Source organism: Nostoc sp. DedQUE05 (assembly GCF_034530955.1).
Classification (GTDB): domain Bacteria; phylum Cyanobacteriota; class Cyanobacteriia; order Cyanobacteriales; family Nostocaceae; genus Nostoc.
In genome coordinates, this window is record NZ_JAVRCB010000028.1 from 1 (window position 1) to 57,671 (window position 57,671).

The following is a 57,671-nucleotide window of genomic DNA, read 5'->3' on the forward strand; positions in this document are numbered from 1 at the left end:
CTACGGTTGTGGGATACAAACGGCAAGTTGCTCCACACCCTCAACGGTCATACAGGTTCTGTCATGGCGCTGGCGTTCAGTCCCGATGGCAAGTATATTGTCAGTGGCAGTGATGACAACACGCTACGGTTGTGGCTTGGTACTCATTGGCAAGATTTGCTGAAAGTGGGGTGCGATAGGTTATACGAGCATCCCATCCTTGTGCAAGCCAAAACTGAGGAAGCGAAAACCGCAGCACAAACCTGTCTAGACTATGCTAACTGGAGCAATACCGAAAAAGCTCAATTTCTGGTTAAGCAAGGTCAAGCCATAGCACAATTGGATGGAGATATCAAGAGTGCTAATGCTAAATTTAATCAAGCCCGAAAGCTAGATCCAAGTGTAGCTATGCCCACTGAAGCAGAATTAAAACAATTAACTGTTCCCAGTGTTACTAAGGGAGAAAAGCTGGAATAGGCAATGGAGTCTCGCAACTAGTGCATTTTGTTAATGATCGCCTTCAGTAGCGATCGCACTTCAGTTTATCTTCAACTCGCTGTCATTACATTGAGAATTACAGAGGAATGCCCATAGAAGATTAGGCACAATAAGCTCTTGATTTGAGTGCGATCGCAATCCTTAGTAAGCTTTCTGCCGTTTTTTCATACTTCTAAAAGGCGTATGACATTTGTTACATTTTCCCTGTTCCCACAACGCCGGGATAGCAAAACGTTCTTTGCAAAAGGGACATTCTGAAAGCAAACGCAACTTGTGGCGATCGCACCCCACCATTGATTGAAACTGCCACTCTAGGCGGTGATATGATTTCTCAGCATAACAAGCCGCACATAAACGAATTGGCTCAAGCTTCATCTTTTCGCCTTTTGGCGGCAGCATTTGAACTATTTTGTCTGCGTCCAAACCTATTAGTTTTGCGATCGCCTCTAATTCCTTTTGACTGGGAAGCGGATTCAATCGAAATTTCTCCCACCTTGCTAATACTGGGCCAATTCCTGCGGCTTTACTTAAACTCCCAGGAGACGAGACGCAAACTGCTTCGTGTCGCCTAAATCGTCCAAAATAGTGACTAATACTCTCCCCTTCGTTGGGTTCTACATACCAAGGCGGACGTTGAACCGCTTCTGGCTCCATAACTTACATCTCAATGCTTAAACGGCTTGAACTCAAAGTAAATATGCCATTTTAGCCTTTCCTCTTAAATTTAACTTTTGGTTCCTTGCGTCTACCAAATTTTCTAGTCAGATTAGCTTGACTCAATTCAAAGGATGGCTCATCTAGTTTCAGGATTGCAATTTTACGAAGTAAATCATACAAAGGCTCAATCAGCCCTCCAGATTTTAGTTTCAAATAAGAAATCACACTATCCATTTGTGCAAGATTTAATCGACCATCTTCAGGAATGAATTTTTGCTCCCAATCATCCACAACTTCAATAATATCTTCTTCAGTTAAATTGGGAAACTCGTATGGCTCTAAAAATGAGTCATGAACGCGCACGTATGGAAGACTTTTTCGTTCGAGAATATTATCGCTTAAATAGTAAGTCCCAACCAAGATAATAGCTATTCGCCATTTCGTAAAAATATCAATTAGTTCGTTAAATCCTTCCAAAGTTAGGTAGTCGGCATTACCAATTATGAGTATTTTGACACCATAGCTTTTAAGAGTTCCCCATGCCCGCGATCGTAAATCTCGCAGCGCTCCAACATTAGTAAGCGGATGACCGACTTCTTCTAGAATAGAGTAATACAAATCTGTTGGGCCACCATGCTGATCAATTTCGGCATAAATAACAGTCGCCGGAATTTCTAACAATGTCCCTCGCCTTTTTACATATTGCATCCTATAGAGTTGGCAAGCTTTTAGCAAACCAGAACCTGTAGCAGATGTAACGTAACCACAGAGTTTTGCATCACGCTGGTCATCAAGCCAGTCAAATAATTCTGTATCGCGGTCTAATGGTAAGTAAGTGTCAGCTTTACCAATTCGCTCAACCTCAGCCTGTATTTCTGGTGAGCGACGCAGTTCATCAGCAGACTGTAAACTAGCATCAAACTGCTTCTGAAGTTTTGGTTCTACATGGGCTAAGTTAGTCTCTGACATTTTACTTACCAGTTATCTTTCACAAATTGGTTTCAATTTTGTACCCCTACTCTCGGTCGTCTAGCCTTAGCGGTGCGATTGGTTTCAGGTGTATCCTGTTTGTCTATAGAATTTACAAGTTTTTGTGAGGCAATATCAGGTGCAGATGTAAAATTTTCTTGTGATATCGTTGTTTCCTCCAGTATTGCATTTTCAGGAAACATTTCAACAATTTTCGATTTATTAGACTTTTGTTCCTGTTTTGCTTGAGCTTTTCTTTGCCGTTTTCTCCGACTTTTACGTTCTTGTTCCACGTCCTCAAATATATTTAGTCGTTCATTCAAAATTGAAGAATTATCAACTTCCTTAGCTTCCACCCGAAGCTTCTTCTTAATCCAATTTAATTCCCCAAGAGAAAGCCGCTCTTTTTCTAGATCCCTAGCTTTGACAACACCAATAAACTCTCCTGGTTGATCGTCAAGAGGACGGGTATAAGCAAGCAGAGTTACAATATTGCGCTGGTCATATCTTAAGGAAATTTTCTGACCTTCATACCTTACTAAAGAATCTCCCTGATATACCAAACCTCCAAAGTTGACAGAACCATATTTCTCGACATTCCGATAAGCAACTTTCATTAAGCAGATGTCTAGTTCACGCTCGTCGAAAACTTCTGGCTCACTCAAGAGCATTGATTTCCAGCGTTTAATACGTTTTTGGTTTTTTACCTTTGGATAATCATGCTGATTGTAGTGGTCTACAAAATATCTCACTAATATTCTTTCTAGCTTATCAAGCGTTAAACATGCAGTTCTCTCTGCCTCTTTAGGGCGTTCCTCAATACTCGATCCGGTATATCCTCCATATAAAGACAAAACTTCCTTATTAATCTTGTCAAATATAGTCTCAATTAAACCGCCTGCCGATGGAAAAGCACGTAGCCGACGTTGGAAACCTAACTGTAGCGAAATTTGCTTCAAATGTGCAGACTTAAATTCCTTGGCGCGGTCTGTAACTAAATATTCTGGAACACCCAGAATATCCCATTTTTCTTGCAGTTTGTACTCTGGTTCGTAATGCTTTGGCAACATTGAATGACGAAAGGCTAGTGCAACTTCATGTGACCCAGCAGGCTCATATCCCAAATAAAACCCAACCACACATCCAGAATAGCTATCCATCACTAATGTTATGTAAGGGCGACCAATAATTTCTTTGTCTTCATCATCAATCAACAAAATATCTAACTTGGTATGGTCAACCTGCCAAATCTGGTTGCTATGGGTAATTTCTAAAATTCCTTCAGTTGTCTGAATAATTTGTCCTTCGGTTGGTGAACCGGGATGGCGAACTATTCTGCTTTCTTGATCAATATTAAAGTTTATAACTTTATAGACGGTGACATGAGAGGGAAACTTTCCCTCTATTAAATCCTTTAGTACCTCTGGGTATTGTTTGAATTTTTCAGCATCAGCATACTTTTTAGAGCGTAGTTCTTCTCCCTTAGATGCCAAAGCTATCAAGTATCCGTGAATTTGATTATGATTTACCCGCGAACCCTCTTTTTGACCCCATTCATACTTTTCAACTATAAATTGAAACCATTGTTTGCTAATACGAAACTGTCCTTTATCCTGACGACCGACTGCAAGGGTAGCAACTCCGTCTTTTTGAACTCTCTCAACCATTCGTTTTATAGTTCGGATGCTTTTGCCAAGTGTTTTAGCTGCCTCTGCGATCGCCTCTCTGCGAGCATTTTTATCGGGTGCTTGCACAATGGCATCAATGACATCGACTTTTTGCTGAAACTCTGGCGAATCATCATTAAACAGTAGATAAGGCTTTCCCTCTATCTGCTCTCCACCCTGCTCCGTAACAAGAATTTCCTCATGATCGGAGAGATTAGCGCCTTCGCTCAAAGACCGCTTAGACATACACTTGACCTGTCTTCCAAGAAAAATGACATCATTTACTTTAAAAATTTATCAAAAAAATGACATCATTTACTTTAAAAGTGGCTAGAGTATAATAAAAGTATAAATATAGGTCAAAGACTTGTTTGGTAAGGCTTTGAGCTTGTTATACAGATATCGTAAAAATGGACATTAATTCTTTAAAAGTGACAATAATTATTTAATGGACATAAACCTTTGAAAATAATTGCCTACTCTTACACCGATCCGCTATTAGAATCTTCTCCCGATCGAGCCGATTGGGGATGGGAGGTGGATCGAGTTTATGAAGATTTGGGCAAGCCAGACTCTTCTTTGCGATCGCAATTACAACTATTATTCAAAGATTGCCAAACTGAACCAGCAGATTATCTCCTGATTCGTCGGTTGGAAGAATTAGGAGATACTGTAGAGGAAATTAGCGATCGCCTCAATCAACTCGAAGTCATGGGAATCGCAGTAATCGCCACTGAACAACCCTACACTTCCGAAAATTACCCTCTGGGCGCTGACTTGCTGAATTTGCTACACGCAATCCAACGTCAGCAACGTAGCCGCCGCATCCGCCAAGGACACGCCCGTAATCGTCTTGAGGTTGCACCGCCACCCGGCAAAGTTCCCTACGGCTATCGCAGAGGTAAGGGAAAATATACCATTGACCGCAGTGCTTCACCAGTTGTCAAAGATTTTTTTGAACACTTTTTACTTTATGGTTCCCTGCGGGGTTCAGTGCGTTACTTGGCGAAAAAATACGGCAAGAAAATCTCTGTAACCACAGGAAGACGCTGGCTGACTAATCCAGTTTATCGCGGCAATACAGCTTACCAAAATGGTGAAATTATCTCCAATACCCATATTCCGATAATTTCTAAGGAAGAAGCAGCCCAAGTTGACCGACTTTTGCGCCGTAACAGCCGTTTACCATCCCGAACTGCTAGCGCACCGCGTTCTCTGGCTGGGTTGGTTGTCTGCGCTGAGTGTCAGTCGCATCTGACAGTTACCCGTGTTACCCAACGCAACCAAGATAAAGAGTATCTTTATTTACGTTCTACTAGCTGCCCCCAAAGCCCCAAGTGTAAGGCTATTCCCTACCAAGAGGTGTTGGAACATACCATTGAAACCGTTTGCCGTGATTTACCTCTGGCGGTAGCAGGAATGAATTTTCCCCAGTTGGATGCATTCAAGAATAGTTTAGGACAAGCGATCGCTCGTCAGCAAGAAATACTTGCTCAGTTACCCGCTTTAATTGAAACTGGAATTTTAGATGCCGAAACAGCAAAGTTAAGGGCTTACAAACTTCGCACAGAAATTTCTGCACTCGAAGCAAAGTTGGCAATTCTCCCTCCAGTTAACTTGCGTTCTGTTGCTCAAGCTGTTTCTATACCACAATTTTGGTTAGATTTATCGGAAACAGAACGAAGATTTTACTTTCGAGAATTTATTAGACAAATTGAGATTATTTGTCAGAATAAAGAATTAAAACTCCAAGTTATTTTTATTTTTTGATTTAAATGAAACACTATTTTTGAGACGGTTGATCCTTAGTATACGCAACAGGTTTTGGCCCTGCATTTCGCACATTGATAACTTTATTCAGGATATCAAACCAAAAAGGCGCACCCATAGCAATAGCAAAACCACTCACTATCCAACCACAAATTAATTTAAAAACCTGTGAAATTCTGATGTAAATTCTATTCGATTTTGTCGTATCTAATACTTCAAACTGTTGATTAATATTTTGCCATCCAATCGGTATAGAAGAATTTCCTAATAGTTTCTCAATATTCCTTCTGTCTACTTCATTATTGATATAATCGATTCTTTGACTTGCACTTTGAGTAATAGTAGAGCGGATAATCGAATCCTCCGATAGTCTTTTAACCAAGTGAAATGTATCAGTATTAGTTAAAAAGGCGACTAATATTCCAATTAAAATAGCAACTCCTTTGGCATTTCGCTTATAAACACCGCTTGCTCGATCCATCGAGCGATCGAACCATGTTTCTACTTCATTTTTAAATTGATTTACTTCCTCTGTGAGATCGCCAATCTTTATCCTGCTACGTTGAGCAATTACACTAAGGCTCTTAATTAAATTATTAGGAACTTCATCAGGTAATTCATTATTAACAAAATCTATAAATTTCTGGTCAATCTCTCCATAAATTTCTTGAATTTTTGTGTAACTTGCACTATTTGGATTATTAATACCTTTTTTAAGTTCTTTATAAGAAGTTAATATCATCTGTAAGTTGGTTTTTGTTTCTTCATTAGGATGTTTAACGTAATTAATTAGCTGAGGAATTTTTAAGGCATCTAATAAAGTAATTGCAAATGTTTCAGAAGGTAGATAGGAAGGGCCGCTTTGTTTTTCTAGCACTATTTTATCAGGCTTTTTAGTAATTTCCTGGAAATGCTTTTCTAATTTACCCTTAGCTTGTTGATTCAAAGTATTAATCAAAGGATCGTTATAAAGTTTCTGTACTAGATGGATTGCATTAATAATATCTGATTTTTCACTTTCACTACCACCTGATAAAAGTAATTCAATTGAAGTTCTTAAATGTTTAACTCTCCATTGTAATAATGTGGCAATTAGTTCTTGGATTTCCGAGGCTAGCAAGCTCAAAATTAAGTAAATAAAAACTAAGCCAAGAGTAATATCTACAACTACAGGTAAATTCATTGACACTCTCCAATAACTTTTAGCTATTAACTGTTATCAAAATCTCTTAAAAAATTGTATATCATAGATTTCAAGATTCAATCCTTGCTTAATCAAAATTAAAAAACTAAAATTAGTTTGTTTAGAGAGTTTTATAAAAAATATTCTTATTAATTGATTATTGAAGAAATAATTATATTTTTCCTGGAATTAATATTCAAAAATCATATATAAAAATTTTTTAAGTATTCAGTAGACCATTTTATTTTTATAGCAATCAGTTACAAACTTTATGAAATTAACCAGATAAAATTTAAACTAAGCGTCACCTTCAAAATAACATACAAGCTTATTTACGGACTATCAAACAGGTAATAAATAATTTATTGCTTGTATTATTTTTATCATTTATTAGTTTAAAATGTTACTTAAATAACCAATATATTTTTTTGAAAAATAGCGCTAATTATAAAAAACTGAGTTAATCTTGGAAACTAGCAATTGTTAAGAACATACGTTGTTACTGGGTGGCAACATGGGAGATTCGCTAGATGTCTCTATGTAATCAAACCAGCAAGTAAAATGATTACCAGAGAATATGCAAGAAGGAAGCTTTATTTGGAGTCATCTGGAAAGACAGCATCGCACGGTTGGCAAATGGATTGATTGGGTATGGCTAATAGTATTGCTGTTGGCAGCAGTATTACTATTTAGCATCAATCTGGGAGGGTTGCCGCTGCGAGATTGGGATGAAGGTACTGTGGCACAGGTTGCTCGTGAAATTTGGCACGCCCCAGCAGGCTCAATGCCTTGGCTTTACCCAACGTTAGGAGGCGAACCATATCATGACAAGCCGCCTTTGATGCATTTGCTAATAGCTTGGGCTTATTCTCTAGGAGGCGAAAATGAGTTGACAACCCGCCTACCTGGAGCAATTTTAACAGCAACATCTGTACCTTTACTGTATTGCATTGCTCGAGAGATATTTCGCCAACGTTGGGCTGCTATTTATAGCGCCTTGATTTACCTAACAATGCTACCTGTGGTGCGTCATGGGCGGCTGGCAATGTTGGATGGGGCGATGGTAAGTTTTTTGATGGTGATGATGTTGTGCGTGTTGCGATCGCGCCGAGATTTACGTTATTGTCTTGGTGTTGGCATTAGCTTTGGGTTTATTTGTTTAACTCAAGGACTGCTAGGCGTATTACTCGGTGCGATCGCAATTGTATTTCTATTTTGGGATACGCCACGACTGCTCACTTGTTATTATCTCTGGATCGCAATCTTAATTGGCATTCTACCTGTAGCTGGTTGGTATGGTGCGCAACTAATTCACTATGGTTATACTTTCGCCCAAATTGGTATTGCTAACCCATCACTAGACCGAATTGGCTCAGTTGTAGAAGGTAATTCTGAACCACCTTGGTACTATGTAATTGAACTTCTCAAATACACATGGCCGTGGTTATTATTTCTACCACAAACTGTCCGCTTAACCTGGGAAAATCGCAATCTTAGCTGGGCAAAACTAGTAATGGCGTGGAGTGGGGTTTATCTACTGGTAATTTCCTTCATGATTACCAAAGTTCCCTGGTATCTATTCCCGATTTACCCTAGTTTAGCTTTAGCTTTTGGTATCCAATTATCAGATACGGAAAATTCGCCTTTACTCTCATCTTATCCCCGTGCTTGGGTTGCTGGTTTGGCAATACTTGCTGTAGCTGCTTCTGCTGGTAGTATTTATTTCAGTTCGGGTACAACCCCAAAAACAGACTTACAACTGATTTTTGCCGCCGTAGCTTTAACTATGTCCTTAGCAGCTATTTTGGCAGAACGAGGTGACGGACAATTTCTGAAGATTTTGTTTTGGGGAAGTTATATTTCGCTGCTGCTGTTAATGAAATCTAACTACTGGGTTTGGGAATTATCACAAGCCTATCCAGTTAAACCAGTCGCCGCCATGATTGTGCGGGCAAATCCAGCGACGAGGAAGATTTACACGTCTTTTCCTTACCATCGTCCTTCGTTGGATTATTATAGCGATCGCACCATCATTCCCGCTTCTGTTGGTGAACTAGAATATTATTGGCACTACAACGGCCAACCCTACTTCCTGCTTAATGTATCTGATTTCAACAATCTTGAACTAGAGTCGATGAAGCTAATTGACCAAGCTGAAGGTTGGAAATTAGTCACAAAAGATATCAATAGATTGTAAGTATGGGGCATGGAGAAGAGACAAGGTAGACGAAGAAGAGGCGGGAGACAAGGGAGAAACTTGTTCAATAATTCCCCCTTGTCCCCTTGTCCCCTTGTCTCCCCTGCTCCCTGCTCCCCTGCTTGTCCCCTGCTCAGGAAAAAATCAGATCGTTGCCCAAAAGGTAATGATAATTTTATAGCGATCGCGTTCTTCCAAAAAGTGTAAAAAACCTGCGATTTACTTTGAAGAAATGATAAACTGCGTAATTTTGCGGTTTTGGTGGCGAGATTGATTTCTCTATGCTTGAAATATTTATTACGAAATATTTCATTCATTAAATTTAGCAATTAGGTGTTTCTAGTGCCGCAAAATCTTTCATCGTTACCAGAACCAGTCAGAAGGATTGAGACAGAAGCAAATCAACCATTTTCAGAAGCGTGGGCAAAGAAGTATTTGCGAAATTTAGCTGAACAGGACAATCGCATCGAAGTTCTCAAGGTCAGTGAAATTGCAAATGAAGTTGCAAAAACGTTAACGCAGGCACTGCGAACCACAAGTCTGCAAGCGTGGGGAAAAACAGAAGCGCTTTTGTCTCAAGAGGTGATTCGGCATCAAATTGACCCTGAATTAATCGATCCGTGGGAAGTTGCAAAGGATACCCACCAGATTTATCAAACTGCCCTCTCAGCCTATGCTGAACAGATTTCCCCAGCAAAGTTTTCTACATGGATTGCTAGGGATTTGGGAAAAATTCGACAGAAGTACACAGCAGACGATCCTAGAGTAATTGGGTTCATTAGTATGCAGTTTCACTACAGCGGACAAATACTACTGAACTTGACACCACCAGTGCAGCAAGCATCGCTGAGGGATTACTTCAAAGTGATTGACGATCATCTTTATATGCCGCTCCAGCGTGCTTACCAGGCAGCAGCAGAATATGCTTACGACGCGCCACCATTACAAGCTGTCCAGCAGCTTTTACCCTTGTGCAGCGAGATTGCGACCAAGATTGCAGAACGGGTGATGCAGATGTATCCCAACTATCAATGCCACACAGGTTGTTTAAGTGATACTAACATTAACATTTCCAGTGTCCGTGATATAGAGATGTTCCAGGTATATCTATGGGTCTGTATTTTGGAGAACAACATTAGTGCCATACAACAAGAGCTATTTCCCCTGTGTGTGATGTTATATCCTCGATTAAAGGTGCGCTGGGAATTGGTGCGGCAATTAATTTACTTGCTCGGTACTGAAATCCGCTCTCGTTTGGAACCAGAACAGGCTGCTTATTTTTTCGCTTACTATGAGTCGTTGCAAGCAATGTTTTCACCCCAAGTTTTGCCGGACAGTAAATCTTAAATGCTGTAGTGTCCCGATTTTCTAAGAAATTTTGATAATTTATAGATCCGATTGATACGATTAATGAAATCGATCGAATATTCAAATTCCTGTACTATGATTTCATAAAGAACAGTTAAAAACTCAAATTATCTAATTCCTGCCATAAAACTTTACAAGTATTTTAATAATTATAAAAATTGATTCCCGATCGCAATTTTGGCTATAAATTTTCTTTTCTATAGCCAAAATTTCATTAGATGTCTGGTGGGCGATCGCTCTTGAAGCGGACATAATAAAAAACCGCGTCCTATTTGGGGCAAGAAGACACGGTTCAATCGAAATATTTAGTTATAATATTACAAAAATCAAAGTAGAATTTGATTTATACCAAAGTAATCGATTTACTGGGATTTGTTTCCTGGTTCATTAACTTTCTCTGTTGTGGGAAGAATTTGGCGATCGTAACTTGTCTTTTCTTGGGTCAGAGCGATCGCACCAAAGAAAATCGCACTACCTACAGCCAAGGCTACCATCGGACGCTTGAGTAGGATAAAATCTCTGAGAATCCTCGCTAAAGGTCGGCTTTGGCGACGTAGCGATGAAGACATCATCAATTGTCTCCAAGTAAACGGATCGCGGACATAATGACCACTTTGGCAAACTACTAGCCTTTCCTGGCAATAGGGACAGCAAAACAAACCCATGCGTGTTTTAACTGGTTTTGGCGTGGCATTTCTTTGGCAAATTGGGCAAGTAACATAATGATTATCAAAAGTGTGTATATTCATTTACCTCATCCGCCTAGTCCATTTACTCGCTCTATAACAATAGCTATATTGAATTGGGGTCAATGTCCGATCTGACATCAGGCATTAATCATACATACATTCTATTACTACCAAGGATGCCTCAATAGTCGCAACACGAGTATAGCTAGATTTAAACAAGGATGACTCATGGTTCATGTTTACGGATGTGTCCACCCAGTCGAAAAAACTTTGTTGTCTCTAGAAAAAATAGTGTTGGCGCTCGCTCGCACCCCATTAGCCACAGCTACGCCCAATTTAGGCATTGCTGACCCCTAAGTAATAATTGTCTCTCATTTAACCATTCTCCCCACACAAATTTTGCACAATGACATTTTTAGCTAAAGCTTTGTAAGTTAAGCAAATAAAGTCTACTTGTCCGGTTGCTAAATAATGGCTCACAATGATAAGTAACAGATAAAAATTTAAATTTTTTCTTACATTTACCCCGCCTCTCAATGACTCTCTTGCCTCCCACTCAACTGAGGAAGGTAACGGAACAACCTGCCTTTCCTACACCTTCCGCTCGTTTAGCTCACCTAATTAATCGTTTTCAACCATCCCCAGAAACAGTTGTGCTGTTTTTAGCCATGCTCATTGGCGGTGGTACTGGTATGGGTGTAGTCACCTTTCACTATTTAATCCAGTTGGTTCACCAGCTGATGCTGGAAAATTTAATGGGTCAAATTGGCGGCTGGGGTGCATGGACTTTAGCCTGCGTTCCCACCCTTGGCGGATTAATTGTTGGCTTGATGCGTTGGCGCACTCAAGACTTTGGCCCTGGACTTTCATCTCTCATCGCCGCCTCTCAGGGAACAGAGATTAAGCGACCACTAAGACCAGTTAGCAAAATGCTGGCTGCATCTGTTACTTTAGGGAGCGGTGCTTCTTTGGGGCCAGAAGGGCCGAGTGTCGAAATTGGCGCAAATTTTGGGATGTTGTTCTCTGTGATCCTCAATGTATCTCAGGAACGACAACGTTTGCTGTTGGGTGCTGGCGCGGCGGCGGGACTGGCGGCGGGATTTAATGCTCCTATAGCTGGAGTATTTTTTGCTCTAGAGGTGGTGATGGGAGCGACATCTTTCGCTACTTCTGCTGTCAGTGTGGTGCTTTTAGCTGCGGTGGTAGCAGCATTAATTGCCCAAATCGGTTTGGGGGCCCAACCTGCTTTTGATTTACCTGTTTACCAAGTTCGCAGTCCTTTGGAATTACCTCTTTACCTTGGCTTAGGTTTAGGGGCCAGCCTCGTTTCTCTGGCTTATACTCAATCAATTCGGGGAGCAAAAGCTTGCTTTGCTGGCAAAGTTCCAGGTTTTGATTTTTTGGGACGAATTCCTCAGCCGATTCATCCAATTATTGGCGGTGCAATTATTGGCGCTGTTGCTTTGCAGTTCCCGCAAATTCTGGGTGTTGGTTATGAAACTGTAGAAGCAATGCTTCAAGATGTGGAGTTTCCACTCTACTTATTGGTGGTGTTGTTGGTGGTGAAATTATTGATGACTGCAATTAGTGCAGGTAGTGGTTTCATTGGTGGTTTATTTGCACCAGCAATGTTTTTAGGTGCTTCTTTTGGGTCGGCTTACGCCAAAATGTTGGCTGTAGCATTCCCGACAATTTGCGATCAAATGGCGGCTCCCCCAGCTTACGCAATGGTGGGAATGGCAGCAGTATTAGCTGCTAGTGTGAGAGCGCCGTTAACGGCTATTTTGATGCTGTTTGAATTAACCCGCGACTATCGGATTGTTTTACCGTTGATGGCAGCTGTGGGTTTAAGTGTTTGGCTAGTAGAAAGGATTAAACCAACTTTTAACTCTAACTCTAATCTACAACAAATTGGTCTTTCGGAATTGAAAGATGAACAATCGGAAATTGTGCAGCAAATTTTGGTAGAAGATGCCATGTATCCCTGTCCCAAAAAGTTACCTGCAACTTTGGGAGTATTAGATGCTGCTGTGGAAATGACCCGCGATCGCGTTCGTAGTGCTTTAGTATTCGATCAAGCAGAGCAATTAGTTGGTATACTTTCTTTGGAAGATATTAACCGTGCCCTTGCTATTTGGCAAACATACCCAAATTCTTTAACCGAAATTCCCGATAATTTATCCAGTCAAACCCTCATAGACATTTGTACTACTGAAATTCTCTATGCATGGCAAGATGAACTTTTATCTGAGGCTTTAGACCGGATGAGTCTTCGAGGTTTACATCAATTACCAGTGGTAGCACGAGACAAACCCGATCGCATTTTGGGTTTATTAGAAAAAGAGCAAATTGCCTTAACCTGTAATTTAGCAGTCACGCGCAAGGCACTTCGCCACTATTTACCAGTCTTACCTACTACAGATATAGTCATTAGTCATTAGTCATTGGTCATTGATCATTAGTCATTAATCATTGGTCATTAGTCATTAGTCATTGGTCATTATTTTTCACAAAGGACAAATGACACTTGACTAATGACTGTTTATAGTCATTGTTTTTCACAAAGGACAAAGGACAAATGACAAATGACAACAAAGAATTGACTAATGACCATTTATTAAGCCGTGGCTTCTATGGCTTCATCATCTTCACGATCTTCTGGATCTACTTGTCTCAGACGAATGTGCTTTTTGCCTAAAGTGATCGCAAACTCATCTCCTGGTTTAAGATTCATCTGTTTTGTATAAGCTGAACCTATCAGTAAGTTACCATTCGATTGCACACTAATTCTATAGCTAGCACTACGTCCACCACGCCCATTAGCACTGGGTGTACTGTCTAACTGAATGCCTTCAGCATCAATTAGGGCATTTAAGAACTTCATCATATTGACGCGCTCTATACCATTTTTGGTAACGGTATAGTAGCCGCACTTCTTAGCTTTGTCTTCTTTGCTCTCGTTCTCTAGCTCTTTGACTTTTTTGAGCAGTTCTTCGCCGAGTAAGGGTTCAATTTTTTTCTGTTTAGGCATCAACTTAGGTCGAAAATGAATGTTTGAAGTGTTTGAATCGATTTTATTTTAGCTGAGGTTGAGCTAACAGGAACATAATCCTTTAGTTTTTATCTCAACCTAGCCAAGTATATTACACTCAGATGCACAATTGTTATGCCATTACCAATATTGGCAAGACAATCTATTTTAGAAAATCCTGGCAATGCTGATAACTATATATCTATATATATAGTTTGTGAATTCCTGCTAGACTATATAAGTTTTAAGTTTTCTAAACTAACCTCAAGAGGTTTTCTATTTCTTAAGGATGAGAACTGAGTCACAGAATGATAAGCAAAACTGATCCTTAGTGATTGGTCAATGGTAATTAGTCATTGGTTATTTAGAAACGACAAACTAAAGAAGTCTCAGAGTCGGAAGCCGACCATCAGAATTTCTTTTCAGGGAGATGCAGTGCCAACAAAGACAAAGGACAAACAACAAAACTTGCCAAAATGAAATTAACTACCAGAGGACACTATAGTGTAAAGGCGTTGCTAGATTTGAGTTTACAGCCAAGATATGGGCCTGCATCTGTAAGAGCGATCGCAAAACGCCAAGATATCCCAGCTCCTTACCTCGAAAAACTACTAATAGAAATGCGTCGTGCATCAATAGTTAAATCAATTCGTGGTAGCATCGGCGGATATCAATTGGCAAGAGAGCCTGCACAAATATCTATAGGAGAAATTTTAGAAGCTGTTGGCGAGACTAGCCATTTACCTCATCACACCCCAGCACCAACACAAGCTGAAGATTGGGTAACGTTTAGCCTTTGGCAGAGACTCAACCAAAAACTCAAAGAAGCTTTATACAGTATTACTCTGGCAGACCTTTATTACGATGCTCGCAGTCGGCAAGCTTCTCTTGGAGAAGAAGCTAGTTTTGTGGTTTAGTCAAGAGTCAATAGTCAAAATATTGACCCTTGACTTTTAACCCAAGACTTGTGACTTATGACTAATAATATCTATATCTTAATAATTGCGGCATTTTTAGATTATTTAATTGGCGATCCTTGGGATTGGCCTCATCCAGTACAAGTTATGGGGTGGGTAATTTCTCGCCTGACCAAGTTTTTTCTCCACTTATGTCAAAATTCTCTAACACAACGCCTAGCTGGAATTGCACTAGCTATTATTTTAATAATTGGTAGCGGTCTTGTAGGCTTTTTGATGATTCAAATTGCCAGATGGGTTCATCCATTCTTAGGAATTGCAATAAATACAATTCTTTTGGCTAGTTGTTTTGCTGGCAAAAGTTTGCGAGTAGCAGCGGAGGCTGTTTTACAACCTTTAACAGTCGGAGATTTAGAGAAGGCTCGGAAGATTTTAAGTAATTACGTTGGTCGAGATACTCAAAACCTCTCACAAGCAGAAATTTACCGAGCCGTTTTAGAAACTGTTGCAGAAAATGCCACCGATGGGGTGATGGCTCCGCTTTTTTATGCAATTATTGGTGTCTTTATACCAATTGTGGGGCCAACTCCCTTAGCTTTAGCATATAAAGCCAGCAGTACCCTTGATTCAATGGTGGGCTATCGGGAAGCGCCCTATACTTATTTAGGATGGTTCTGTGCGCGCTTAGAAGATTATTTGACTTGGCTACCTTGTCGGTTAACAGTCGTGACTCTGGCACTGCTATCGGGTAAACCGATGCATATTTGGCAAATTTGCCGTCGGGATGCAATTAACGATCCTAGTCCCAATTCTGGCTGGAGTGAATGCGCCTATGCGGCATTTTTAGGCGTACAGATGGGGGGTACAAATTGGTATCGGGGGGTAGCTAAGTACAAACCACTGCTAGGAGATGCTCTTTATGCCATTACTGCAACTTCTATTCAGAATGCTTTACAGCTGACTCGATATTGTTATTTGCTATGGTTAGGGGTAGCGATCGCAATATTCTTAATACTCCCAAATAGGTAATGATAAATATAAAGTTAGGAATTAGAGACGCGATTAATCGCGTCTGTACAGGAGTTAAGAATAAAAACTCCTAACTCTTAACTCATCACTCCTAACTTATCACTCGCTATGTCTGCCAAAGTAGTTGAAATTCTCTCATCCGAAGAAATCCGTCGTACCTTAACTCGCCTTGCCTCTCAAATTGTCGAAAGGACGCGTGATTTGTCTCAACTGGTGCTTCTTGGTATTTATACCAGGGGTGCGTTATTAGCCGAATTATTGGCGCGTCAGATTGAGACGCTCGAAGGTGTAGCAGTGTCAGTCGGTGCTTTGGACATTACATTTTATCGAGATGACCTTGACAAAATTGGATTGCGGACTCCAACGAAAAGCGAAATTCCTTTTGATCTTACGGGGAAAACGGTTGTACTCGTGGATGATGTGATTTTCAAAGGACGGACGATTCGCGCGGCTTTGAACGCAGTCAACGATTACGGCAGGCCAGAGGTGATTCGTTTAGCTGTGTTAGTAGACAGAGGCCATCGAGAATTACCAATTCACCCAGATTTTATTGGCAAGAAGTTGCCTACAGCTAAAGAAGAAATTGTCAAAGTTTACTTACAAAATTGTGATGGACGAGATGCAGTAGAGTTGATTGCAGATTAGCCTATGGAGGCAGGGGGCAGGGGGCAGAGGAGCAGGGGAGCAGGGGAGCAGAGGGGCAGAGGGGCAGGGGGCAGGGGGCAGGAAGTACAACTTTTTGTGTCTGATGCATGAATCCTGCATTTTGTCCCTCATGTACTTGAAAAATAATCTCAGTAATCAAACGGACATGAGATTACGGGTAAGGGTAAGGGTAACTGTGAAAAGAAGTCTGTAGAACCTCGTTAAAAAATAAAGATTGTTTGGCTGTGTTGTCAGCAAACTACAACTCCTAATGAGAAAATAAGATATTCCAACCAAGCGATCGCCATAAAATTGTTGACAAACCTGTTAATCAGACCCAATTTTTTTGAATTTAAAGCAAACAAAAGCATTATCGAACATGACCTAGAACATTAGTGCCTTAAAATACTCCTGAAAGCCAGTCCTTGTTTTATAAGTTTTATGTAGAATTTGGTGGTGAGGTTATTTACTTGATTCTCACTTGCAGCAATCCAGGTTTCATTTATGAGTCAGTCTTTTTCTCAAAACCAAGCAAGACGAAATCACCAACAGAGACTCTGGCAACAAAAATGGAGTTTAAAGACTAAAGCAATAGTTTGGGCACTAAGTATCAGCGTCCTTCCTGTAGTTGCAATTGGAACAGCTACTTACAACTATGGCATTAATTTAATTAACACACAAACTCCGCAAGTAAGACTTGAGAGTAGAGAAAGTTCAATAGAAACTGAACTTGCTCTACAAAGACAATTGTCACTCTTGTTAACTGGTATGGGAGTGACAGCAATTTTAGCAGGTGCGATCGCTGTTTTTGTGGCGAATCGAGTTATGAGTCGAGTCAGCAACGTTGCTGCAATCTCTAATAAGATTAAAAAGAGGCTACGTCCAGACAGTGAGTTTACTCAAGTCTTTATCGCTAGCCAAGATGAATTAGTGATGTTAGAGAAAAACATCACCTCATTCACAGACCTGCTTTCGGTTTTGGTAGAGGAGAAAGAAGCCGAAGCCGATTATTCCCAAATATTAATCAAAATTACCCGTTGGGTTCGAGAATCATTCAATGAAGAAGATGTTCTAAAAACTACCTCAGAAGAAATTCGTAAAGCTTTAAGCATCGATCGCGTCACCATCTTTTGCTTCGACTCGAACTATAATGGAACCTTTATCGCCGAATCAGTAGCACCTGGTTTACCGAAAATATTAGGGGTTACAGTCTCCGATCCGGGATTTGAGGCAGGGTATATAAAAAAATACCACAATGGTAGCATCCATGCTATTGATAATATCTATCAAGCCGATCTCAGTGATGCTGATATTGAGTTGCTGGAGCAATTTGCTGTCAAATCTAATTTAGTCGCACCTATTCTCAAAGGCAAACAGCTATTCGGTTTATTGATTGCACATCAATGTTCTAGAATTCGCTTTTGGCAACAATCTGAGATTGATTTGTTCTCTCAGATAGCCATGCAAGTAGGATTTGCCCTTGACTACGCCAAGCTTCTACAACAAGTAGATACCAAAGCAGATAAAGCTCAGGTATTTATCGAAATTACCCGTAACATTCGCCAATCGCTCAACGAAGAGGATGTCCTCAAAACGACGGTCGAAGAGGTTCGCAAAGCTCTGAGTACTGACCGAGTACTGGTTTATAGCTTTGATGCTAATTGGTCTGGAATTATAATTGCCGAATCAGTGGTTCCAGGTTATCCCAAAGTTTTGCGGTCTGAAATCCAAGACATCTGTTTCAGTCAGGGTTATGTAGAAAAGTATCAATCTGGTCGCGTTGTAGCCACAAACAACATTTACCAAGCCGATTTGGCTGATTGCCATATTAACTTACTCGAATCCTTTGCTGTCAAAGCAAATTTGGTCGCTCCTATTCTCAAAGATGAACAGCTATTTGGCTTATTAATTGCACATCAATGCTCCAGACCCCGTGATTGGCAACAATCTGAGATTGATTTATTTGCTCAGATAGCGATGCAAGTCGGGTTTGCTCTCGACCATGCAAGACTCCTGCAACGAATCGAGGCTGAGGGTGTGCAAAGTCAGTTGTTAGCAGATACTATCGGCAGTATTCGCCAATCACTCAACGAAGAGGATGTCCTCAAAACCACTGTGGAAGAGGTTCGCAAAACTCTGAGTACTGACAGAGTCATGGTTTATAGCTTTGATACTAATTGGTCTGGAACAGTGATTGCTGAATCAGTTGTTCTCACCTACCCAAAAGTTTTACGAGCTGAAATCCAAGACCCATGTTTCGGTCAAGGCTATGTAGAAGAGTATCGCTCTGGTCGCGTTCTGGCAATCAACAACATTTATGAAGCCGGTTTGGCTGACTGCCATATTAACTTACTCGAATCCTTTGCTGTCAAAGCAAATCTGGTCGCCCCCATTCTCAAAGATAAAGAGCTATTTGGCTTGTTAATTGCACATCAATGCTCCAAACCCCGCGATTGGCAACAAACTGAGATTGATTTATTTGGTCAGATAGCAATCCAGGTAGGGTTTGCTCTCGACCATGCAAGACTTTTGCAAAGAATTGAAGCAGAAAGGATGCGAAGTCAGTTACTAGTGGATATTATCCGCAGCATTCGCCAATCCCTCAAGGAAGAGGATATCATCAAAACTACTGTGGAAGAGGTTCGCAAAGCACTTAGTACTGACCGAGTGTTGGTTTATAGCTTTTACGCTAATTGGTTCGGAATTATAATTGCTGAATCAGTGGTTCCAGGTTATCCCAAAGTTTTGCGGTCTAAAATTCACGACCCTTGTTTTACTGAAGGTTATGTAGAAAAGTACCAATCTGGTCGCGTTGTCGCAATCAACAACATTTATGAGTCTAGTTTGGCTGATTGTCACATTAAACTGCTCGAATCTTTTGGTGTGAAAGCAAATTTAGTAGCACCAATTATTAAAGATGAGCAGCTATTTGGCTTGTTAATTGCACATCAGTGTTCTGAACCCCGCGATTGGCAACAATCTGAGATTGATTTATTTGCCCAGATAGCGATGCAAGTAGGATTTACTCTCGATCATGCTAGGCTCCTACAAGCGTATCAAACTGCTGAAGCTAACTGTGAGGAATAGTAGGGGCGCGCAGCTAGCTGTGCGCCCTTAATTGATACATGTATTTTTACGTTACGCTTAGTGTAACTTTTGACGAAGCTGCGAGGGCGATCGCTAATGGTAAAATTCGATGTTCCTGAATTTGAATCCTGGCGTGGAGTGTTTCTGCTGTATCATCCGGCAGTACTGGTACTGCGGCTTGCATTAATATTGGGCCGCTATCCATTTCTAAGCAAGCTATATGCACTGTACAACCAGTAATTTTTACCCCAGATGCCAAGGCTTGTTCTACAGCATGAATTCCTTTGAAACTAGGTAACAAACTAGGATGGATATTGATAATCTTCTCAGGAAAGGCATCAATGAAAACTGACGTTAATAGTCGCATCCACCCTGCCAAAATCACCCATTCTACATCGTAGTGCCGCAATGTCTGCACAATCTTTTCGTCAAACTCTTCTCGGTTTTGATAGTTGCGATGATTTAATAAGACAGTTTCTACACCTCTATGAGCTGCTCTGACGGCTGCTTTCGCCGACGGGTTATTGTAAATTAAAACTTGAATTTGGGCATTTAGCCGCCCATCTTCGATAGCTTGGGCAACTACATCAAAATTGCTGCCATTCCCAGAAGCCATAATTCCCAATTTTAAAGGGGCGAATTGTTGGCAATCATTGCTAATGTTGGGAGAAATTAAGCTCAGGGTAGAATCAAGGCAAAGAGTCATAACAGCTAGAAAGGTTAATTATAGATGCCAAAAATATATACTAAGTCGTGGTTGGATAATGATACAGTAGCCGCGTGGATTTTTCTCGCACCAGCATTAATTTTGCTGGGTGTTTTTATCATTTGGCCGATTGCCTATTTGTTCTACCTCAGTTTCACTGCTGGTAGTTTCACTTTAAAAGGTATTTATTGGATAGGCTTAAAAAACTATTGGCGCTTGCTGCTCGACCCCGACTTCTTGCAAGTGGTGGGTAACACTTTTTATTTTACGATCGCCACCATCATTCCCAGTTTAGTTATCTCCTTGGGGTTAGCAGTACTATTAAACCGTTCCATTCCCTTGCGGGGCATCCTGCGGAGTGCCTATTTTCTGCCTTCAATTATCTCACTTGTGGCAGCAGGTTTGGGGTTTCGCTGGCTGTTTCAGACATCAGGCCCAGTTAACGGACTTTTAGATTTTTTTGGCATTTCAGAAATATCCTGGCTAGGAGACACATTTTGGGCAATGCCAGTAATTATTTTAATGAGTATTTGGAAACAACTGGGTTTCAATATGGTAGTTTTTTTAGCAGGGTTGCAAGCAATTCCTCCCAGTCGTTATGAAGCAGCAGACTTAGATGGAGCAAATGCTTGGCAACAATTTTGGTATATTACTCTGCCCGGATTGCGCCCGACTGTGATATTTGCAGTCATTACTACCGCAATTTTTACATTGCGGAGTTTTGAGCAAGTTTTTGTGATGACTGGCGGTGGGCCACTAAATTCAACTAATCTGCTGGTTTACTACATTTACCAAGAGGCTTTTGGTCAATTTGATTTTGGTTATGCAGCAGCAGGAGCGACTGTATTATTAGCAGTGACGCTGGTACTAGTTTATTTGCAACTGCAAACTTGGGGAGAGGAGTAGAGGAGGCAGGGGGCAGGGGGCAGGGGGCAGAAGGCAGGAGGAGGAGCAGGGGGCAGGGGGCAGGGGGCAGAAGGCAGGAGGAGCAGGGAGGATTTTGGAAGTTGCTAAGATAATACCGCAAATGTGCAATGCCAAAAAATTTAGTGTATTGAATTAGAAACAGCTAGAGTTTTTACTTTTTATATAAGCTGCGATATTCCCAAGGATTTATAAATTTAGTATCGCTCCAAATGCCGAGCCGTTGCTCCTTAGCCTTAGCTTCGGCTTGTTGAACTAAATCTTTACTAGGACACTTGTTTAAATAAGGGCGATAGACTTTTGCTAAACCTTCTTGCAACAATACCTGTTGCACAAAAGTACCATTTTTTAAACGGACTTCGGCAATTTTGCGTCCATAGCGATCGCTATCGGTGATATTCAAAGTCACGCGCGAGCCTCCTTGTTGCACCAGTTGTTGCACCCGTTCTTGGGCTTTCACACCCCAAGTAAATTGATTGCGATCGCTAGTACGTTTACTCTGCTTTTCTTTATTAGTATGAGCTATTTCTGGCGCATCTACACAAGCAAAGCGGACTGTCAGATTTTTGCCATCAGCATCTTTCACTACTAAAGTATCGCCATCACTGACTCGCTCCACCGGTTCTCCAGAATTCCCGATAAAGCGATCGCAGCCGAACAAACCCAAAATTATGATAGTTGCGCAAAGCCAAAATCGCACTGCTTTAGTTAATTTCTCCATCCAAAGTTACCAAATTATCTCTGTGGGATGATACTAGCAAAATGAAAAGATATATTTGTTAACTGTTGAGATACTCCCACAGGCAATTCAAAATTCAAAATTCAAAATGATAAGACCCTCTGGCGGCAACGGAATAGAAAATGCGGATTAGTATAAGAATTGTAACCTTCCAATTGTCAGCGGGAATTTCTGATGAACTTCTTGACTCACGTTCTGCATCTAGCTGGTACAGGTGTCTTTGCCTATTACTCTGCTGCTCAAATTCGTGATTCTAAAACCCGTCCCAACATCCTTGCCGGGTTTCAGTTGGCCGAATCTGGCTCTGTGCCATTTTTATCTGCACTTAGCGATCGCGCAGCTGCTGAAGGCGATACATGGCTAGCCGAAAAACTAGCAAAACATGCATCAGATGAAACTAAGCATGGTCAAATTTTTGCCCACGCCTTACAACAGCTGAATAAACAAGTTATAGATTTCAAACGTCAACCCCAAACTACATCTACAAAAAAATCACAACAGCGTAGTCCCTTTTTCGCAGCATTCTATGAAGGCTACACTCAAGAACAGCTAAAACCAGCTGTAATTGACTGGGATGTGTTTATGGCTAGCACATACATTCTGGAGTTAGATGCTAGCAAAGACTTTGCGCGAATGGCGAAAGTATTACCTGATAACGAGCCAACCGCTCGTAATTTGAAGTTAGGAATGCTAAGTATTGCCCAAGACGAAACTGGACATGCTGCTTATCTTTACGAAGCGATGATGCGCCGGATGTCTGCAACTGAAGTGCAAAACCTCGTAGATATGTGGCGAACTCGCAAGGTAAACGCCTTGTTGGCAATGGTTGGCGGTATCCTTCAGCGTAACGGCGAAACGCGATCGCTAGTCCAAGATAGTGCGCCGTCGGAAATCGATTCTGAGTTAGTAGCTACGTAATTATAGATATTTTGAGTATCTAATCATGAACTACCCTTAACTCAAAAAGCGTGGAGAGATTACCTTGTCTGGAAGACTCTACTTGATTGGATAGCTATAGGACTCATATTTGATTGCGTGAAAAAAACTCAGTACACCTTTATTCCTTCTTCCCAGTCCCCAGTCCCCATTACCCCTTATCCCCAGAGGGGGCCCCACCATCCCCAGTCCCTAGTCCCTACGATTAATTCAGAAATCAAATCGGATTGCTATAGTTATCTAATTACAAAATAAGCGATGCCTACGGCGGTAAACTACGCACTTTGATGATTACTGTTACAGTAATCATCAAACATCTGCCTCCAGTTGACTGTGAAAGATAGCAAGTATCTACTGTATTGTCATATTCCCGCAGCTGCTACACTAGTTATGAAAGACCTAAAACAAGTAATAATCAGATAACTAGCGGTATATCCAGCAAATCTGAGTCAGGTGATTCCTACAACAAAACTATGAAAGCTGAAGCAGAAAACCATTTCAGGCTGACTTGTGAAGTAGAAACTACCCTAAAAGTGATTGGCGGACGCTGGAAAGTTTTAATTATTAGAGAATTAATGACTGGTGTCAAACGCTTTGGTGAGTTGCAACGAGCTTTACCTGGAGTTACGCAAAAGATGCTAACCCAGCAACTCAGAGAAATGGAGGAAGATGGAATTATTCATCGAGAAGTTTATCCCCAAATTCCACCCAAGGTAGAATATTCACTGACACCTTTAGGAGAAACTTTGCAACCAATTCTCTATGCTATGCATGAATGGGCTGTGCAACATTTAGCTCGAACAAATCACCATTAATGTTGATTATAGTCAATAAATAATAATTGCTAATTTAACTTGAATATGTAGGGTGGGTTATGGCTTTCGTAACTCACCATTTGAGGTTTTCGGTGCGTTACGCTAATGCGCCAACACACTCGACACATCTACTAATACCAATTCAATTAATGATTGCAACATATCCTTGGGTAAAGACGCGATTCATCGCGTCTCTACAAATGGTCTATTTGTCGCATTCGTTTTTTAAATTGGTAGAATTATTTGCGCTTACTTAACTTAAATAATAATTGCTAATTTTCAATTCGAGTGAGCAGATTTATCTATGGTGTCTTAAATTTTGAATTTTAAGTTTATTCACTGCTTTTTAAATATTCAATCGCTGCCTCTAATTTTGAAGGATAACTTTCAGCAAACCTTTCAAACCAAAGTCCTTCGGATGAAAGTGGATCTACTTTGGCTAACCATTCTTTTGCCTGTACTTTCAAAGCTTCTAGTTGTTTGGCTTTGAGTTGTTCTTGTCGAACCTTTTCTTGTTCTAGTTCTTGCTGTCTTTTTAATTCAATAGCAGCATCCTCTTGGGCAAAATCAGCCTGAACTTCTGCCAAAAGCTTATCCATGAAAGATGCCGACTTCGGCAATGGTGGAATAAACGATTTGGCTGTGGCTGATTTTGATTGTAGTTGTGGTTGTACTTCTTTGTATTCAGTTTCGAGTTGGGCTAACAGCTTATCAAGGGAATCCATTTTTGCAATTCCTAAAAAATAGTATAGCTAGTCATTAATAGCATTGAGTAGCACTTCCGATAGACTCAAATCTTCCATGTCTTCCATAGTAATGGTGTCACAGATATCAAACTTAGCACCAGCACTTTGGAGTTCATCATCTAAGACTTTGAGAAAGCGGGTAGCTTGTTGATCTGTGCCAACTTGAATAAAAGAAATAGCTAATTCTTCATCTCGATCGATGCGGCGAGAAGCTTCAATAATCACCCTCATGACTGCTTTGCGATCGTCCGGCTCACCATCAGTAACTACTAAAATTGTTTCACCATTTGGTTTAGTTTGACCGGCTGCTTTGCGTTGAAGGTAATCATCAGTTGCATGTTTTAACACACTTGCCAAGTCAGTTGTACCAGAGGGATCGTTCTCTCGAAAAATTTGTGACACCTTGCTGGATGTGACATTTTCGTATCGCTTAAATTTGCCAGAAAATACATAGATAGTAATGCCATCTGGGTCAAATTGCTCGCATTTACTAGCTAAAGCTAAAGTTGATTCTTGGGCTGCAACCCATCTAGTTCTACCACCCTTTTGATCTTGGGTTGCCATACTACCGCTTTTGTCAATAATCAAGGTATAATCACGATTTTCTAGCATGATTCGATTCTCCAATTAAGAATTAATAGTTGCTGAACTATGGGCGATCGCCAAACATATTAGTCAGTTATGGCGTTCGTCAATACATCTACAAGACTTATTTCTTCTAAGTCGTCTAAAGTGACGGTATCGCAAATATCAAATTTAGCGCCAACACTTTGTAATTGGTCATCCAAGGCTTTGAGGAATTTAGTTGCTTGGGCATCTGAACCTACTTGAATAATCGAAATTCCTAATTCTTCATCACGTTCCATTTGGCGAGTAGCATGAATGATGACTTCAAACACAGCTTTGCGATCGTCTGGTTCACCATCGGTGATCACTAAAATTGTTTCTCCATTTGGCTTGGTTTTACCAGCTGCTTTGCGTTGAAAGTAGTTATTGAGGGCATCCTGGAGTACACCAGCTAAATTTGTTGTGCCAGCAGGGTCATTTTCGAGAAATATCTGGGCGACTTTGGCTGAGGTGACATCATCGTAGCGTTTAAATCTACCAGAAAACACGTAAACAGTGATGCCATCGGGGTCAAACTGTTCGGCTTTTCTGGCCAAAGCAAGAGTAGACTCTTGAGCGATTTCCCATCTACTTCTACCACCCACTTGGTCGGGTGTAGACATACTACCGCTTTTATCAATGATTAAGGTATAGTCGCGATCGCTCATCATAATCTTCCTTTGATTGTTACCCTGTGGTTCTAGTCTAATCTACGAATTTGACGATACCGCAAGCATTTTAAGGTTTTGTATCAATTGTGCTACTCACAAAAGCCACGCCATTGCTTATGCCAGTTGCGTAAGTCCTGAAGTTGATTGTGACCTGGTTCAACAGGGACATTTTTGAAAAGGTCGAGTCCGATCGCGATCGCATCCTTCCTTATAATGTGGTTGAATTAATCCGGCGTTCTCGGTTGGGTGCATTGCGAATCCCCGTAGCTGAAGGTGGTAGTGGTAGCACCGCACGCGAACTATTCGAGGTCGTGATTCGGCTGGGAGATGCCGATCCAAACGTCGCTCACATTGTACGGAATCATTTCTCTGTGACAGAGCGAATTTTGCGTTCTGAGCGCACTCAAAGGAATCAGCGATGGCTGAAAGCCGTCGTCGATGGCGTGATTATTGGACTTGCTACGACCGAATTAGAAGTCAAGCGATCTGGTGGTGGTCAAGTCGCGAATACAAAATTAACACCGGATGGCGACGGCTATCGGCTGAATGGAACCAAGTATTACAGCACTGGCAGCCTTTATGCAGACTTGATTTTCGTGCGTGTGCTAGTACCCGATGGCACTAAAGCGTTTATCCTCATTCCCACCAACCGCGAGGGGATTGACCTTGTGGATGACTGGGATGGCTTCGGACAAAGACTTACAGGTACAGGAACAACTACATTCACTAATGTACGTGTAGAGGCAGATGAAGTAATTTTTGAGACAGACACAGACAAAGACAACCTGCCATATAACATCGTTCCGCAACTATTCCTGACAGCAATCAACGCCGGCATTATTCGCAGCGTTCTGCGCGATGCTACAGCCCTCGTCCGTACCAGACCCCGGACTTTCTACCATGCCGTAAGCGAGCAGGCAACAGAAGATCCAATTATACAGCAAACTGTTGGACAGATTGCCGCTAATGCCTTTGCTGCCGAAGCGATCGTTTTAGCGGCAGCTGATGGTCTCGATCGCCTCCCTGCTGCCCAAGCTCAGGGTGAAGAGGCAGAAACGGCTGTGGCACTGGCAACTTCTTTGAGTGCAGCCAAAGCCAAATTGATTGTTGATGATTTGGCTCTACGTTCGGCCACCTTGCTGTTTGAAGTGGGTGGGGCTTCCACAACTAAAAAAAGCTCCAACTTCGATCGTCATTGGCGCAACGCCCGTACCTTATCCTCACACAACCCAAATCATTTTAAGGCTCGTGCGATCGGCGACTACGAGATTAACGGTACACCATTGCCGCAACGAGGATTTTTCTAATTTTGTTCAGACCCCTGACTTCTAACATCCGGGAAACGACTTTATAGACATCTTGCAAAAGCAACTTTTGCAAGAAGTTGGGAAAAGGTTAAAGAGACCTCTTGCAAAAGTAATTTTTGCTCATAGGCGGGAAAAGGGGAAAGGTTAAAGGGACTCATGTTTTTATTGTTCCTTTCCCCTTGCCCCTTATCCCCAGAGGGGACCCCACCTTCCCCCTTACCCTTTTACCGACAAATGCCAAGAAGTCTAAGGTAAAGGGGAAATTCCATCGCTTTTCCCTTTACCCCCGCCCCTTATCCCCAGAGGGAACCCCACCTTCCTCACAAATGCCAAGAAGTCTTATGAGTATGTATCAGAAATCGAGGATATTGCAGCCAACCGAAACCGTTGAGAGTAACTATGAGTACAATTAACACTTAGCAACTAATGGTTTAATTAAATTAAAAGAAAACGAGTTTGTTTTCTCACTACTTGAGTGTAGATTCACCTAAAAATACCTGCACTAAATTCTCATAGTCAAAGATAAAGAAATATTGATTAGATTTGAACAGTTCATCAAAAGGTGGTATCTTCTCTCTTAATACTACGGTAAGTCAATCGATTTAACGTATTTTACTCGTTATCGTCATAGATATGGCTGCTTAAACTCCTAAAAATTGATATCAAGGAGTCAATTGTGGTGAATTCTTTAAAAGAACATTGCTTACAGTACAAACAAAAATGTTCTGCCAGTAGAATCTTTGCGATCGCAACGTTTTTTCTTGGTTTGATAGTTTCTGGTTGCAGTCAACAAAAAGCTATCAATGTCGTAGCTAACTCAGATTCTTCTTCAAAAACTCTCACTACTAAAACTACAGAGAAAAACAATGTGATTCGCTTGGGCTACCAAAAAGGAGGGATTATTCCCATTGCACGACAGCGGGGTGAGTTAGAGCGTCAGTTAGTAGCCCAAAATATTAAAGTTGAATGGAGTGGGCCATTTGACCGTTGCGCTACGCTTTTAAGTTCTCTCAATGGTAATCGGGCAGATATTGGTGGATGTGGTGATATTCCTTCCATCTCTGGAATTGCTGCCAGACAACCTCTTTGTATTGGCTCTGTACAGCGTCCTAGTCCAGATTCTTTGAGTAGTGCTATCTTAGTTCGTGGCGATTCTCCCATTCAAAAACCGACTGATTTAGTCGGTAAAAAAGTTGCAGTTAATCAAGGTGGCGCGGGCGAATATCTGTTATTAAAAGTTTTGGAAAAAGAAAATATTCCTTCATATAAAGTTCAGCGAGTTTATCTATCACCAAATGACGCTGCACCTGCTCTATATCAAAATTCTGTTGATGCGTGGGCAGTTTGGGAACCTTATATTTCCATTGCCCAATTAGAGCATAAGGCGCGAAGAATTACCACTAAACACCCTGCTCCTACCTACGGCATTATGATTGTTCGTACTGATGCAGCTAAAGAAAATCCTGTAGCTGTGAAAGCTGCTCTTACTGCTTTGAGTGAGGATGGTGAGTGGTTAAATCAACATACTAATGCTGCATCAGATTTTCTAGTTAAAGAGCTAAAAGTCTCTGATGCGGTAGCCAAGCAGGTGACTAAAAATCGAGGCCCAGAGTCTTACGTATTTCCTAATACTGAAGATATCGCCAAGCTTCAGAAAACAGCTGACTGGTTACTAGAGCAAAAAATTATTCCGCAACGAGTAGATATTGCTACAGCAGTATGTCCGTTAGAAACTACCGCTGTTAGGTAGAAAAGATGACAATAATATACCCAAAAATAACGTGTCTATCAATTTGCAGCAAAATTTTTCCTTCTCTTTGGGTTGCTTGTTAGTAGCAACAACAGCTTGCTCAGAGGTTAAGTCTACCAGTCCGGCAACGATCGCTACTAATCCTAGTGCGTCCCAAGTCGCACTATCGAATACAACTCAACTGCATGTTGCTAAATTTAAAGGTGGCTGGGACTTAAATTTAAAGTTAGCTAAATTAGATAATTTCCCTTATCAAACTCAATTTACTGAGTTTACTGGGGGTAATTTGATGGTGCAGTCAATCAATGCTGGTGCGATTGACTTGGGTTCAGCTAGTGAAATTCCGCCGATTTTTGCGATTGAATCGAAAGCAGCTGTAAAAATTATTGCCACTCTCAAAGGGCCTACAGTTGCTCAAGTTGTACTCGTACCCAAAAACTCGACTGCCAAAACGATCGCTGACCTTAAAGGTAAGAAAGTGGGTTACGTTAAAGCTACAACTGCCCACTACTTCCTGATTAAGATGTTGGAAAAAGTCGGGCTAACGATGAAGGATATCAATGCAACTCCTTTATCGATACCTGATGGACTAGCCGCTTTTCGTAAAGGACAGCTTGATGCTTGGGCTACCTACGGTTACTCCATTCCCCAAGCCAAAAAAGAAGGGGCGCGGGTACTGGAATCTGCAAAAGATATTTTGAGCGGTAACTTCGTAATTATTGCTTCACCGAATGCGATCGCCGATCCCCAAAAGAAAGTTGCGATCGCTGATTTTCTCTGTCGTTTGCAGAAATCCCAAAATTGGCGGGAATCTAATCTCAAGCAATGGTCGAAGAATTATGCAAAGACCATTGATGTTGATGAAGGCATCGTTTATCAAGATGCTAAACAAGGACTACAACAGCGTCGCCAAGAATTACTTCCTGTTTCTGACGAAGCTATTGCTTCTCAGCAAAAGGTTGCTGATACCTTTTTTCAAGCGGGTGTAATTTCCACAAAAGTTGATGTTAAACAACTTTGGGACAGCAGTTTGAACCAAGATATCGCCAAATGCCAATAATTGCAGCAAGAAGTAAAAAGCTAAATGTCAAAATCACCTGATTTTTAATCATGGTAAAAATGATGTTTCATGGAATAGAAAGAGAATTATTAAATGGAGTACCTTGGTTATTTGAGCAACAGTCTCAATTACCACATCATCTGCAATTAACAGATCGGCAAGAACATGAGATCCGTGATATTTGGGAATTACCACCACAAGAATCTCCTCATCGCCAGCCTGTTGTTAAGCAGGAGATAAAACAGTTTGGGATTTTTAGCAAACTAAAAAGTTTTTCTTTAAAGGCGATCGCCAATAAATAAAGATAAGCGTTATCAGCTACTCAAATTAATAGAAAATTTCAACTAATTTGCAATGTGCAGTACACCTTTAGAGATGATTTATAAAGTAAAGCTTAAATTGTAGGGTGCGTTATAGCAACGCTTAACGCACCGACAGATATGATGCGTTACGGCTAATCCTGATTTTCTGAAACTCCCAAATCCTTACATAGCCGTAACACATCCTACTTAATATTTACTTTATAAATAGGCTCTTACCGGGGTAGCTTCTTTGTAAGAATTCAGGAATCAGAATTCAGAATAGTTAAAGAATCAGGAAAACATTTGATGACTCTCATTTCATCCTCAAATACCGACATGACAACAACGACTGACCTCGATTTTGCTGCACGTGAGGCGTTGCGCCTACTCGGCCCCGATCCCGAAAACTGGGTAAGCGATCGCTCAGACATTGACCACAATGTGACGATAGTAGGCGGTAGTGGCAGTGGCAGCACCTTCGCATTTGCCCTGCGGCGTGCCGGCATTGGTCGCGTGACAGTCATCGACGAAGCTCTTGACGAAACCCATGCGGGCGTGTGGCTGACGCGGGCGCGGATGAAAAAGCTACGCACACCGAAAAATCTGCCAGGGCCAGAACTGGGTATTCCGGCGCTATCATTTCAAGCTTGGTACGAGGTGCGGCACGGTGTTGAGGCATACGCAGCGCTTGACCGCATTCCCCGATTGGCGTGGGCTGAGTACCTCAGCTGGTATCGGCATTTTTTGGGCATTCCAGTTCGGTATCAGACGAAGTTGGTGCGGATTGAGCCGGACGCAGATTTCTTTCGTCTACACCTAGAAGTGAACGGTGTCGCCCAAGTGGAAACCACACGTAAAATTATCTTCGCCAACGGTGTAGCTGGCACTGGTGGCCCAAACATACCGCCTGTATTGGCATCTCTGCCACGCACCTTATATGCACATACCGCCGATGCAATCGACTTCAATAATCTGCGTGGTAAAACAGTAGCAGTGCTGGGTGCTGCGGCCTCGGCCTTTGATGCGGCAGGAGTGGCACTTGAATCAGGCGCTAAAGCAGTACATTTGTTTGCACGACGGCCAGCGATCGCATCTGTACCAGTGAATCGCGTGCGAGGTTATCCTGGCGCTTACTATAACTATCCGCAACTACCTGATGCAGCTCGCTGGTTCCAAGCTTGGCGGTTTAATCAGGTTGGCTCTACACCACCACCAGATGCAATCGAGCGGGTAATAGCGTTCTCTAACTTCCACCTGCATCTATCCGCACCGTGGAAATCTGCTCGCAACCAGGGCGATCGCATCGTCGCTCAGGTAAATGATGATGTTTTCGAGTTTGATTTTGCGATCGCTGGTACTGGCTACTTTGTTGACCCGACAAAGCGCCCGGAACTCGCCGAATTTGCACATCATATCGCACTTTGGCGCGATCGCTATGAAGCCCCAGCCGACCAACGTGACGAGCGACTCAGCACCCACCCTTACCTTGGCAGCGCCCATGAATACCAAGAGAAAGTACCTGGCAATGCCCCCTACCTGAAAGATATCCATGTGTTCAATCCTGCTGGCTTCGTCAGCTTCGGTCTGCCCATCGGCGACGTACCCAGCATCCGACGCGATGTGCCAGCAATAGTGGCCCGCATCAGCCATGACTTGTTCTTTGCTGACTGGTCATTACACGAAGCCCGGATCGCTAACGGCAACATTTCGCCGGACTTCGACACATTATTGTATGCGGACGCGGTATGGCAACAGCAAGCCAAGGTGGCAGTCAGCTAAATCTGCGTAGCGTTTATAATTCACGCCTAATATGAATTAAAACGATCTGCACCGAATGGCATTAATAAAAGCTATAAGCTTTGCAGAATAAGGACTACAGCTTTAATGCTCTTGCTTATCGAGGATGATATACAGTTGCCTAAAAAGTTTTTGGAAATAGAAAAAGCTTACTCGTCGATGAAATAATTTTTTTGAGACGAATAAGCCGAAAACATAATTACTACTGTGATACTGCGAGTACAAATTCTCAAGCATAAATTTGGGCGCTCATGTTGCCCACCCCACAAGGCATTGAGAAAATTGTCTGCTGCCAACAGCTACTTTCCCTCTAAAAGTAGTAATTACGAATTACGAATTACGAATTACAAATTATCTAAATGCTTCCACTTCTTCAGGAACCTTCATTTGGTCGAGAATTCCCCAGATTTCTTGTAACATCGGCTCTAACCCAGTGCGAGTAACTGCTGAAATCACAAAAACCGGCGCGTAGGAAAGATGATTAAGTTGGGTAGCTAATGCTTCCAAATCGACAGTTTCGCGATCGACTGCATCAATTTTATTCAGCGCCAAAATTTGCGGACGTTCTGCTAAACCCCGTCCATAAGCTTGTAATTCTTCCTTAATTGTGTTGTAGTCTCTAATCACATCATCACTAGTAGCATCAATTAAGTGAAGTAACACTCGCGTGCGCTCAATATGGCGCAAGAAATCGTGTCCCAATCCTGCACCTTGAGACGCGCCCTCGATTAGTCCGGGAATGTCGGCGAAAACAGTACCATCGCCAGTAGGTTTTTGCACTACACCCAAATTTGGGATGAGGGTAGTGAAGGGGTAGTCTGCGATTTTCGGACGTGCTGCTGATAAAGATGAAATTAAAGTGGATTTACCAGCGTTTGGTAAGCCAATAATCCCCACTTCTGCCAAAAGTTTTAACTCTAGGCGCAACTGCTTTATTTCTCCTGGCAATCCTGGGAGGGCATATTCTGGGGCGCGGTTACGGTTGCTCAAGAAATGCTGATTTCCCAGTCCGCCTTTACCACCTTGGGCAATCAGCAAAGTCTGCTTAGGTTCAATTAAATCTCCTAGCAGTTCGCCAGTTTCAGCATCATAAATGGTTGTACCGCAGGGAACTTCGATAATTAAATCCTTTCCTGCTGCCCCAGTGCAGTTATTTGGCCCGCCACGAGTACCCTTTTCTGCCTGAAAGCGATGGTTATATCTGAAGTCCAGCAAGGTTTGTAGGTTTTCTTCGGCAACGAAAAATACCGAACCACCTCGTCCCCCATTACCGCCAGAGGGGCCGCCAGTCGGCACGTATTTCTCTCGCCGGAAAGCGACAATACCATCGCCGCCCTTACCAGCTTCAACTTCAATTTTTGCTTGATCGATAAATTGCATCTTTCTAGAGTCCTGTTAGCGGATAGCTGGCGTTGAGCCAGTGCTGAGTTATAGGCGAGTTATAAATTATAAGTTTTAAAATCTTATTCCTCACTATTTACTTGTAACTCACACTCCCTACTCCCCCTGCCCCTTTTGCTCAAGATGTGGGAATATATAAAGAAAGTTGTACCTAACCGCCTACGTAGAGGTTTAAAGTGGATACCATTGCAATTCCTGCTCTGAATCGGCCAGTGGATGCCACGGTAGAAATTCCTGGTTCTAAAAGTCTTACCAATCGAGCGTTGCTTGTCGCAGCTTTGGCGCAAGGTGACTCCATTTTAGAAAATGCCTTATTTAGTGAAGACAGCGAGTATTTTGCTAAATGCGTAGAGCAATTGGGCATTCCCATTACTTTGAATCCTCAACTGGCACAAATTCAAGTGGCGGGAAGGGGAGGCGAAATTCCAGCTAAACAGGCAGATTTATTTGTGGGTTTGGCAGGTACAGCAGCACGGTTTATTTCGGCGCTGGTAGCACTGGGGAATGGCGAATATCGCCTAGATGGAGTTCCCCGGATGCGAGAACGACCGATGGGCGACTTGTTGACGGTACTACAAACGGGTGGAGCAACCATTAACTTTGAAGGAAACTCCGGGTTTATGCCTTACACCGTCTATAGTCAGGGATTTGCTGGCGGAAATTTTCGCTTGAAAGCGAACCAAACAAGTCAGCAACTTTCGGCATTACTGATGATTGCGCCTTATGCTCAACAAGACACAATTGTTGAGGTTGAAGGTACGCTGGTTTCTCAGTCTTACATCAAAATGACCTGTCGTCTGATGGCAGACTTTGGCGTGGAAGCGATCCAAATCGGCGATAATCAATTTCAGATTAAAGCAGGTCAACGTTACCAAGCTCGACATTACACTGTAGAACCCGATGCATCAAATGCTTCTTACTTTTTTGCCGCCGCCGCCGTCACGGGTGGACGGGTGCGGGTAAAACATTTGACCAAACAATCTTGTCAGGGTGATATTCTCTGGCTGAATGTTTTAGAACAAATGGGTTGCCAAATTAAGGATGCGGATGATTACACCGAAGTGACGGGGCCGAAGCAATTGCAAGGCATCGATATTGATATGAATGATATATCGGATCTAGTGCAAACATTAGGAGCGATCGCACCCTTTGCTAGTTCACCGATTACCATTCGGAATGTGGAACATATTCGATATAAAGAAACTGACCGAATTAAAGCTGTGGTGACAGAGTTACGGCGGCTAGGAGTTGAAGTTGAAGAATTTGCAGATAGACTGAAAATTGAGCCTGGCCCCATTACCCCAGCAGCGATTGAAACTTATCACGATCATCGAATGGCGATGGCTTTTGCTGTCACTGGCTTGAAGGTTCCAGGGATTGTAATTAAAGATCCTGGTTGCACAGCGAAGACTTTTCCAGATTACTTTACCCGATTTTTCCAAATGTTAGAGCAATAAGAGCTATTTTCGTTAAATGTATACCAATTCAATTAATGATTGCAACACATTCTTGGGTGAAGACGTGATGAATCGCGTCTCTACAAGAAGACGCGATGAATCGCGTCTCTACAAATGGTCTATTTGTCGCATTGTTTTTTTAATTGGTATTACTTTTTCAATGCCAGAGTTAAGCCATCTGCGATCGCTACTACACTAAGACTAACTCGCTGGTCTTGATGCAGTTTTTGATTAAAAGCACGAATTCTTTTCGTTCTATTATCTTGCACCTGGGGATCGGCAACCCTACCTGACCAGAGAACATTATCGATCGCAATCAATCCCCCCGGACGCACTAATTGCAGCGATCGCTCATAATAGCCATCATAGTTGCTCTTATCTGCATCGATGAAGGCAAAATCAAAAGTTTCTGCTTCTCCTGTTGCCAGTAACCGATCCAAAGTCTGCAAAGCTGGGGCAATGTGCAGTTGAATTTTATCCGCCACTCCAGCTTGTTGCCAATAACGTCTAGCGATCGTTGTAAATTCTTCACTGATATCACAGGCTACCACTTTACCGTCCGTCGGTAACGCCAATGCCACCACCAGGGAACTATAACCTGTAAATACCCCAATATCCAAGGTTTTCTTTGCTCCCAACAATTGCACCAGTAATGCCATAAATTGCCCTTGTTCGGGAGCAATTTGCATTCTACCTATGGGATATTGGGCTGTTTCCTGTCTCAGTTGGGTTAAAATTTCCGGTTCTCGAAGAGAGACTGACAGTAAATAGTCATAGAGGTTTTGTTCGAGTCCTAGTGTTTTAGTTGTCATGGGTATTGGGAATTGGGCATGGGGCATTGGGCATGGGACATTGGGCATGGGGCATTGGGCATGGAGAATTGGGGATGATTTCATGTCCGCTTGATTGCTTATTAAACCCGAAGAACCCCACCCCGCCAAAGCTGTGCTTTGTCTCCCCTCCCCGCAGGCGGGGAGGGGTTGGGGGTGGGGTTCTTTTATTATGGGTAATTTGGCGGACATGATATGAGTTTTTGATACTCGTGGATGAGTCTTTGATACTCGTGGACGAGTCTTTGATACTCGTGGATGAGTCTTTTTTACTCGTGGACGAGTCTTTGATACTCGTGGATGAGTCTTTGATACTCGTGGACGAGTCTTTTTCACTCGTGGATGAGTCTTTGATACTCGTGGACGAGTCTTTTTTACTCGTGGATGAGTCTTTGATACTCGTGGACGAGTCTTTTTTACTCGTGGATGAGTCTTTGATACTCGTGGATGAGTCTTTGATACTCGTGAATGAGTCTTTTTTACTCGTGGACGAGTCTTTGATATTCGTAAATGATTTTTTAAAAGTCAAAATTATATTTAAATACAACTCAGTATGATAAACAAAGCGATGTCTACAACGGGCTGTGCCTACGCTCAGGATATTTTAAATCATGCCAAACCTTAAAGAAGATGATCGCGCTCTGCGCGAGGTGTTGATCCAAGCCAAAATCATCGCTATTGTAGGTCACTCTGATAAACGCGATCGCACCAGTTATCAAATCGCGCAATTCTTGCGACAAAAAGGCTATACAGTTTATGCCGTCAACCCGCGAATTAAAGAAATTGACGGTCAACCCAGTTATGCCGCACTCCAGGAATTACCCGAACCCGTGGATATTGTTAACGTATTTCGTCGTTGTGAGTACTTGCCAGAAATTGTAGATGAAGCAATTTCCATCACTGCTAAAACTGTGTGGACACAACTGGGTATCTGGCATCAACCATCAGCACAAAAAGCTATAGATGCAGGACTCAATGTGGTTATGGATGCTTGTATCAAAATTGAATATCTGCGGCTGAGAGTAGGTTCAACAGAAAATGTCTAGTTTTTATGCGTACAGATAAGTCTAACAATCATTTAGATTGTAATTATTATGCAAAAAGCGATCGCATAAACTTTCTATAGCAGTCCTAAATCATCCTTTGAAAATTATATCTCTCTTTCTTTCTTCTTTCCTTTGCGTCCTTAGCGTCCTTCTCTAACGAGACGCTACGCGTTGGCGTCAGCCTCTGGTAGAGAAGGCGGTTCGTTTTCTAATCTATATTTTTCACAACTCAAATAGGATTGCTATATGTGTAGAGATATTGCATACCAAGTGTTTGTTTGAGTTACTTGCTTAAACCCTTCTAGAATAAAAACTATTGTAGGTAATTTTATTACTATAGTTGTTTTTATTGTGGGAGGTTATGATGAGCCGTCCAATAATTCTTGGTATTGTCGGCGACAGCGCGGCTGGTAAAACAACACTAACGCGAGGAATCGCTCAGGTACTCGGCCCGGAAAATGTCACGCTCATTTGTACAGATGATTATCACCGTTACGATCGCCAACAACGTGCAGATATTGGCATCACTGCTCTCCACCCGGACTGCAACCATTTAGATATTATGCAGCAACATTTGTCGCTGCTACGCACAGGACAACCAATTCTCAAACCAGTTTACAGCCATAAAACCGGCACATTCGAGCCACCGCAGTATATTAAGCCGAATAAATTCGTAATCATTGAGGGATTACTCGGTTATTCTACTCGTGCCGCCCGTGACTCCTACGACGTGAAAGTTTATCTTGCACCCCCTGAAGAACTACGCACAAAATGGAAAGTCAAGCGGGATACCCAAAAGCGCGGCTACACAGATGAACAGGTGCTGGCAGAATTAGAAAAGCGCGAACCGGACTCAGCACAATTTATTCGTCCGCAGCGGCAATGGTCTGATATAGTCATTAGTTTCTATCCACCTACCGAGGAAGCTGATGAAACCAATGGACATTTAAATGTGCGTTTGGTACTACGTCCGACAATTCCCCACCCAGATTTTACCCAGATTATCAACCCTGGCTATGGTAATTCTGACTCAGCGATTCGCTTGGGGTTAGACAGGGATATGAGTAAGCCTGTGGATGTCTTAGAAGTTGATGGTCATGCAACCTTAGACCAGGTGAATAAGCTAGAGCATGTTATTTGTTCTGATATGCCCCATTTACGAAGTATTTGCGATCGCGAAAGTAATCCAGAACTGGGTAAAATTGCTGGTACAACTGGAGAAACACTGCAAAGTTACCCCCTGGCTTTGACTCAGTTGATCATTACCTACCACATGCTCAAAGCAACGCAAATTCATCAGTAATCAGGGAAAGTTAAAGGGTTAAAAGTGGTTGCGATCGCGTGTAGTGTTAGGCTGCTGAATTATACGATGCCTACGGCGGTAAACTACGCACTTTGCTTACTCATGATTCCGACTTGACGGGGGCTTGCAGCAATTCAATATCTTTAATTTGAAGAATACCACTACTCTCAAATTGCACACCGATTTGAACTGTGGCAGCATTCGCTTCTTTTTTAAAATAGGCACGCACTTTGTAAGGCTGAAAATTTTCCGTTAGTGAAACTCCTCTACCCCATGAAGTTGTTCTCAGTCCGCCCAATTCTCGTGGTCTACCTACACCCAAACTCACTGCAATTGATTTTTCTGTGTTTAGCGCTTTCGCATTAAAGTGACAAGCAAGAACACACTCTTGAACATCGGGTTCTGCAATTTCAAACAAGATGACTTTTCGCAAAGGATCTGTACTATTAGTTAGAAAGCGCTGACTATTATCGTCATAAGCTTCAATTTGCCAACTTTCTCCGACAATTCCAATGCCTCCCTTTGTGACTATAGAATCGGCAAGTGTGAATCGACGAATCAGCACAAATGGCTCTGCGGGTTCGGGAATAGCGAGTGGTTTTTCTAGCTCCTTAAGGGTTTCCTTAGCTTTAGAGAGAATAAAATTTGTCAGATTGTTGAATAGCTCGTCAAACATAGCGTAGTTTACTGCCGTAGGCATCGCCCTAAATCATCTTTTTTTAGTGTTCCCTTTGAAATAGTAGCCTTTTGTCATATTTGGGCGTTCTTGTTCATCCGCTCATATCATGTCTGGATAATTAGTTATGATTTCCACAATCATTGCATCCCAGCCCCTACCCAAGCTCACGATTGTTACTTTACAGGCGCTTGCAGCAATTCAATATCTTTAATCTGAAGAATGCCACTACTCTCAAATTGCACACTGATTTGAACTTTGGCAGCATCTGTTTCTTTTTTAAAATGGGCACGCGCTTCGTAAGGTTTAAAATTTTCTGTTGGTGAAACTTCTGTAAACCATGAAGTTGTTGTCATTCCGCCCCACTGTCCCGTTCTCCGAAAACCTAAACTAACTTTAATTGCTTTTTCTGTGTCTAGCGCTTTCGCGTTAAATTGACAAGCAAAAACACACTCTTGGACATCGGGTTCTGCAACTTCAAACAAGATGACATTTCGCAAAGGATCGGTACTATTCGTAAAAAAGCTCTGATTATTATCGTCATAAGCTTCAATTTGCCAGCTTTCTCCGACAATTGCAATACATCCCTTTGTCACCGTAGAATCGGCAGGTGTGAATCGACGAATCAGCATAAATGGCTCTGCGGGTTCGGGAACGCCGAAGCGTTTTTGCAGATCGTTACCGACTTCTTGAATTTTAGAGTCAATAAAACCTTTGAGATTGTTGAATAAATCGTCGAACATAGTTTACCGCCGTAGGCATCGCCCTAAATCATCTTTTTTTAGTGTTCCCTTTGAAAGTTGCAAATGAAATTACCTATACAAACTTACCAAGGTTAAAGATTTTCTCAAATAAAGATGATTTTGAGAGCAAACGAGGGATAACTAAGGATAGTTCTATGTGTGGTGCTATTTTCTTAGTTTAATATGACCTATTGCCTCAGAATTGCCGATCTACCTACAAATGAGCGTCCGCGTGAGCGATTAATGACGCATGGTGCAAAAATTTTAGCCACAGCAGAGTTAATCGCAATTCTTCTAGGCACTGGTCAAGGGCCAGGAAAACTATCGGCTGTGGGTTTGGGACAATATATCTTGAGCGAACTAGGCAAACATCAACGCGATCCTTTGGCAACTCTCCGAGAAGTTAGCCCCGCAGAGTTAATGCAAATTTCTGGTGTTGGCCCAGCGAAGGCGACAAGTATCTTAGCAGCAATTGAATTGGGCAAACGCGCCTTTCAATCACGTCCCAATGATGGCACATTAATTGATAGCCCACTTGCTGCTGCTGCTACCCTCAGTCAAGATTTGATGTGGCAGGTACAAGAACGTTTTGCAGTGGTGTTATTAGATGTCAAGAATCGCTTGTTGGGTACGCAAGTAATTACCATTGGCACTGCAACCGAAACCCTAGCCTCTCCCCGTGATATCTTTCGAGAAGTTATTCGTCAAGGCGCAACGCGGGTAATAGTAGCCCACAACCATCCTTCTGGGAACCTTGAACCCAGCCAGGAAGATATAGAATTAACGCGTCAGTTATTAGCAGGGGCGCAGCTTTTGGGCATTCCAGTACTAGATCATCTGATTTTGGGCAATGGCAATCATCAAAGTTTACGAGAACTGACAACTTTGTGGGATGAGCATCCACAGGGAGATTAGTGAAAAAGCAGGGAGGCAGGGCGAACGCATCTTAATTGCTAATAAAAACTAAAAAAGATATCAAAATGTTATGGATAATTGTACAAAGTAAAGCGCAGAGGTACGCAGAGATTTGTACCTCAACAGACTAGGAGATGCTATAAAAAAATATACAACTTTTATTGTGGGGTGGGCGACACGAGAGCCTAGTTCATAGGGCGGACAAGATGTCCACCCCACAAGAGTGGATAATTTATTTCTTGGTAATCCCCTACATACCAACATTATTAAAGTTTGACCAAACTGAATCTGGGTCAAGCCGTGCTTGAATATCAGATATTCGGGATTTTATTAAGGATTTTCAACAACAAAAGCTAACTATCCAATAATTTCTTGCTGGGCCAGTTTCTCTGTATCCCTCGGAGTCAGAATTATAAGAAAAGATTCTTGAACAGATGTTGTCGGAGTTAATTAAATGGGAACTTGTTTTCCAAGCATTTTATGTTGAATTGTTTGAATAAGATGCGTCATATATGCATTAGGTTTCGGAGCGAATATGTGTTGCCGGATTTTAGAGAATTGGTATAAGTTGTTTTAGTTTTTTATAGTTAATTAATAACATTTTGAGCCAGTCATGTTAGAGCAAACGATCGCAAATTTGACCAGAATTATTAATTTTTGTCTCTAAAAGTTAAAGATAATCTTAAAACGGGAATTCTCTATATAGATAAAAAAAGATTTGTAAATAAAAATAAGATTTATGTTGGCAATAACTGGTTATCGTATAAACGAGCTAATTTATTCCAGTTCCAATACCCTAGTACATCGCGCTCTTAGGGAATTAGATCGAAAACCAGTCATTATTAAACTACTGCGGCACGACTATCCCAGCTTTAGCGAATTGGTGCAGTTTCGCAATCAGTATGCGATCGCTAAAAATCTCGACATCTCAGGCATTGTCCAACCGCTGAGTCTAGAACCATACCAAAATGGCTATGCTTTGGTAATGAAAGACATCGGTGGCATCTCCCTACGCGATCGCATCCAGGCTGCCCCTTTGAGTGTCGAACAATTCTGGCCAATTGCCCTGCAAATTGTAGATATCCTCCACCAGCTCTATCAACAACGGATTATTCACAAAGACATTAAACCAGCTAATATTCTGATTCAACCAGAAACCGGGGAGATTAAGCTGATTGACTTTAGCATTGCCTCCCTGTTACCCCGCGAAACCCAAGAAATTCAAAACCCCAACATTCTAGAAGGTACACTCGCCTATATCTCACCGGAACAAACCGGGCGGATGAACCGGGGGATTGACTATCGCAGCGATTTCTATTCTTTGGGAGTTACCTTTTTTGAACTGCTCGCGGGACAGTTACCATTTCCAGTAGACGAGCCAATGGAAATGGTTCACGCCCATATAGCGAAACAACCACCCTCTATCTGCGATCGCAATCCCGATCTGCCCATCATGCTCGGTGAAATCATTCGCAAACTGATGGGCAAGAATGCGGAAGACCGCTATCAAAGCGCCCTCGGTCTGAAGCACGATTTGTTGCGATGCCAGGAAGAATATCATGTTGCGGGCAAACTCGCCTGGTTTGATTTAGGGCAACGGGATATTAGCGATCGCTTTTTGATTCCCGAAAAACTCTACGGACGAGAACAAGAAGTTCAAAGCTTGCTCGATGCTTTTGGCCGAGTTGCCAACGGAGCCTCCGAACTGATGCTGGTGGCAGGTTTTTCTGGTATTGGCAAAACTGCCGTCGTCAATGAAGTGCATAAGCCGATTGTGCGTTGGCACGGCTATTTCATCAAAGGTAAATACGACCAGTTCAACCGCAATCTGCCGTTTAGTGCCTTTATCCAAGCCTTCCGCGACCTGATGGGTCAACTTCTAAGCAGTGATGACGCGCAGTTAGCTGATTGGAAAGCGAAAATCCTGGCGGCAGTGGGTGACAATGGGCAGGTACTCATTGAGGTGATTCCGGAACTCGAACAGGTCATCGGCCAACAACCCCCAGTACCAGAACTCTCCGGTAGTGCGGCTCAGAATCGTTTCAATCTGCTGTTCCAGAAGTTCATCACGGTGTTCACCACAAGGGAGCATCCACTGGTCATTTTCTTAGATGACTTGCAATGGGCTGATTCGGCTTCGCTGAACTTGCTGAAGCTACTGCTGACAGAACGCGAGCGCGGTTATCTGTTCGTCATCGGAGCTTATCGGGATAACGAAGTGTTCCCGGCTCATCCCTTGATGCTGATGCTCGATGAGGTTAAAAAAGCCCAAACCCAAATCCGCGCCCTCACTCTACAACCCCTGAGCCAAACCCACGTGAATCAGTTAACAGCAGATACGCTCAGTTGCTCAACTGAACTGGCTCAACCGCTTTCGGAGTTGGTCTATCAAAAAACCAAGGGGAATCCCTTCTTCCTCACCCAATTTCTCAAAGCATTGCATGAGGACGGCTATATTTGGTTTGACTTCCAGACAGGACATTGGCAATGTGACTTGGCAACGGTGAAGTTACTCGCGCTCACGGATGATGTCGTCGAATTTATGGCACTTCAGTTGCAAAAATTGCCGACTGCCACCCAGGCTGCTTTGAAACTAGCGGCTTGCATTGGCGCTCAGTTTGATTTGTCTACCCTGGCGATAGTCAATCAGCGATCGCCCGAAGATATCGCGCTCGACCTCTGGAAAGCCTTGCAAGAAGGCGTAATTCTGCCCATCAGCGATGTCTATAAGTTCTACCAACTATCAGAACTTCACGTGGCAGAAGTCCAGCAGCCATTAACCTTTAACTGTTCTTATCGCTTTCTCCACGATCGCGTCCAGCAAGCTGCTTATTCCCTCATCCCTGACGAGCAAAAACAGACGACTCATTACCAAATCGGACAACTTCTGCTGCAACAAGTTTCCCCAGCCGCTAGAGAAGAGCGCATTTTTGAAATCGTCAATCAGTTGAACTATGGAACCACGCTGATTGAAAAACAACAGCAACGGGACGAACTCGCCCAACTCAACCTCACGGCTTGCCGCAAAGCCAGAGCCGCAACCGCCTACCATGCCGCCCGTGAATATGCCACAGTCGGGCTGCAACTGCTCTTAGGGGATGCTTGGCAACGGCAGTACGAAATAACTCTATCTCTGCATGACTTAGCTGCCGAGGTCGCTTTTTTGGCTGGTGCTTTTGAGCAGATGGAGGAGTGGATTGAAGCGGTAATCGATCGTGCAAAAACGCCTCTAGAACGAGTGCCAGTTTATCAAGTCAGAATTCAGGCATTGGTCGCCCGCAATCAATTTGTGGAGGCGATCGCGATCGGTCAATCAGTCTTCCGAATGTTGGGCGTGAACCTACCAGACGAACCAACTCTAGACGACATTCGCCTCCTGAAACAAGAAATTGATGCTTTAATTGAGGGTCGTTCTATTGAGTCATTCATTCATCTGCCGAAAATGACCGATCCGCAGCAATTAGCAATTATGCAAAATGCAGCGCGGCTGACACCAGTTTGTTACATGTCCGGCACAAAGCTTTATTTCCTGGTGGTGGCACTCCAGGTCAAATTATCGATTCAATTTGGCAACAGTCCGGTTTCGGCGTTTTGCTATGTAGGTTACGCCTTCCAACTGAGGATGCTGTGGAGCGATATGTCAAAAGTGCCTCAGTTTGGGCAATTAGGATACCAACTCGCCTTAGAACCAGATGCCAAAAACATTCGAGCCGCAACTGCGATGTTAATGGGGGCTTATGTGGGTTCTTGGACAATCCATCTGCAAGACACGCTGCCCATTCTACTGGACGGATATCAAGCCGGGTTGGAAACTGGCAATCTAGAATTTATGGGCTACGATGCCCAGTTATACTGCTTCAATGCGTATTGGTACGGTCAACCCCTGGCTGAACTCGAACCCCAAATTCGTGCCTATTACCAGCAGTTGTCCGACCTCCACCAAGTCACGGCAGCAAACTGTGTATTGGCTTACTGGCAAGCGGCGCAAATTCTCTTGGGTCAGTCAGAACAAGAGATTCCCTTACGCCAGGATGCCTACGAACAGAAAGTTCTGGATGAGGCAAAAGTCGATTTTTACCGACTATCCTTCTTTTACCTTTATCGCTTCACGTTAAATTACTGGCTCCAAGACTTTGCCAAAGCTCAACACGATGCCGCTCAAACGCGACATTATTTAGCTGGCGGGATGGGAAGTATCGTTGAACCAATCTTCTATTTCTATGATTCTCTGACCGTACTGGCTCATCCTGGCGAATCAATTTCCCCATCAGAACCGGGATGGCAGCGAATGGAAGAAAATCAAGCCAAGCTAAAAGATTGGGCAGATTATGGCCCGATGAATTACTTGCACAAATATCATTTAGTAGAAGCGGAAAAATATCGCGTTCTCGATCGCAAAACCGAAGCTATAGAATTTTACGATCTGGCGATCGCGGGTGCAAAAGCCAATGGCTATTCTCAGGAAACAGCCCTTAGCAATGAACTGGCGGCAAAATTCTATCTGGATTGGAACAAAGAGCGAATTGCCCAAGCTTACTTGATTGACGCTTACTATGGCTATGCTCGCTGGGGGGCGAAAGCCAAACTCGCTGACTTGGAAACTCGCTATCCCCAACTGCTAGCTCCCATCCTCCAAGGGGCGCAGACACCGCTTTCTATTGACGAAACCTTATTTTCCACTGCAACTGTCACCTCGACTAGTACTTCCTCCACGAGTCTTTCTGATTCCCTGGATCTGGTTGCCATCCTGAAAGCGTCGCAAACTCTTTCGAGTGAAATCGAGCTTGAGCCGTTAATTGCTACTCTCTTGCTGACGGTAATGCAAACCTCTGGTGCGACCCAGTGCGCTTTAATGTTGAGCGAGGGACAAAATCTCACAGTTCAGGCGAGGGCAGAACTTACGGCATCGCACCAAATCGAAACGCAGATTCTACATCCAACCCAGTCGCTTGTCGATAGTGGTATTGTGCCCATCAGTCTGGTAACAAAAGTCAAACGCAGCTTGCAACCTGCTGTAATTAGCAACGCTGCACAAGAGCCGCTATTGCTCGGCGATGCGTATATCCAAAACCAACAGCCCAAGAGTCTGCTGTGCAGCCCAATTCTGCAACAGGGTAAGTTGCTGGGCATAGTCTATCTAGAAAATAACCTGGCAACGGGAGCCTTTACCCGCGATCGCGTTGAGGTGCTGAATCTGCTGTGCGCCCAAGCTGCGATTTCACTGGAGAATGCTCGTCTCTATCAGCAAGCCCAAGCACATACTCAACAGCTGCAAGAATCTCAGCTTCAGATTGTGCAAAGCGAAAAAATGGCGACTTTGGGTAACTTGGTGGCAGGGGTGGCTCACGAAATTAATAATCCAGTCGGCTTCCTCAACGGTAGTATTAACAATGCCAAAGATTATGTAAAAGACTTGTGTGAGTATTTAGATACCTATCACCAGCACCAGCCACCTACGGGTGCGGTGGCCGAATTAGCCCAAGAACTTGACCTGGAGTTTATGTTGGAGGATTTACCTAAGTTAATTGACTCGATGAAAGGCGCAACCGATCGCATCAAAGGCATCAGTACCAGCCTGCGTACCTTCTCTCGTGCCGATACAGAACACAAAGTTAAAGTCAACTTGCACGAAGGGTTAGATAGTACGCTGTTGATTCTCAAGTATCGGCTCAAAGCCAATGAAAATCGGCCAGCCATTAAAGTTATCCGCAACTACGGTAATATCCCTGAAATTGATTGCTTCCCCGGTCAGCTTAACCAGGTGTTTATGAACATTCTGGCTAATGCGATTGATATGTTCGATGAAATAGCACAGCAAACAAGCTTTGAAGAGTTAGAAAATCATCCCCAACAAATCGCGATTCACACTGCATTATTATCCGAACAAAATGCGGTTGAAATTCGTATTTCTGACAACGGTAAAGGCATGAATGAATCAGTTAAATCTAAGATTTTTGAGCGTTTGTTTACCACTAAAGAGGTTGGCAAAGGAACAGGGTTAGGCTTGGCGATCGCCCATCAGATTGTCGTCGAGAAACATGATGGTCGGCTGGAAGTTCAGTCCCAATTAGGACAAGGCTCTGAGTTTTCCATCTCACTCCCGGTTCGGGGTTAAATCAACCATCGCTGCGGCATAGTACAACAACTGTGTTGCAGCCGACAGATTATACCATTTCACTAAAATAACGTGAGTTCGACAGACCTCTCCCTCCCAACCTCCCTCTCCTAAAAGGCGAACGCGAGTGCGTCTTTCCTTGGGAGAGGGAGGAGTAACGAGAAAACAAAAGTTTTTGCTCCCCTCTCCTGGTAGGAGAGGGGCTGGGGGAGAGGTCAAAATAGTACTCGTCGAACTCACCTTTAATTATTTACGCCGACCCACTTATTACTTGCTTTCCTGCATACTTCTGACTAGTTTAGTCACTAGCTTTCTGGGAGTAAATCTTACAGATTCAGCGAGTAGCTTATTTTTAATTCCAGGAACGACAACAGTTTTGTTTTCAAATAGACCACGATAGCCGATTTCGGCTACTGTTTCCGCAGTCATAATTTTTTGACCGCTTACCAACTTTGAGTCTTCCATTGCGGCTCTTTGTTGAAAACCAGATTCGGTAGGCCCTGGACAAAGCGCCGTTACAGAAACGCCTGTACCTTCTAATTCATTAGCGATCGCTTCTGAAAATGATAAGACATAAGCTTTACTAGCGTAGTATACTGCCATCAACGGCCCTGGTTGAAAAGCAGCAGTGGAAGCCAGGTTTAATATTTTTCCAGACCCCCGTTTAACCATGCCTTTGAGAAATAACTTGGTTAAATGTGTCAGACATAATATATTGACTTGTAGCAATTGCATTTCAGCATTCAGGTCAATTTCGTTAAATAATCCGTAGGTAGCAAATCCTGCATTGTTCACCAGCACATCAATATTAATCGATGCTTGTTCTAGTTCCGTGAAAATTTCTTCTGGGGCTGATGGGTTAGATAAATCCTTGGAAATAACTTTGACATCAATGCCAAATTTATTTTTAAATTCATCGGCAATTTTATTCAGCTTTTCCAGGCTTCTAGCTACCAACACAAGATTGTAACCATCCTGAGCAAATAATTTCACGAATTCATAACCGATACCGCCAGATGCACCAGTAATAAGAGCCGTTTGTTTGCGATTGGTCTGCATAATTTTTCCTTTTGTTATTTGTTATTTGTTATTTGTCATTTGTCATTTGTCATTTGTCATTTGTCATTTGTTATTTATTATTCTCCCCTGCTCCTCTGCTCTCCTGCTCCCCTGCCTCCCCTGCCTCTTTCATTTCCATTGGGAAATTTCCAAGCGAACTGCTGCATTTGTTCCTAAGATTTTTTGACCGCGTTCAGGTAAAGAAACATACGCAACATATATATCTGGACTAGATTCTGAAGTCGGATTTAATTTTGTTACTGGCTCTTTGTCTTCAGAATTCCAACTGTATTTAGCCTCATAAGTGCTATTTGATTCGGCAACATCAGTAATTAGATAGTCAGACCACAAAGGTACTTGGTCGAGATGATGGTCACGTAACCAATTCGTCTCTTGTTTTGTAAAGGAATGCAGTGCTAAACGCAGGGCATATCTACAGGTATTATCATCATTGACTGAGTTTTTTGGAATTAAGAAAGCTGTAAATAGCGGAATAGGTTTATCTGTTCGGGTTAACTCTTGTGTAATTGGGCAATAATGAGCGATCGCTTGCTCATATATTGGAATAGGAAGACCACGCAAAGCCACTCTAGTTTCCAGTTGATAAAAATTCTTGTCCAGGTCTTTTAACTCAACATTGCTCAGAGACAGTTTCACCTGAATATCACCAAACAAAAATCGTTGCAGGTTTTGATAACCTTCTTCGGAGTTCAATATCCCATAACGTCCACCATGAGAGCGATGAACATAAGCCCGATGAGATCCAAGGATATAAGCTTTATCAATCTGAACTAGACCATCACTTTTCACTCCAACAAGATTGCGTGAAAGACCAAAAGCTTCTTCATAATCATGTGCATTCGTGCCGATTAGAGAAAAAACGCGGCTTGGCGAAAATGCATTATCTATACTTTGTAATTGTTGTAGCTGAAAGTTATCGGGTAACTCAGCCGTTGATTTAATATTAGGTGTTAAATACTGGTACATCCGCTGAGGGCCAAAGTCATCAGAATTATTCAATTGAAACCTGTCCCTGAGATTTTCAATTAAGCCACCCCCGACCTCAAAATAAATACCACCATGAGGTGTAGCGTAGGTAAAGAATTTGTCAATATGATCGGCAGCTTGCTCGCCTTGTTCTGGATAAATCTTTTCAATCAAGCTGCGACAAACAAGACCTCCCATCGAGTGGGCAACCAGATAAATTTTGTCAGCACCCGTCGTTTTTTTGACATTCTGGATCAAGTCTCTTAAACCCTGAGCTATTTGCTCCATTTCCTGCCGAACGACACTTGATGAGCCAAAACTAGGTGTAGATATATCATAAAATCTATAGATCCAAATAGTTTGATGAAGTTGCTCGGACAATCTTTTAATCTGATTGCTTACATTCTGATTGTCAACAATCGGTTGATAACCATGATCGGTCATTAGCCGCAGCAATGGACTCTCGAAAAAAAACTTCTGAGGATTTTCCTTCTCATCTACTCGAATATGGGTTGAACCACTATTGAATCCATAAAACGGATCGTTGACTGTTTGCTCAACGTCTTTTTCTGTACCTGCATATCCACGAACGAAGACGATTGGTAAATACGCCATATATATCCTTGCTATTTAATCAATATTTTTTCTCGTTCCCAGATTTAACCTGGAAACGAGTGCAGAATATCAAGACAAGTTGTCTTAGTACAACATTTTATTAATTCGTAGCGAATTCTCTGCGTTTAAAACACTACGATTTTACACGAAAGCTGTACTTAGAAAGTTTTCACGAACTCAATTAGGGCTTTCTTATCTTCATCTGGGAGATTTGAGCCAAAATAATGACCCTCATCTTCTACAAAATCAGGAGATTTGTTGGCTCTTAAAAGTACACGTGCCAACTTACCCTTAATTCCACCCTCCGGTTTCAAGTCTTGAAAAAGGCTGCCGAGATTCAGAGATGTAATCGCCTCTCTCATATTGATGCTTGCTAGCAAATTCACAGGCGTACCTTTAGGAACAGGAAGCCTAAATCTCGGATTCGGATCTCCTGGAGGAAGCTCTAATTTGGTATCTTTAGATGTCCTGCTGATAATTCCCTCACGCTTTTCAGGCCACAGCAGCTTTTCCATCGCATCCGTATAGGCTTCTACACGTCCTTTCACTGAAGGATCTTCGTTGTAAAGTCCTAGTGTGTTGTTGTGCAGAAGTGGTGCTGTTGCCCAAATGCTCACTAGTGAGGGTGTACGGTAATATCCCAAACCGCCATCAGGTATCTTAAATTCGATGGGTTTTTTCTGATCGAAGGGGTTGTACAGCGTCAAAGTACCTGGTGAGGGCAGTTCTTTGAACGTCTTCGATGAGAACTGATCCCAAATATGCCCTTTAGAGGCATTTGTCCCTAGCGATCGCGCCGCATTAGTACCAATTAGGGTAACTGGATAACGCTGGTCATCAGACAAGAAGTTGTGGTCGAGGAAATTACTACTGAGTACAGACTCTTCGTACCATTTTTGAGCCTGTTCGGGGTCAGCTGCAATTTCAGCCGATGGCTTTTTGCTGGAATGGCAACCAGCACAAGTACTGGCAAAAACTAGCTTGCCACGTTTGAGAACTTCCTCATCTTTAGTCAAGAACTGTTCACCACCTGGTGCATCTTTCAGGTGCATCGGCTTGATGGTTTTCAAGAATGCTTCGGCATCAGCCATACGTGCTTCTGTCTGTCTCCAGCCTTCGCACTCCTTGCGCGCCTTTTCAATATCAAAAGGTTTTTGGGGAGTTCTGCCTAATAAAGGCTCATGAAGACTTGTCCAGTAATCGCCGCACATCCCAATGTTGACGTAGACGCGTAGTGAGGCATTTGCCACTCCTGTAGAGTCCGCACCATCCTTGAGAATATGATTAACATCCTTGGTTGAACCATCGTTCATCACCTCTGGATATTTGGGGCGATCGCCTAAATTAAAAATGGAATTGATCGCATTCGGATTGTTAATATGATCGGTGGCAATCCGAGAAGTATCAGAAGTTCCAGGTCTTTGAGAATCAAGTACTTGCTTAACAAAACTATTTTCTCCAACGCTGGATGCAAATAATTTATTTTCCTTAATGTACTGATTACCCAATGCTGCTACAAGGTTTTCCCATTTTGGATGTTCCTTGTCTTTGGGTGGATTGAGGGGATCTAACGCTACGTGACAGATGGCGCAGGACTGCCCGATTACGTATGGAGGCTCAATTTGTGAAGTTTTGGCATATTCAACAGGGTTCCATTTTGTCGAGTCGAAGTTGGGGTTTTGGAACTTACGCAACCCAATAACGCCAGTTGAGAGCGGATCTTTACATTTATCTAGCCACAAACCATATTCATCTGGTGCTGTCGCCTTTTCACATCCAGGATCGTTAATTGCACCATAACGTTGCAATCGCTCGTCATGCACGCGCGAGTCAATCAGCTTTAGCAGGTCAACACCACCATGCGTTCGCTTCGCTAAATCACGATAGTACTTAGAATTACCGCCAGTCCATAAGTACCAAGTGCAACGACCTCGTTTCTCGGCATCTGTCAAATTCTCCTTGGTGTACTCTGGGAGATAACCGATGCCCTCGCAATTATCAGGGTATTCAGATACACCAGTACCCGAATAGTCTGTACTTATGGACGTAGGTATTTCACTATACTCATCGGCTAGAGCTGTAGGCGTTCCATAAAAACCGCAGACTATAAACATAGTCGCGAATAGCAGGAGCAGACAGCCCTTAAAAATTAGACTTGTCTTTTTCATAAAACTCTCTGGTCATAACACCTAAACCTTTCCCACTGCACCTCACGTTTGCAGAGGTACACTAATGCTTCATCACCAATTTCCCATTTTCCAGATTTAGTCTTGGGATATTTTGATGATTAATGTACCCTACTGAGGTTCGTTATATATGAAGTTACTACACAAATTTGCAAAACGTCATTAATAAACTTTTATACATTTCTACATCAAAAATTTAAAAATTTGTAAATTTACAATGGTCTTCAATAACCAATTTGCTATGGTTATATCGATTTCCTACCTACTTGGTTAGGTTTGTAACAAATTGTGAGCAGCTCCTTTTAGCTACTTTTAAGGTTGCCTTAACCTTTGAAGAAAAATAAAAGACGGAAATTTTCACTTTTTTTAAGAATTGCTCTGTAAATACCGATAGGTTTACAAATTGCAAAAGTCTTTATATAACTGTAAAAACCAATAAGGATAAATATCCATGCTGAAACTGGTTAAGTAAATTTAAGTAACAAAAACTTAATACTTAGCGATCGCATCCGAAAACCTCCACTGTAGATTTGTAGACATAAAAAACTGCTCTCCCAGAGACCTAAAAAATAGTTCTCTGGCGAGACTGTTAGTGCTACGAATAATTTTGACACCTAATTTTATTGCCGAAACAATAGATAAAGACAGAGAAACACATGGAAAACGATATTATATTTGAGCCATTGAGATTCCGTAATCTCACAGTAAAAAATCGGATATTTCGCTCTAGTATTTCTGGCAGATGGGATAACTATGATGGTTCAGGTACTCAAGCCCGAATCAACTGGGAAGAAAAGTTTGCTCGTGGTGGTGTAGGAGCGATTATTAGTTCCTTTGTCCCAGTCGCCATCCGGGGACGAATTATGCCCAATTACGCCACCATTAACTGTGATGAACGTATTCCCTTTTGGCGAAAAGTAGGAGAAAGAGTCCACGAATATGACTGTAAATTTATTTTGCAATTAAGTCATTCGGGGCGACAGCAAGATATTGGTGGTGTAGAAAACTTAGGAAAAAAAGCCTTAAGTTCCACTAGCCAAACTGAGCCATTCCACGGCTTTTTGTGTCAAGCGATGACACTAACAGAGATTAAAGAAACAATCCAATACTTCGCTGATGGCGCTAGACGTGCCCGTGAAGCAGGTTTAGACGGAGTAGAATTGCACAGTGCTAATGGATATCTTTTTAATCAATTTCTCAGTTCTGGAATTAACGACCGTCAAGATGAATATGGTGGTTCATTAGAGAATCGAGCGCGGTTTTTGCTAGATGTAATTAGAGCAATCCGCAAAGAAGTAGGCAACGATTTTCATCTACAATTCAAAATTAGTGCCGTTGACTATAACAACGCCGTCACCTTTTGGGAAAAACCAGGTAATACCATAGAAGATTCCATCCAAGTTTGTAAATGGGCAGAAGAAGCTGGGGCTGATGCCGTGCATGTGTCAACTGGTAGCTTATTTCCTCACCCACTCAATCCCATTGGTGATTTTAATTTTGATATCATTACTAAAACTTATGATTCCATGTTGTCAAGTGGCGTAGAAACTACACGCAACTACATTTTATTTCGCAAAGCATTTTTGCATCCAATTTTCAATTTTTTATGGAATCGTGTGAAAAAACAATTGCCTCCTCAAGCATTTAGTGGTGATGATGTAAAAGACCCCAAAATCAAGCAGTTACTAATAGAGAACCAAGGCAGAAACTTACTAGATTCCAGAGAAATTAAAAAGCACGTTAATATTCCTGTATTATGTACAGGTGGTTTACAGCAAGCTTCTTATATTCGTCAGGCAATTAGCGAACATTATTGTGATGGCGTGACAATGGCTCGTACCCTAATTGCTAATAATGACCTAGCTAAATCTTTTAAAGCAGGTAAAGACCTGGCAGATAAACCGTGTACTTATTGCAATAAATGTCTGCTGAATGTAATTGAAAATCCCTTAGGTTGTTACGAGCAGGATCGCTTCAATAGCTATGAAGAGATGATGGAAGAAGTAATGTCAGTTTTTCATGAAACTCAGTTTGCAAATTTATCTAGATAAACAAGCGATGCGTATCGCATCGACAATTTCGCTTACAAATAATCTCGACAAAATGGGGAGTGTTTCATGACTGAACAAACAAACCCTACCCTACTTCCAACCTCAATCAAAGGAATCTTCCAGCGGATTTGGGTTGTAATTGTAGGTATTGTAGCAGTAGCAGTATTTTTCCTTTGGCCTGTTTTATCTAACTCCCCAGTGGATTATGCTGATATTGAAAACCATTTTAAATATGGTTCAATCGGCAGCGAACCAGTCAATGGCATCCCTTACTGGATTTGGAAAGTTTTACCAGAATTATTCCCAGATAAATTACCTGGAAAAGGTTATACTTCTTTAGGATTTATCAAAGAACCTGACAAAGATTTACCTATAGGTTTTTCGCAAAGGCGAGTCTTTATCGATAGAGTTAGCTTGAATTGTGCTGTATGTCATACAGGAACGCTGCGAAATACTCCCAATAGCGAACATCAAGTCATCACGGCAATGCCTGCTAATGTAGTTAATTTGCAGGGATATATCAAATTCTTGTCAGCAGTTGGTGTAGATGAGCGCTTTACTGCTAACCGGATGTTGCCAGAAATTGAAAAAATCAGTGGTGGTATTAATCCCATTGAAAAATTACTTTATCGCTTCATTGCAATTCCTCAAACTAGAGATGCACTAATTAATCAGGCATCTCGACTTAAATTCGTTGAAAAACAACCAGATTGGGGCCCAGGAAGAGTAGATACTTTTAATCCTTATAAAGCAATTCAATTTCATTTCCCAATGGATAAGTTGCGTGAGGATGAACTGATTGGTACTTCTGATTTCCCTTCCGTTTGGAATCAAAAACCCCGTGAGGGATTGCAGTTACATTGGGATGGTAATAACACTTCCGTTGATGAACGAAATAAGAGTGCAGCTTTAGGCGCTGGAGTCACACCCACAACGATTGATTTGCCTCGAATTCAGAGAGTTGCTGATTGGCTTTGGGAACTACCACCACCAAAATATCCCTACGAAGTTAACGAAACTATAGCAGCGAAGGGAGAACAGCTTTTTGAAAGTAATTGTGCTAGTTGTCACGCTTTTGGTGGTGCATATACAGGCAAAGTTGTCCCAATTCAAGAAATTGGTACAGACCCTCATCGTCTTGACTCATATACCTACAAAACGATGTCTAACCAAAATACTCTGTATACAGGGTATCCGTGGCGCTTTAAGAATTTCCGTAAGACTAATGGCTATGCAAATATGCCCCTTGATGGTGTTTGGTTACGCGGCCCTTATCTGCACAATGGCTCAGTCCCCACCTTACGGGATTTACTAGAAACACCAGAAAATAGACCTAAAGAATTCTATCGTGGCTACGATGTGATTGATAGAGCAAAAGTTGGTTTTGTATCTGATGTCGGTGTAGAAAACGGTAAGCAATACTTTAAGTTCGATACCACAAAGCCTGGAAATAGTAATAGTGGCCATTTATATGGAACCGATCTTCCTACAGAAGATAAAAATGCCCTAGTTGAGTACATGAAAAAGCTTTAAAAGGAGAAAAAATGAATAATTACGCTAAATGGTTTAGTCGCGTTACTTGGGTTGGCATTATTGTTAATATGCTTTTTGTCATTCCTTCTTGCTTCTTTCCAGAATTAATGCTGACGTTCCTTCAAATGCATATACCAGAGCCAATTATCTGGGTTCGTGCTGCGGGAATGCTGTTGTTTATTATTAGTGCATTTTATATTCCTGGGGCACTTGACCCGTACCGATATCAGGCAACTGCCTGGATATCAATATTTCCTTCAAGAGCTTTTGGATCGACATTTTTCATTTGTGCAGTGTTTTTCTTTGGGCAAGATAAAGGATTTTTATCCATTGCTTTTGTAGACCTGTTTTTCGGATTAGCGGAACTAATTCTTCTGACCCTAGCAATGCGTAGCAAAATGCAATCGCTGCAATTTCAGTGAAGCAATTCTCCTAATTTTATCCCTAGTCTAGTGTAGATATATTTCTACACTACAAACAGATTCTTCTGCAAAGGAGCAAAAGAGTGCCATGACAATACTCAAAAATAAAATAGGTAGGGTAATCACAAGCATCGTTTTAATTGTGGTTCTTTTAGCTGGTGTAGTTGGGTATGTGGGATGGTACAACCTTTTTCGAGAGGTTCCCACATATTATGAATCGTCTGAAGAACACTTTAAATATGGTTCTATTGGCACAGAAGAAGCGCAAGGTGTTCCCTATTGGATTTGGCTGGTACTACCACGAATATTCCCTGATAAATTACCAGGGCCAGGTGGTTATACTTCCTTGGGAATCACATGGGAAGAGGGTAAAGAAATGCCAGTTGGGTTTACGAAAAAAACCATTGGCTTCCCTCGCGTCGGTATAACTTGCGCTGTTTGCCATACTGCTACCTATAGAAAAACAGAGAAAGATAAACCCACAATTGTGGCTGCGGCTCCTGCTAATAAATTTGATTCACAAGGCTATTTACGATTTTTGAGTGCAACTGCTGGCGATCCTAGATTTACAGCAGATTATATCCTTGACGAAATCAAATATAATTACAACCTTTCCTGGTTAGAAAATTTACTTTATCGCTATCTGCTAATTCCTCAAACTAAGAAAGCACTGCTGCAACAAAAAGAAGACTATAGTTGGACAGATTCCCGTCCTAACTGGGGGCCTGGTCGAATCGATCCTTTTAATCCAGTTAAATTCAATACTTTAAAGTTGCCTAAAGATAACACTATTGGCAACTCTGATATGATGCCTCTTTGGAATCAAAAGATGCACAAAGGGTTTGCACTCCATTGGGATGGCTTAGAAACTTCACTAACAGAAACTGTTCAAACTGGAGCAATTGGTGATGGTGCTACCAAAAAATCACTTCCTGTAGCCGATTTACAACGAGTAGAAGATTTTATTCAAGAACTACCACCTCCTAAATATCCATTTGCTATTGATGAGCAAGTGGCTGCAAAAGGAAGTCAAATTTTTGCTAATACTTGTGCATCTTGTCATGCTTTTGGTGGGGAAAGAACGGGTACTGTTATTCCTGTGGAAGAAGTGGGAACTGACCGCCATCGGTTAGATATGTGGACGCAAGAAGGAGCGGATACTTACAATCATTTTGGTGATGGCTACCCTTGGGACTTCAAAAACTTACGTAAAACCAATGGGTATGTATCCGTTTCCCTAGATGGATTATGGTTAAGAGCGCCATATTTACATAATGGTTCAGTCCCATCTCTACAAGATTTGTTCGAGAAACCAGAGAATCGTCCTCAAGTTTTCTATCGGGGATATGATGTCTACGATCCGAAAAAAGTTGGTTTTATTACTGAGGGAGATGAAGCCAAAGCTATAGGGTTTAAATACGATACCAAGGTAACTGCTAATTCAAATCAGGGACATATTTATGGCACTGATTTATCTGATGAGAATAAAAAAGCTTTGATTGAGTATCTGAAAACTCTGTAATGAAGTTTGTTTGCTAAATCCTGACGTTAATCATTTACTAGCAACCGCTCAAAAATAGAATTGGAGATCATCGTGAAACCATATTTACCACAAAAAGATCCTGATGTTAATGTCCGAATCAATTGGCTAGATAAAAATCGAGAAGAGTACAAATTTAATTACGATTATCTAGCTCCTCTACCAGTAATTGATAAAGTTCCTCATAAGGAAATATTCTCGGCGGAATATACTGCTAAACGTTTGGCAAGTATGGCAACTCTTGCACCAAATATGCTAGCTGCTAAAGCCAGAAACTTCTTAGACCCACTAGATGAATTGGAAGAATATGAAGAACTTTTGTCACTCCTACCAAAACCCGATGTCATAAAAAATTACAAAACAGACTCTTGTTTTGCAGAACAACGACTCTCTGGAGCGAACCCATTAGCTATCCAAAAAATTGATGTATTACCTGAAAATTTTGCTGTCACGGATGCACATTTTCAGAAGGTTGCAGGTACACAATTTACTTTGGAAAAAGCACTTAAGGAAGGCAAGCTGTATTTCTTAGATTATCCTTTGTTATCTGATATTAAAGGTGGTGTCTACGAGAATGTTAAAAAGTACCTTCCCAAGCCACAAGCTCTATTTTATTGGCAAAGTAATGATAGTCCTAATGGTGGTTCTCTAGTACCTGTTGCCATTCAGATTAATCATGACTCTGGTGCAAAAAGCGTAATTTATACACCAGATGACCCTCATTTAGATTGGTTTTTGGCAAAAACC

General features: G+C 42.1%; 46 protein-coding genes (1 of these 46 running past the window's edge). 28 read left to right on the top strand and 18 right to left on the bottom strand.

The window, feature by feature from the left end; genetic code table 11:
• On the top strand, positions 1–456 hold a 456-nt coding region (locus RMZ42_RS20520; protein WP_322673135.1), incomplete at its 5' end, for a WD40 repeat domain-containing protein.
• A gap of 162 nt (positions 457–618) precedes the next feature.
• Here RMZ42_RS20520 and RMZ42_RS20525 read toward each other — a convergent pair.
• The 3 genes from RMZ42_RS20525 to RMZ42_RS20535 are packed head-to-tail and all read right to left on the bottom strand — an operon-like array spanning position 619 to position 4,016.
• Positions 619–1,131 carry a TniQ family protein gene (locus RMZ42_RS20525; RefSeq protein WP_322673136.1) on the bottom strand — a complete coding sequence of 171 codons (513 nt, stop codon included), beginning with the start codon at positions 1,129–1,131 and terminating at the stop codon, positions 619–621.
• Between the two features lie 51 nt (positions 1,132–1,182).
• A complete protein-coding gene (locus RMZ42_RS20530; protein ID WP_322673137.1) occupies positions 1,183–2,103 on the bottom strand; it encodes an ATP-binding protein in 921 nt (306 codons plus the stop codon).
• 32 nt (positions 2,104–2,135) lie between these two features.
• On the bottom strand, positions 2,136–4,016 hold the full coding sequence (locus tag RMZ42_RS20535; RefSeq protein WP_322673138.1) for a transposase family protein: 1,881 nt from the start codon (positions 4,014–4,016) through the stop codon (positions 2,136–2,138).
• Between the two features lie 216 nt (positions 4,017–4,232).
• Here RMZ42_RS20535 and RMZ42_RS20540 point away from each other — a divergent pair, with 216 nt between their 5' ends.
• Positions 4,233–5,540, top strand: coding sequence for a recombinase family protein (locus tag RMZ42_RS20540; RefSeq protein WP_322673139.1), 1,308 nt, complete (start codon positions 4,233–4,235; stop codon positions 5,538–5,540).
• Positions 5,541–5,553: 13 nt separating this feature from the next.
• Here RMZ42_RS20540 and RMZ42_RS20545 read toward each other — a convergent pair whose 3' ends face one another.
• Positions 5,554–6,723, bottom strand: a complete 1,170-nt coding sequence (locus tag RMZ42_RS20545) for a hypothetical protein (protein WP_322673140.1) — start codon at positions 6,721–6,723, stop codon at positions 5,554–5,556.
• Positions 6,724–7,300: 577 nt separating this feature from the next.
• Between RMZ42_RS20545 and RMZ42_RS20550 the strand changes: the two genes are divergently transcribed.
• Together RMZ42_RS20550 and RMZ42_RS20555 are read left to right on the top strand one after the other, a co-directional pair.
• Complete coding sequence (locus RMZ42_RS20550) at positions 7,301–8,920, top strand: glycosyltransferase family 39 protein (protein ID WP_322673141.1); 1,620 nt, start codon at positions 7,301–7,303, stop codon at positions 8,918–8,920.
• A 342-nt stretch (positions 8,921–9,262) separates the two neighbouring features.
• Positions 9,263–10,267 (top strand): hypothetical protein, encoded by a 1,005-nt coding sequence (locus RMZ42_RS20555; protein ID WP_322673142.1) that lies wholly within the window; start codon positions 9,263–9,265, stop codon positions 10,265–10,267.
• Between the two features lie 383 nt (positions 10,268–10,650).
• Here RMZ42_RS20555 and RMZ42_RS20560 read toward each other — a convergent pair whose 3' ends face one another.
• On the bottom strand, positions 10,651–11,037 hold the full coding sequence (locus RMZ42_RS20560) for a hypothetical protein (RefSeq protein ID WP_322673143.1): 387 nt from the start codon (positions 11,035–11,037) through the stop codon (positions 10,651–10,653).
• A gap of 168 nt (positions 11,038–11,205) precedes the next feature.
• Between RMZ42_RS20560 and RMZ42_RS20565 the strand changes: the two genes are divergently transcribed.
• Together RMZ42_RS20565 and RMZ42_RS20570 are read left to right on the top strand one after the other, a co-directional pair.
• A complete protein-coding gene (locus tag RMZ42_RS20565; protein WP_322673144.1) occupies positions 11,206–11,334 on the top strand; it encodes a hypothetical protein in 129 nt (42 codons plus the stop codon).
• 179 nt (positions 11,335–11,513) lie between these two features.
• Entirely contained in the window at positions 11,514–13,418 is a 1,905-nt protein-coding gene (locus RMZ42_RS20570) for a chloride channel protein (RefSeq protein WP_322673145.1), read from the top strand.
• A gap of 176 nt (positions 13,419–13,594) precedes the next feature.
• Here RMZ42_RS20570 and RMZ42_RS20575 read toward each other — a convergent pair whose 3' ends face one another.
• Entirely contained in the window at positions 13,595–14,008 is a 414-nt protein-coding gene (locus RMZ42_RS20575; protein ID WP_322673146.1) for an AbrB family transcriptional regulator, read from the bottom strand.
• Between the two features lie 476 nt (positions 14,009–14,484).
• Here RMZ42_RS20575 and RMZ42_RS20580 point away from each other — a divergent pair, with 476 nt between their 5' ends.
• The 4 genes from RMZ42_RS20580 (at position 14,485) to RMZ42_RS20595 (ending at position 19,686) form a co-directional block, all read left to right on the top strand.
• Positions 14,485–14,925: an Rrf2 family transcriptional regulator gene (locus tag RMZ42_RS20580; RefSeq protein WP_289798377.1), complete on the top strand. Its 441-nt coding sequence runs from the start codon at positions 14,485–14,487 to the stop codon at positions 14,923–14,925.
• Positions 14,926–14,982: 57 nt separating this feature from the next.
• Complete coding sequence (gene cbiB, locus RMZ42_RS20585) at positions 14,983–15,954, top strand: adenosylcobinamide-phosphate synthase CbiB (RefSeq protein ID WP_322673147.1); 972 nt, start codon at positions 14,983–14,985, stop codon at positions 15,952–15,954.
• 108 nt (positions 15,955–16,062) lie between these two features.
• Positions 16,063–16,599: a bifunctional pyr operon transcriptional regulator/uracil phosphoribosyltransferase PyrR gene (pyrR, locus tag RMZ42_RS20590; protein WP_094353001.1), complete on the top strand. Its 537-nt coding sequence runs from the start codon at positions 16,063–16,065 to the stop codon at positions 16,597–16,599.
• Positions 16,600–17,103: 504 nt separating this feature from the next.
• Entirely contained in the window at positions 17,104–19,686 is a 2,583-nt protein-coding gene (locus RMZ42_RS20595; RefSeq protein WP_322673148.1) for a GAF domain-containing protein, read from the top strand.
• Positions 19,687–19,732: 46 nt separating this feature from the next.
• Here the strand turns inward: RMZ42_RS20595 and purN are convergent, their stop codons facing one another.
• On the bottom strand, positions 19,733–20,392 hold the full coding sequence (gene purN, locus RMZ42_RS20600; protein ID WP_322673149.1) for a phosphoribosylglycinamide formyltransferase: 660 nt from the start codon (positions 20,390–20,392) through the stop codon (positions 19,733–19,735).
• A 24-nt stretch (positions 20,393–20,416) separates the two neighbouring features.
• On the opposite strand from purN, the gene RMZ42_RS20605 reads away from it, so the two are divergent.
• Positions 20,417–21,298, top strand: a complete 882-nt coding sequence (locus RMZ42_RS20605; RefSeq protein ID WP_322673150.1) for a sugar ABC transporter permease — start codon at positions 20,417–20,419, stop codon at positions 21,296–21,298.
• A gap of 172 nt (positions 21,299–21,470) precedes the next feature.
• On the opposite strand, the gene RMZ42_RS20610 is transcribed toward RMZ42_RS20605, so the two are convergent.
• A complete protein-coding gene (locus RMZ42_RS20610; protein ID WP_322673151.1) occupies positions 21,471–22,037 on the bottom strand; it encodes a thermonuclease family protein in 567 nt (188 codons plus the stop codon).
• 192 nt (positions 22,038–22,229) lie between these two features.
• Between RMZ42_RS20610 and RMZ42_RS20615 the strand changes: the two genes are divergently transcribed.
• Together RMZ42_RS20615 and RMZ42_RS20620 are read left to right on the top strand one after the other, a co-directional pair.
• A complete protein-coding gene (locus RMZ42_RS20615; RefSeq protein ID WP_322673152.1) occupies positions 22,230–22,973 on the top strand; it encodes a ferritin-like domain-containing protein in 744 nt (247 codons plus the stop codon).
• Between the two features lie 491 nt (positions 22,974–23,464).
• A complete protein-coding gene (locus RMZ42_RS20620) occupies positions 23,465–23,806 on the top strand; it encodes a helix-turn-helix domain-containing protein (protein WP_322673153.1) in 342 nt (113 codons plus the stop codon).
• A gap of 332 nt (positions 23,807–24,138) precedes the next feature.
• Here RMZ42_RS20620 and RMZ42_RS20625 read toward each other — a convergent pair whose 3' ends face one another.
• The 3 genes from RMZ42_RS20625 to RMZ42_RS20635 are packed head-to-tail and all read right to left on the bottom strand — an operon-like array spanning position 24,139 to position 25,829.
• Positions 24,139–24,531, bottom strand: a complete 393-nt coding sequence (locus RMZ42_RS20625) for a salt stress protein, Slr1339 family (RefSeq protein ID WP_322673154.1) — start codon at positions 24,529–24,531, stop codon at positions 24,139–24,141.
• 27 nt (positions 24,532–24,558) lie between these two features.
• On the bottom strand, positions 24,559–25,164 hold the full coding sequence (locus tag RMZ42_RS20630) for a vWA domain-containing protein (protein ID WP_292869171.1): 606 nt from the start codon (positions 25,162–25,164) through the stop codon (positions 24,559–24,561).
• A 59-nt stretch (positions 25,165–25,223) separates the two neighbouring features.
• Positions 25,224–25,829, bottom strand: coding sequence for a VWA domain-containing protein (locus RMZ42_RS20635; RefSeq protein WP_322673155.1), 606 nt, complete (start codon positions 25,827–25,829; stop codon positions 25,224–25,226).
• A 146-nt stretch (positions 25,830–25,975) separates the two neighbouring features.
• Between RMZ42_RS20635 and RMZ42_RS20640 the strand changes: the two genes are divergently transcribed.
• The 5 genes from RMZ42_RS20640 to RMZ42_RS20660 all read left to right on the top strand — a co-directional run bounded on the left by RMZ42_RS20640 (position 25,976) and on the right by RMZ42_RS20660 (position 32,027).
• Complete coding sequence (locus RMZ42_RS20640; RefSeq protein WP_322673156.1) at positions 25,976–27,136, top strand: acyl-CoA dehydrogenase family protein; 1,161 nt, start codon at positions 25,976–25,978, stop codon at positions 27,134–27,136.
• A 676-nt stretch (positions 27,137–27,812) separates the two neighbouring features.
• Complete coding sequence (locus RMZ42_RS20645) at positions 27,813–28,886, top strand: aliphatic sulfonate ABC transporter substrate-binding protein (RefSeq protein WP_322673157.1); 1,074 nt, start codon at positions 27,813–27,815, stop codon at positions 28,884–28,886.
• Between the two features lie 31 nt (positions 28,887–28,917).
• Positions 28,918–29,946 (top strand): ABC transporter substrate-binding protein, encoded by a 1,029-nt coding sequence (locus RMZ42_RS20650; RefSeq protein WP_322673158.1) that lies wholly within the window; start codon positions 28,918–28,920, stop codon positions 29,944–29,946.
• Between the two features lie 59 nt (positions 29,947–30,005).
• Positions 30,006–30,248 carry a hypothetical protein gene (locus tag RMZ42_RS20655; protein WP_322673159.1) on the top strand — a complete coding sequence of 81 codons (243 nt, stop codon included), beginning with the start codon at positions 30,006–30,008 and terminating at the stop codon, positions 30,246–30,248.
• Between the two features lie 306 nt (positions 30,249–30,554).
• The gene (locus RMZ42_RS20660; RefSeq protein WP_322673160.1) at positions 30,555–32,027 is read left to right on the top strand and encodes an NAD(P)-binding domain-containing protein; all 1,473 of its coding nucleotides are present in this window, start codon (positions 30,555–30,557) and stop codon (positions 32,025–32,027) included.
• Positions 32,028–32,396: 369 nt separating this feature from the next.
• Here RMZ42_RS20660 and obgE read toward each other — a convergent pair whose 3' ends face one another.
• Positions 32,397–33,425: a GTPase ObgE gene (obgE, locus tag RMZ42_RS20665; protein ID WP_322673161.1), complete on the bottom strand. Its 1,029-nt coding sequence runs from the start codon at positions 33,423–33,425 to the stop codon at positions 32,397–32,399.
• 197 nt (positions 33,426–33,622) lie between these two features.
• Between obgE and aroA the strand changes: the two genes are divergently transcribed.
• On the top strand, positions 33,623–34,903 hold the full coding sequence (gene aroA / locus RMZ42_RS20670; RefSeq protein WP_322673162.1) for a 3-phosphoshikimate 1-carboxyvinyltransferase: 1,281 nt from the start codon (positions 33,623–33,625) through the stop codon (positions 34,901–34,903).
• Positions 34,904–35,052: 149 nt separating this feature from the next.
• Here the strand turns inward: aroA and RMZ42_RS20675 are convergent, their stop codons facing one another.
• The gene (locus tag RMZ42_RS20675) at positions 35,053–35,715 is read right to left on the bottom strand and encodes a class I SAM-dependent methyltransferase (protein ID WP_322673227.1); all 663 of its coding nucleotides are present in this window, start codon (positions 35,713–35,715) and stop codon (positions 35,053–35,055) included.
• Positions 35,716–36,344: 629 nt separating this feature from the next.
• Between RMZ42_RS20675 and RMZ42_RS20680 the strand changes: the two genes are divergently transcribed.
• The gene (locus tag RMZ42_RS20680) at positions 36,345–36,779 is read left to right on the top strand and encodes a CoA-binding protein (RefSeq protein WP_322673163.1); all 435 of its coding nucleotides are present in this window, start codon (positions 36,345–36,347) and stop codon (positions 36,777–36,779) included.
• A gap of 364 nt (positions 36,780–37,143) precedes the next feature.
• Complete coding sequence (locus tag RMZ42_RS20685; RefSeq protein ID WP_322673228.1) at positions 37,144–38,082, top strand: phosphoribulokinase; 939 nt, start codon at positions 37,144–37,146, stop codon at positions 38,080–38,082.
• 100 nt (positions 38,083–38,182) lie between these two features.
• On the opposite strand, the gene RMZ42_RS20690 is transcribed toward RMZ42_RS20685, so the two are convergent.
• Both RMZ42_RS20690 and RMZ42_RS20695 read right to left on the bottom strand, forming a co-directional pair.
• Positions 38,183–38,782, bottom strand: a complete 600-nt coding sequence (locus RMZ42_RS20690; protein ID WP_322673164.1) for a hypothetical protein — start codon at positions 38,780–38,782, stop codon at positions 38,183–38,185.
• Positions 38,783–38,934: 152 nt separating this feature from the next.
• A complete protein-coding gene (locus RMZ42_RS20695) occupies positions 38,935–39,501 on the bottom strand; it encodes a hypothetical protein (protein ID WP_322673165.1) in 567 nt (188 codons plus the stop codon).
• A gap of 183 nt (positions 39,502–39,684) precedes the next feature.
• On the opposite strand from RMZ42_RS20695, the gene radC reads away from it, so the two are divergent.
• Complete coding sequence (radC, locus tag RMZ42_RS20700) at positions 39,685–40,416, top strand: RadC family protein (RefSeq protein ID WP_322673166.1); 732 nt, start codon at positions 39,685–39,687, stop codon at positions 40,414–40,416.
• 739 nt (positions 40,417–41,155) lie between these two features.
• Positions 41,156–46,531 (top strand): AAA family ATPase, encoded by a 5,376-nt coding sequence (locus RMZ42_RS20705; protein WP_322673167.1) that lies wholly within the window; start codon positions 41,156–41,158, stop codon positions 46,529–46,531.
• Positions 46,532–46,798: 267 nt separating this feature from the next.
• On the opposite strand, the gene RMZ42_RS20710 is transcribed toward RMZ42_RS20705, so the two are convergent.
• The 3 genes from RMZ42_RS20710 to RMZ42_RS20720 form a co-directional block, all read right to left on the bottom strand.
• The gene (locus tag RMZ42_RS20710) at positions 46,799–47,590 is read right to left on the bottom strand and encodes an SDR family oxidoreductase (RefSeq protein WP_322673168.1); all 792 of its coding nucleotides are present in this window, start codon (positions 47,588–47,590) and stop codon (positions 46,799–46,801) included.
• 129 nt (positions 47,591–47,719) lie between these two features.
• Positions 47,720–49,192 (bottom strand): lipase family alpha/beta hydrolase, encoded by a 1,473-nt coding sequence (locus tag RMZ42_RS20715; protein WP_322673169.1) that lies wholly within the window; start codon positions 49,190–49,192, stop codon positions 47,720–47,722.
• A gap of 158 nt (positions 49,193–49,350) precedes the next feature.
• The gene (locus RMZ42_RS20720; protein ID WP_322673170.1) at positions 49,351–51,306 is read right to left on the bottom strand and encodes a hypothetical protein; all 1,956 of its coding nucleotides are present in this window, start codon (positions 51,304–51,306) and stop codon (positions 49,351–49,353) included.
• A gap of 728 nt (positions 51,307–52,034) precedes the next feature.
• On the opposite strand from RMZ42_RS20720, the gene RMZ42_RS20725 reads away from it, so the two are divergent.
• The 5 genes from RMZ42_RS20725 to RMZ42_RS20745 all read left to right on the top strand — a co-directional run.
• Positions 52,035–53,429 carry an NADH:flavin oxidoreductase gene (locus RMZ42_RS20725; RefSeq protein ID WP_322673171.1) on the top strand — a complete coding sequence of 465 codons (1,395 nt, stop codon included), beginning with the start codon at positions 52,035–52,037 and terminating at the stop codon, positions 53,427–53,429.
• A 66-nt stretch (positions 53,430–53,495) separates the two neighbouring features.
• Complete coding sequence (locus RMZ42_RS20730; protein WP_322673172.1) at positions 53,496–54,962, top strand: c-type cytochrome; 1,467 nt, start codon at positions 53,496–53,498, stop codon at positions 54,960–54,962.
• Between the two features lie 11 nt (positions 54,963–54,973).
• A complete protein-coding gene (locus RMZ42_RS20735) occupies positions 54,974–55,384 on the top strand; it encodes a hypothetical protein (protein WP_322673173.1) in 411 nt (136 codons plus the stop codon).
• Positions 55,385–55,472: 88 nt separating this feature from the next.
• Positions 55,473–56,906, top strand: a complete 1,434-nt coding sequence (locus RMZ42_RS20740; protein ID WP_322673174.1) for a c-type cytochrome — start codon at positions 55,473–55,475, stop codon at positions 56,904–56,906.
• 72 nt (positions 56,907–56,978) lie between these two features.
• Positions 56,979–57,671, top strand: the beginning of a protein-coding gene (locus tag RMZ42_RS20745) for a lipoxygenase family protein (RefSeq protein ID WP_322673175.1). Its footprint extends 948 nt past the window's final position; only the first 693 of its 1,641 coding nucleotides appear in the window; the start codon lies at positions 56,979–56,981; its stop codon lies off the right edge, out of view.

Excerpts from the sequence above, each read along its gene's own strand:
- RMZ42_RS20525 (WP_322673136.1), bottom strand. The coding sequence starts at position 1,131 with ATGGAGCCAGAAGCGGTTCAACGTCCGCCTTGGTATGTAGAACCCAAC.
- RMZ42_RS20530 (WP_322673137.1), bottom strand. The coding sequence starts at position 2,103 with ATGTCAGAGACTAACTTAGCCCATGTAGAACCAAAACTTCAGAAGCAG.
- RMZ42_RS20535 (WP_322673138.1), bottom strand. The coding sequence starts at position 4,016 with ATGTCTAAGCGGTCTTTGAGCGAAGGCGCTAATCTCTCCGATCATGAG.
- RMZ42_RS20545 (WP_322673140.1), bottom strand. The coding sequence starts at position 6,723 with ATGAATTTACCTGTAGTTGTAGATATTACTCTTGGCTTAGTTTTTATT.
- RMZ42_RS20550 (WP_322673141.1), top strand. The coding sequence starts at position 7,301 with ATGCAAGAAGGAAGCTTTATTTGGAGTCATCTGGAAAGACAGCATCGC.
- RMZ42_RS20560 (WP_322673143.1), bottom strand. The coding sequence starts at position 11,037 with ATGAATATACACACTTTTGATAATCATTATGTTACTTGCCCAATTTGC.
- RMZ42_RS20565 (WP_322673144.1), top strand. The coding sequence starts at position 11,206 with ATGGTTCATGTTTACGGATGTGTCCACCCAGTCGAAAAAACTTTGTTG.
- RMZ42_RS20570 (WP_322673145.1), top strand. The coding sequence starts at position 11,514 with ATGACTCTCTTGCCTCCCACTCAACTGAGGAAGGTAACGGAACAACCT.
- RMZ42_RS20575 (WP_322673146.1), bottom strand. The coding sequence starts at position 14,008 with ATGCCTAAACAGAAAAAAATTGAACCCTTACTCGGCGAAGAACTGCTC.
- RMZ42_RS20580 (WP_289798377.1), top strand. The coding sequence starts at position 14,485 with ATGAAATTAACTACCAGAGGACACTATAGTGTAAAGGCGTTGCTAGAT.
- cbiB (WP_322673147.1), top strand. The coding sequence starts at position 14,983 with ATGACTAATAATATCTATATCTTAATAATTGCGGCATTTTTAGATTAT.
- pyrR (WP_094353001.1), top strand. The coding sequence starts at position 16,063 with ATGTCTGCCAAAGTAGTTGAAATTCTCTCATCCGAAGAAATCCGTCGT.
- RMZ42_RS20595 (WP_322673148.1), top strand. The coding sequence starts at position 17,104 with ATGAGTCAGTCTTTTTCTCAAAACCAAGCAAGACGAAATCACCAACAG.
- purN (WP_322673149.1), bottom strand. The coding sequence starts at position 20,392 with ATGACTCTTTGCCTTGATTCTACCCTGAGCTTAATTTCTCCCAACATT.
- RMZ42_RS20605 (WP_322673150.1), top strand. The coding sequence starts at position 20,417 with ATGCCAAAAATATATACTAAGTCGTGGTTGGATAATGATACAGTAGCC.
- RMZ42_RS20610 (WP_322673151.1), bottom strand. The coding sequence starts at position 22,037 with ATGGAGAAATTAACTAAAGCAGTGCGATTTTGGCTTTGCGCAACTATC.
- RMZ42_RS20615 (WP_322673152.1), top strand. The coding sequence starts at position 22,230 with ATGAACTTCTTGACTCACGTTCTGCATCTAGCTGGTACAGGTGTCTTT.
- RMZ42_RS20620 (WP_322673153.1), top strand. The coding sequence starts at position 23,465 with ATGAAAGCTGAAGCAGAAAACCATTTCAGGCTGACTTGTGAAGTAGAA.
- RMZ42_RS20625 (WP_322673154.1), bottom strand. The coding sequence starts at position 24,531 with ATGGATTCCCTTGATAAGCTGTTAGCCCAACTCGAAACTGAATACAAA.
- RMZ42_RS20630 (WP_292869171.1), bottom strand. The coding sequence starts at position 25,164 with ATGCTAGAAAATCGTGATTATACCTTGATTATTGACAAAAGCGGTAGT.
- RMZ42_RS20635 (WP_322673155.1), bottom strand. The coding sequence starts at position 25,829 with ATGATGAGCGATCGCGACTATACCTTAATCATTGATAAAAGCGGTAGT.
- RMZ42_RS20655 (WP_322673159.1), top strand. The coding sequence starts at position 30,006 with ATGATGTTTCATGGAATAGAAAGAGAATTATTAAATGGAGTACCTTGG.
- RMZ42_RS20660 (WP_322673160.1), top strand. The coding sequence starts at position 30,555 with ATGACTCTCATTTCATCCTCAAATACCGACATGACAACAACGACTGAC.
- obgE (WP_322673161.1), bottom strand. The coding sequence starts at position 33,425 with ATGCAATTTATCGATCAAGCAAAAATTGAAGTTGAAGCTGGTAAGGGC.
- RMZ42_RS20675 (WP_322673227.1), bottom strand. The coding sequence starts at position 35,715 with ATGACAACTAAAACACTAGGACTCGAACAAAACCTCTATGACTATTTA.
- RMZ42_RS20680 (WP_322673163.1), top strand. The coding sequence starts at position 36,345 with ATGCCAAACCTTAAAGAAGATGATCGCGCTCTGCGCGAGGTGTTGATC.
- RMZ42_RS20685 (WP_322673228.1), top strand. The coding sequence starts at position 37,144 with ATGAGCCGTCCAATAATTCTTGGTATTGTCGGCGACAGCGCGGCTGGT.
- RMZ42_RS20690 (WP_322673164.1), bottom strand. The coding sequence starts at position 38,782 with ATGCCTACGGCAGTAAACTACGCTATGTTTGACGAGCTATTCAACAAT.
- RMZ42_RS20695 (WP_322673165.1), bottom strand. The coding sequence starts at position 39,501 with ATGTTCGACGATTTATTCAACAATCTCAAAGGTTTTATTGACTCTAAA.
- radC (WP_322673166.1), top strand. The coding sequence starts at position 39,685 with ATGACCTATTGCCTCAGAATTGCCGATCTACCTACAAATGAGCGTCCG.
- RMZ42_RS20705 (WP_322673167.1), top strand. The coding sequence starts at position 41,156 with ATGTTGGCAATAACTGGTTATCGTATAAACGAGCTAATTTATTCCAGT.
- RMZ42_RS20710 (WP_322673168.1), bottom strand. The coding sequence starts at position 47,590 with ATGCAGACCAATCGCAAACAAACGGCTCTTATTACTGGTGCATCTGGC.
- RMZ42_RS20715 (WP_322673169.1), bottom strand. The coding sequence starts at position 49,192 with ATGGCGTATTTACCAATCGTCTTCGTTCGTGGATATGCAGGTACAGAA.
- RMZ42_RS20720 (WP_322673170.1), bottom strand. The coding sequence starts at position 51,306 with ATGTTTATAGTCTGCGGTTTTTATGGAACGCCTACAGCTCTAGCCGAT.
- RMZ42_RS20725 (WP_322673171.1), top strand. The coding sequence starts at position 52,035 with ATGGAAAACGATATTATATTTGAGCCATTGAGATTCCGTAATCTCACA.
- RMZ42_RS20730 (WP_322673172.1), top strand. The coding sequence starts at position 53,496 with ATGACTGAACAAACAAACCCTACCCTACTTCCAACCTCAATCAAAGGA.
- RMZ42_RS20735 (WP_322673173.1), top strand. The coding sequence starts at position 54,974 with ATGAATAATTACGCTAAATGGTTTAGTCGCGTTACTTGGGTTGGCATT.
- RMZ42_RS20740 (WP_322673174.1), top strand. The coding sequence starts at position 55,473 with ATGACAATACTCAAAAATAAAATAGGTAGGGTAATCACAAGCATCGTT.